This is a genomic window from Aeromicrobium ginsengisoli (genome assembly GCF_004134905.2).
GTDB classification, from domain to species: domain Bacteria; phylum Actinomycetota; class Actinomycetes; order Propionibacteriales; family Nocardioidaceae; genus Aeromicrobium; species Aeromicrobium ginsengisoli.
Map to the genome: position 1 here is coordinate 1,236,927 of NZ_SDPQ02000001.1, position 55,116 is coordinate 1,292,042.

The following is a 55,116-nucleotide window of genomic DNA, read 5'->3' on the forward strand; positions in this document are numbered from 1 at the left end:
GAACAGCGCGAACCGTGGCAACCACACCGCCCGCAGAGCAACGCCGCCGGCGAGCGTGCCCAGCACGAGCACGCCGAGCCAACCTTCGAAGACGTCGACGAGCAGCCGCAGGCCCGTGAACCCGTACGCCTCCTGGTAGACGTGCATCCGGTAGAGCGCCGAGGCCACGACGACCAGCGTCAACCCGCACAGCACGCCGAGCGATCCGCGGATCCACGCCCGGTCCGACGGCGTCGCCTGCGGCGCCTTGCGCGATGCCGCCCAGACGACCAGCAGCGTGAGCGCGGTGGCGACCGTGAGCTGTCCGAAGCCCTGGTGCACGTACTCCGCATACGTCAGCCCGGTCGTACGCCTGAGGTAGTCGTGACCACCGAAGATCACCGCGGCCTGCGCGACCAGGAACACCGCGAACACCGCGTCGACGACCAGCACCGGCGCGAGCCACTCGAAGCGATGGGCAACCGGGCGCGGGGTCCGCTCGGCGCGATTGACCTCGGGCGGGTTGAGCCCGAGGTACGCCCCGGCGAGCACGACCCCGCCGACGAAGAACGCGACGAACACGCGCAGCGCGAAATCGGCCGAGCCGACGTTCGGGACCACCGCACCGACCCACTCGGCGAACACGGCATCGGCCGAGGCGAAGAGCAGGGCGAACACCGTGACGCCGACGATCGAGAGCACCGCCGTACGTACGAGCGCCGCGCCGCCACCCATGCCGGTGATGCGCCGGACCGTACGACCCAGCCACGGCATGCCCCGCAGCCCGGCGAGCGGCCACGCGATCCCGGCGAGCACGAACGACAGGACGTTGCGGCCGCGCACCAGGCCGATGATGCAGAGCCCGGCACCGGTGAGCACGCACAGCGCGACGAGCCACTCCGCGTCCCGGAGCACCACGACGATCGACAGCAGCAGGCAGAGACCGGCGCACGTCATCGTGAACGGGTCGCGACGGTTGCGGCTCGTGCCCAGCAGCAGCGCCCCGGCGGCCAGCAGCACGAGGAGGACGCCGAGCCCGTGATCGCGGAACGGGATGATCGCTCCCGCGAGCACGCCGACGCCGAGCGCCCCGAGCAGCACCCGCACGTTGCCGGGCACCCCGTCGTCGGGCCAGAAGGAGCCGAACGTGCTGTCCGTCAGTGATGGCAGTGGCTCGTAGGGCGGCAACGGCGCCGCCGCGGGTGGCAGGGTCGACTCGGCCATCGGGCTCTCCTTGGTACGCGTGAGGGTGGGGTTGAGCGGCAGGTCGGCCAGCACGCGGGCGCCGGACTCACCGGGCTCCGGGTTGGCGAAGCCGATCGATCCGCCGTGGAGGTCCGTGACCCATCGGGCGATCGCCAGGCCCAGCCCCGTCCCGCCACCCCCGTCGACCTCGGAGAGCGTGCCGAACCTCTCGAACGCACGATCGCGGTGTGCCGGCGCGACACCGGGGCCCTGGTCGACGACCACGACGTGCCAGTGATCGCCGAAGGCATCAGCGCGTACGCTCACGGTCCCGCCGGGCGGGCTGTGCCGCGAGGCGTTGTCGAGCAGGTTGGCGACGAGCTGGCGCAGCCGGGCCGGATCGCCCTGCACCACGAGCTCGGGCGGGCTGACCTCCACGGCGTACGCCACGTCGCGACCGCTGATGCGCTGCTCGGCGACGGCGGCCTCCAGGAGCGGCGCCACGTCGACGTCCTGCAGGTCCAGCGGCGCCTTGCCGGCATCGACGCGTGACAGGTCGAGGAGGTCCGTGACCAGCGTGGTCATCCGCTCCCCTTGGTCGAGGGCAGCTCGAAGCGTCTCCGGCTCTGGCTCGGCGACGCCGTCGGCGAGATTCTCCAGCAGCGCGCAGAGCGCGGTCAGCGGCGTACGCAGCTCGTGGCTGACGTTGGCGACCAGCTCACGACGCTGCCGGTCGACACCCGCAAGCTCTTCGGCCATCCGGTTGAAGGCGCGGGCCAGCTCGCCGACCTCGTCCCGCGACGTCGCAGCGACTCGTACGGAGTGGTCCCCCGTCGCCATGCTCCTGGCGGCGACGGTCATCTCGCGCAACGGCGAGGTCATCCCGACGGCGAGGAGCTGCGTGACGGCCAGCGCGAGGGCGATCGTGACGGGGATGCTCAGCCAGATCGGCACCCCTCCCGCCGAGCCGATCGTCCCCACGATCGACGCGACCGCGACGCTCGCCGCGACCAACAGGCCCAGCTTGACCTTGACCGACCTGACCTGGTCGAGCGGACGTGCCGTCATCGGTCGGTCCCGGGCTCGAGCGCGTACCCGACGCCGTGGACCGTGCGGACGCGCTCGGCGCCGATCTTGGCGCGCAGTGCCTTGACGTGGCTGTCGACCGTACGTGTGCCCGAGGCGTCGGACCAGCCCCAGACCTCGGCGAGCAGGTGTTCTCGGGTCAGCACGACGCCGGGGCTCGCCGCGAGGCACAGCAACAGGTCGAACTCGGTGGGTGTCAGGTGCACCTCGTCGTCGCCCGTCCAGACGCGTCGAGCGCCCGGGTCGATCCGCAGGTCGCCGAGATCGGCGAGCCCCTGGCCCGCCAGCTCGACGGCGCGATCGACCCGGCGCAGCAGGGCAGCGACCCGTGCCACGAGCTCGCGCATCCGGAACGGCTTGGTGACGTAGTCGTCGGCGCCGACGGCCAGCCCGACGAGGATGTCGGCCTCGTCGTCGCGGGCGGTCAGCATCAGGACCGGCACGGGTCGCACGGCCTGGATGCGCCGGCAGACCTCGTGCCCGTCGAACCCCGGCAGCATGACGTCGAGCACCACGAGGTCCGGCTCGTGCGTGCCGAACGCCTCGACAGCCCCGGGCCCGTCCCAGGCGCGAACGACGTCGTAGCCTTCGGCGACCAGTCGGTCGGTGACCGCTCCGTTGATGATGGGCTCGTCCTCGACGACGAGGATGCGGCGGGGTGCGGTCATGCCATCAGCGTAGGAGCGCCGCTGGCCGGAATTCGGGGTCGACTCGTGAAGATCCTGTGCAGGTTGTCGAGGGCGTACGGGCTGGTCAGCGCACAGGCAGGTCGTACTCCCGGCGCACGCTCGCACCGTCAGCGCCCAGGTCGGCGCCGTAGACGTGCAGCGAGATCGCCGTGACGTCGCCGGTGTTGTGCACGCGGTGGATGTCGCCTGGAGGCGCGAAGCCACTGGCTTCGCCCGGACCGTTCGCCGCCCGGCCGATCTCCGTGAGGTGGTCGCCGTGGTCGCGGTAGAGCGTCTCGTACTCGACGCCCTGCAGCACGACGAACGCGCACCACGCGAGGTGGTCATGGATCGCCGTGAGTTGTCCCGGCTGCCACACGACGGCCTTGACCGAAAACGCCGACTCGGTGTGCAGCACGTTGCTGACCAGCTCGTGCGGGTCGCCGAGGCGCTCCTCGGCGGTGAGCAGGTCGACGCCGGGCGTCTGCTCTCGCAGAACGTCGGCCACGGCCAGCGCCGTGGGCCGGGGATCCAGGCCCCGGCTGGTCTGTTCCCGGATGCCGTCCAGGAGCTCGGGCAGGCCCACCCGGGCCGGCTGTGTCGGGTATGTCGTGGAGTTCATGACTTCAGGATGCGTCCACTGATTCATCACGTCCAATGCCAGTTTTGGCTCAAAAACATCGATAGAGTTGATGAATGCTCGACCTCAACCGCCTCCGCATCCTGGCCGCGGTCGCCCGCCACGGGTCCGTCACTGCCGCCGCCGCCGAGCTGCACTACTCCCAACCGTCGGTCAGTCATCACCTCGCCCGGCTCGAGGCCGAGACCGGGGCCCAGCTGTTCCAGCGGGCCGGCCGCGGCATCCGGTTGACCGAAGCAGGGCTCGTCCTCGCTGAGCGGGCGACCGAGATCCTCGGCCGGGTCGAGTCCGCGTCGGCCGAGCTCGACGCCCACGTCGGCCTGAGCGCCGGGCGGGTCCGGGTCGCGGTGTTCGGCTCGGCCCTCGTCGCACTCATGCCCGAGGTGTCCGCCGAGCTGGCGTCACGCCATCCGGGCCTGCGGCTCGACCTCGTCGACACCCACCCGCCCGAGGCGATCGCGATGTTGCGCGCCGGCGAGGTCGACGTGGCCGTCGTCTTTCGCTACGACGAGACCGAACCCGATCCGCCCGGCATCCGGTTGACGCACCTGCTGGACGATCCGACCTATCTCCTGACGACCGACGACCGCGACACGATCGGCCAGCACCGCGACGACCGCTGGGTCGCCGGCTGCGTGCGCTGTCGCGCCCACCTGGTCGAGCTCTGCGATCGCGAGGGCTTCGAGCCAGAGGTCGCCTTCACCACCGATGACATGGTCGGCATCCAGGCCCTCGTCGCGTCCGGGATGGGCGTCGCCACGATCCCGGGGCTGGCGCTGCGCGGGCACCGCAACCCCGACGTCAACGCGCACGAGGTGCCGGGCGCGCCCAGACACGTCTACGCGGCGACGTACGGCGAGCCACCTGACCCGCCGCCGACAGCCGCACTCCTCGACGTGCTGACGTCGCTCGCCTGACACCTCGTACGCACCGGAGCACGCTTGGCTCGCGGAGCATCGGGTACGCCTCGGGCGTCATCGACTCCAGGAGGACCCATGACCGTCCCACCCGAAGACCCAGGCATCCCCGACGAGCCGGGCGACCCCGCCGACCTTGTGCCCGACGGCGACCGGGCGGCCCAGGCCGAGAGCGCGTGGCCCGACGAGGACGCACAGGGCATCGTCCCCGACGGGGAGCGCGTCGTCCCCGACCTCGACGACGACGCGTGAGCGCCTGCTAGCTTCGCCCGATGGGCTACACCCGCGAGGAGCTGCTCTCGTACGCCGGACGCACGATCCCGGACCTGGTCGGCGACGACCTCCGGCTGCTGTTCGTCGGCATCAATCCCGGCCTGGTGAGCGCCGCCACGGGGCTGCACTTCGCCCGGGCGGGCAACCGGTTCTATCCGGCTCTGCGGCTCGCCGGCATCCTTCCTGCCGACGTCATGACGCCCGATGCGGCCAGACCCGTGCTGCTGGACCGCGGCGTCGGCATCACCAACATCGTTGCCCGCGCCTCCGCGCGCGCCGATGAGCTCGATGCCGCGGAGCTCGTCGCGGGTCGCTCGCGCCTCGAGGCATTCGTGGCCGAGCACCGCCCGCGCGTCGTCGCGATCGCCGGCATCACGTCGTACCGCATCGCCTTCGGCCGCAAGGCGGCCCGGGCCGGCCGCCAGGACGAGGCGATCGGCGATGCGCAGCTGTGGGTCGTGCCGAACCCGAGCGGGCTCAACGCCCACGAGACGGTGGATTCGCTCGCCGCGGCCTACCGCGAAGCGGCGTCCGCGGCCGGCGTCCTCTGACCCGATACGTCATCGCTTGTCGCGTTGGCCCTCGACCATCGACTTCGAGACCTTCTCGCCACCACCGAGCCTCTGCAGCGTCGCGGAGATCGTCGGGAACGATGCACCGAACGTGGCGCCCGCCCTCAGCTCGACCGGCGCCACGACGACCTCGGCGCTGTTGTGCTGGATCGCCTTGACGACCTTGCGCGCCACGGCCTCCGGCGTGACGGTTCGCAATCCCTTGGGGAGCGTGCCGCCGGACTCGACGAACATCCCGGCATCGCGTACGAATCCCGGCTCGACGAGCGACAGCCCGACGCCGTGCCGGGCGAGGTCCTGGCGGAATCCGAGCGAGAAGCCGCGCAGCCCGAACTTGGTCGCGTTGTACATCGCCGCCTCGGCGGAGGCGATCTTGCCGGATACCGACCCGATCATCACGATGTGCCCCCGCCCTCGGGCGATCATGGCCGCGGCCGAGTCACGGGCCATGAGGATCGGCGCCTCGAGGTTGACCGTGATGCTGCGGAGGATCTGCTCGTGCGAGTACTCAAGGACGTCACCCGAGGCCGGCAGCGCCGCGTTGGCGACCAGGATGTCGATGTCGCCGGCTTCGCTGAGCAGTCGCGTGACCTCGTCGAGGTCCGAGAGGTCAGCCGCGATCGCGGTGGCACCGAGCTCGGTCGCGAGTGGCTCGAGCACGTCGAGCCGGCGTCCCGTGAGCACCAGCTCGGCGCCTTCGGCGGCCAACGCGCGGGCGATCGCCTGCCCGATGCCGCCGGTCGCACCCGTGACGAGGGCTCGCGCTCCCCGGATCTCGAACCTGGGCATGGTGGGTCCTCTCGACGTCGTGCACCGAGAGTAGTGCGGTCAGGCCGACTGCGCCTTGGACTCCATGACCTCGGGCATCACGGCGTAGAGCGCGAGGATCAGCTGCTTGACGGCCGCCGCGACCGTCTCGCCGTTCGGCGTCAGGCGGTAGTCGACATTCGGTGGCAGCGTCGACTGCACGTGCCGCTCGACCAGGCCGTCCGCCTCCAGCGCCTTGAGGGTCTGCGAGAGCATCTTGTCGCTGACGCCGTCGACGCAACGCCGCAGCTCGCCGAAGCGCGCGGGCTCAGGACTCAGCGCCGCGAGCGTCAGGGATCCCCACCGGCTCGTGACGTGCTCCAGCACCTCGCGTGACGGGCATGCGCCACTGAACACGTCGAACGGGCGTCGCGGATCTTCAGCCATGGATGGTCCTCCTGTCCCACCATGCTAGCAGTTCGTAAGTGCTAACCCAGAGTTGGTGCTTTCGTTTGGTTAGTGTACGTTCGACAGCACCGCCTACCGAGAAGGAATCACCATGACCATTGCCGTCACCGCCGCCACCGGGCAGCTGGGCACCCTCGTCGTCGACGCACTGCTCGAGCGCACGAGCCCCGACCAGGTCGTCGCCATCGTCCGCGACGCCGCCAAGGCTGAGCCGTTGGCCGCCAAGGGCGTCGCCGTACGCGTCGCGAGCTACGACGACCCGACCGCCCTCAAGGACGCGCTCGCCGGTGTCGATCAGGTGCTCCTGATCTCCGGCAACGAGTTCGGCCAGCGCGCGGTCCAGCACCGCAACGTGATCGATGCGGCGATCGCCAACAACGTGTCGCGCCTCGTCTACACCAGCGCGCCCAAGGCCGAGACGTCCACGCTGCCGGTCACACCGGAGCACCTTGCCACCGAGCAGTACCTCGCCACAGCCGGCATCGACCACGTCCTGCTGCGCAACAACTGGTACCACGAGAACTACGGCCAGACGCTCGACACCGCGCGTCAGACCGGATCGGTCCTGGCCAGCGCTGGTGAGGGCCTCGTCGCCAGCGCCGCTCGCGCCGACTACGCCGAGGCCGCTGCCGTCGTGCTGACGACCGACGGCCCGGTCAAGCCCGTCCACGAGCTGGCCGGCGACGTCGCGTGGACCCAGGACGAGCTCGCCGCAGCGCTGACCGAGGTGCTCGGGACCCCGATCACGGTCAGCCAGGTCACGGCCGAGCAGCAGACCGCGATCCTGGTCGAAGCCGGCCTCGACGAGGGCACCGCCGGCTTCGTCGCCGGGATCGACGCGGCGACCGCCAAGGGCGACCTCGCCCTCACGAATGGTGACCTGCGCGCGCTCCTCGGACGGCCGACGACACCGCTCGTCGAGACGCTCCGCGCCCTGGCCTGACCGATACCGAGACGAATTGCCGTCGTGCCGACATCATGAGGCATGCGGCCCGTGTCCCGGTTCCTCGTCCTGGCGCTGCTCGGCGTCCTGCTGTCGGCCACGTCGCCGGCCGTCGCCTCGTGCGCGGCCGGCGCCGGGCCGGCCGGCTCCGCCACGCTCTTCCTCGGCGTCGCGGGCACGACGTCGGGCGGCTACACGACGATGCAGGTCGAGGAGGTCTGGGCCGGGCGCGATCTGCCGTCGTCGGTGCGGGTGCTCTCCGGACAGACCCAGGCGAACGTCTCGAGCTCGAACGACGCTGAGCTCGAACGCGGCCGACGCTACGTGATCGGCGCCGACGCCAAGCTGCGCACGAACGCGTGCCGGGTCGAGCTGGCCGAGGATGCGATGTCCCTGCGACCCGAGCACGTACGTTCGCCGCTTGCCGGCACCGACGACGTCGGCGAGCCCGCATCGAGCAAGCCCGTGGTCATCGCCGTGCTGGCACTCCTGGCGACCATCGGCGCCGTCGCTGGCGTGGTCCGTGTCAGGGCTCGGCGCTAACGTCGAAGGCATGGAGCAACGACTCAGCCTGATCACCCTCGGCGTGTCCGATCTCGCGCGCGCCCGCCACTTCTATGAGGACGGCCTCGACTGGACCAAGGGCAACCCCGAGGACGAGGTCGCGTTCTACCAGCTCAACGGCATGGTTCTCGCGCTGTGGACCCGGACCGACCTGGCCGATGACGCCCGCGTGGCCGACACCGGCGCCACGTTCAGCGGCATGAGCATCGCCTTCAACACCCGTTCACACGGCGAGGTCGACGAGATCCTCGCCCAGATCGAGGCTGCGGGCGGCACGATCCTCAAGCCCGGCGAGGAGCAGCCGTGGGGTGGCTACTCCGGCTACTTCGCCGATCCCGACGGACATCCGTGGGAGGTCGCGTGGAATCCGGACTGGTCGATCGACGAGGCCGGGCACACCTCGCTCGGCTCCGCCTGAGCCTCGTCGACAGACGCCACCACTGACGGGGTCCGGGGCGTCAGGCTCAGCTCGAATCCCGTGGGCATCAGCGTGAGCCGCTCGGCGATCTGCAGCTCGTACGCCGGATCGCCGGCGATGTCGTAGCGGTGCAACATGCGGGCCAGCACCAGGATCGCCTCGTGCAGCGCGAACTGCCGTCCGATGCACGACCGCTCCCCCGTGCCGAACGGCTTGTAGGAGTGCGGCTTCCGGCCACGGGAGTTCTCCGGCAGGAAGCGGTCCGGGTCGAACGCGTCCGCATCATCACCCCATACCGCCGGATCGCGGTGCATCAGCGGCAGGATCACGATCGCCCAGTCCTCCGGTCGCATTGTGTGGCCCGTGCTCAGCACCGTGGTCTCGCGCGGGCTGCGGGTGAACGCCGGCGCCGTGGGCCACAGCCGCAGGCCCTCGTCGAGCACGCGGCGCAGGTAGCGGAACTTGGCGACCTGCTCGAACGTCGGCTCGGCGTCGCGGTCCGGCCCCAGGACCTGGTCGACCTCGGCCTGCGCCTTGGCGAGCACGGCTGGGTCGCGGGAGAGGTAGTAGAGCGCGAACGACAACGCTCCCGACGTCGTCTCGTGCCCAGCGACCAGGAAAGTCAGGATCTGGTGCCGGATGTTGAGGTCGTCGAGCCGCTCACCCGTCTCGGGGTGCGGCGTGTGCAGCATGATGCCGAGCAGGTCACTGTCGTCAGGCTCGCTCGCGTTGCGACGTTCCGCGATGATGCCGTCGAGCAAGGAGTCGACGTACGCCTGATGGTGCGCGTTCTTCTTGTCGATCCGCTTGGCCATCAGCCCGGCGCCCGGCATCGCGTTGAGCGAGCCCTTGCGCTGCCCGGCCTTGAGCGCCGCGATCATCGCCGGGATGAACGGATGCGGCTCCGCGCGGCTGAACGAGCCGAAGTCGGTGCTGAACGCCGTACGGCTGATGGTCTCCATCGTCAGCTTCGTCATGTCGGCCGAGACGTCGACCGAGCCCTCGCGACCGTCCCAGGTGTCGAACAGCTCCTGCGCCGCCGCGAGCATGACCGGGTGATAACGCTGCATCGCCGCCTTCGTGAAGGCCGGGCGCAGCAGGTCGTGCGCGAGAGCCCAGTTGGTCTCGTCGTTGTAGGCCGTGAACAGCCCCTGCCCGGCGAACTCCCGCAGCGCGACGAGGGCGGGTGACAGGCCCTTGGCGAAGCGCGACTCGTCGGCCAGCTCGGCCGCGAGCTCCGCGCCGGTGACGAACACGAACTTCTGGTCGAACACCTGCAGCTCGAAGATCGGCCCGAGCCCTTCGGCGCGACGCATCGTGCTCTGCAGGGGCGCCCGCACCTCGGCGCCGAGCGCGTCACCCACGATGGGCCTGCGCCCCGATGGGTGGGGGAACGTCTGACCGGACCAGTCGTTGCGCACCAGGACTCCTTATTGGACGGTGATTCAATAATGCGAGCCTAGCCCTTGCTGAACCGATGTCAAGTAGTGTGACCGGCATGGCCACCCGCACCCGCCTGAGCCGAGAGGCCCGACAGGACCAGCTGCTCGAGCTCGGCGCCGAGCTGTTCGCCGACCGGTCCTATGAGGACGTCCACATCGAGGAGCTGTCCGAGGTCGCCGGCGTCTCGCGCGGCCTGCTCTACCACTACTTCCCGACCAAACGGGCGTTCTTCGCCGCGATGGTGCGCCGGGAGTCCACCCGGATGATGGAGCTCACGGCACCGGACGAGTCACTGCCGATCCTCGACCGGCTGCGCCAAGGCATCGAGGCCTACCTCGACTACTGCCAGGACCACAAGATGGGGGTCAAGGCGATCTTCCACGGCGCGGCGTCAGCCGATCCGGAGATCCAGGCGATCGTCGAGGAGGACATCCAGCGCCAACAGGAGCGCATCACGGCGGGCGTCGAGCCGAACGGCCGGCCGTCCGAGCTCATGCAGATCGCCGTCCGCAGCTGGCTGCACTTCATGCGCAACGCCTGCCACCAATGGCTCGACTCGACCGAGACAAGTCGCGACGAGGTGCGCGACCTCTGCGCCCAGGCACTGGTCGGCACACTGCTCGCCCTCCCCGAGGGTTCCCGCCCGTCTGCACTCACGGACCTCACGCCCTAGCACTTCTGCCATTTCGGCGACGGGCGCCGATCACCGCCGTTGACCTCGGCTCCCGAATGATCGTCGCGGCTGACGGCGAGATCGCCCGCCTCCCCCGGTCCGCCGTCACGGGGTTCACCCTCGACGAGGGCGGCCTGCAGTCCCCGTTCTCGCTCCAGCTCTCGGACGGCACGTCGTGGGAGTTCGGCCTGCCCAAGCTCTACCTCAGGAAGGCCAAGGAGCTGCTCGACCGGCTGGGCGTCCGGCCGGCGTGAGGCCCTAGAGTCCTGCGCGCTTGCTGAACGCCGACACGCCGCGCTGGTAGCCGGCGCCGGTCAAGCGTACGAACTTGTCGAGCACCCAGGCATCGGCGCCGATCAGGACCCGCGCCTTGTTCTTCTCGACACCCTTGAGGATGACGTCGGCGGCCTTGGCCGGCGAGGTGCGGGCGAGCTTGTCGAACGAGCCCGCGAGCTTGTCGTGGTCGAGCCCCTCGACCTGCTCGGCGTTGCGGGCGATGTTGGTCTTGATGCCGCCGGGGTGGACGCACGTGACCTTGACCGGCCGCTCGTTGATCACCATCTCCTGGCGCAGCGACTCGGTGAACCCGCGAACCGCGAACTTTGCGGCGTTGTAGGCACTCTGGGTCGGCACCGAGAACAGCCCGAAGATGCTGGAGATGTTGACGACATGACCGTCGCCGGACTCGATGAGGTGCGGCAGGAACGCCTTGGTGCCGTTGACGACGCCCCAGAAGTCGACGTCCATGACCCGGTCGATGTCCTTGAACGACATGGCCTCGACCTCGCCGGTGAAGGCGATGCCGGCGTTGTTGAACACCAGGTTGACCTGGCCGAAGTGCGCGACCACGTCGTCGGCGTACGCCAGGACAAGCTCACGCTGTGAGACGTCGAGGTGGTCGACCTTGACCTCGGCACCGGCTCGCTTGACCAGCGCCTCGGTGTCGGCGAGGCCGTGCGTGTCGACGTCGCAGATCGCGAGCTTGGCTCCGCGTCGGGCGAGCTCGACTGCCAGCGCCCGGCCGATGCCGGAACCGGCGCCCGTGACAACGGCGACCTTGTCGGTGAAGTGGGTCATGGCGTCCTCTCGCATTCAGATACTGAGGGTATCTGGATCGAGGCTATCAGATAACGCGATTAGCCGGGAAGGGGTTGCTCGACCGTGCCGGCGTCGAACTGGGTGCGGTGCAGCTCTTCGTAGCGGCCGCCCAGCGCCAGCAGCTCGTGGTGCGTGCCCTGCTCGACGATGCGGCCGTCCTCGACGACGAGAATGCGATCCGCCGCTCGTACAGTCGACAGCCGGTGCGCGATGACCACGGACGTACGCCCGGCGAGTGCGACCGCCAGCGCCTCCTGCACCGCCGACTCCGACGTCGAGTCGAGGTGAGCCGTCGCCTCGTCGAGGATCACGACGCGAGGATGCGCGAGCAGCAGGCGGGCGATCGTCAGCCGCTGGCGCTCACCGCCGGAGAGGCGATAGCCGCGCTCCCCCACGATCGTGTCGAGTCCGTCCGACAAAGACGCGACGAGGTCGTCGAGTCGGGCGTCGCGCAGGGCGGACCACAGCTCGTCGTCGGTCGCCTCGGGCCGGGCCAGCCGGAGGTTGTCGCGCACGGACTCGTGGAACAGGTGACCGTCCTGCGTCGCCATGCCCAGGGTCTCGCGCAGCGACGCCATCGAGAGGTCGCGGACGTCGACACCACCGAGCGAGACCGAGCCGCCGTCGACGTCGTAGAGGCGCGGGATCAGGCTGGCGATCGTCGACTTGCCGGCACCGGACGTGCCGACCAGGGCGACCAGCTGCCCGGGCTCGACGCGGAACGACACGTCGTGCAGGACATCGACACCCCCACGGTTGTCGAGCATCGCGACCTCCTCGAGCGAGGCCAGCGAGACCTTGTCGGCCGAGGGGTAGGCGAAGGTCACGTGCGAGAACTCGACCGACACCGGCCCGTCGGGCACCGCGACCGCGTCGGGCTTCTCGCGGATCAAGGGCTGCAGATCGAGCACCTCGAAGACGCGCTCGAAGCTGACGACCGCGCTCATGATCTCGACGCGGGCGCTCGCGAGCGCGGTGAGCGGCGCGTACAAGCGAGTCAGCAGGAGCGCGAGCGCCACGACGTCGCCCGGGTCGAGCGAGCCCTTGAGCGCATAGAAGCCACCGAGGCCGTAGACGACCGCGAGCGCCAGGGCCGACACCGTGGTCAGCGCGGTGACGAAGACCGACTGCAGCATCGCCGACTTCACGCCGATGTCGCGCACCCGGCTGGCTCGCGCGGCGAACTCGACGGACTCCTCGTCGGGGCGGCCGTAAAGCTTGACGAGCGTGGCCCCCGGCGCCGAGAAGCGTTCGGTCATCCGGGTGCTCATGACCGCGTTGTGGTTGGCCGCCTCGCGGGACAGCGCGGCGAGCCGGCTGCCCATGCGGCGGGCCGGGATGACGAAGACCGGGAGGAGCACGAGGGCCACCACAGTGATCTGCCACGAGATGCTGAGCATCACCACGAGCGTCAGCGTCAGCGTCACGATGTTGCTGACGACGCCCGACAGGGTGCCGCTGAACGCTCGCTGGGCGCCGAGGACGTCGCTGTTGAGCCGGCTGACCAGGGCGCCGGTGCGGGTGCGGGTGAAGAACGCGATCGGCATGCGCTGCACGTGGTCGAAGACTGTCGTGCGCAGGTCGAGGATCAGTCCCTCGCCGATCGTCGCCGACAGCCAGCGGGTCCAGATCGCGAGCGCCGCGTCGGCGACGGCGATCAGGGCGATGAGCCCGGCGAGGCCGAAGACCGTGCTGCGCGAGTCACCGTTGACGATCGCGTTGACGACGTGCCCGGCCAGCACTGGCGTGGCCACGGCGAGGCACGCCGACACGACGCTCAGCACGAGGAAGTGCATCAGCCGGCGCTTGTGTGGCGCAGCGAAGCCTGCGATGCGCTTGAGCGTGACCTTGGTCAGCCGCTGAGGACCGTTCTGCGTGTTCATCACACGGTGCAGCGAGTTCCATGCTGCGGCATCCATGCTCATGTCGTCCTCCTGGATCGGCGTACGCCCTGCCCAGTGTCCACCCCGGGCAGGACAAACGTAGAACCTCAATCAGGCTTGAGGTCAATCCGAGGGTTCAGGCGACGGTGCGGCGGCGCGGCTTGAGGCGCAGGTCCGGCATCGGCGGCGCAGGGATGCGCTGCCCCTTGTGGCCGGCGACCTCACCGAAGCGCTCCGACGCGCTCTCCCAGTCGTCCCTCGCCTGCACGATGTCCTCGTGCGATCGGCCGATGAAGTTCCACCACATGACGAGCTCTTCGTCGAACGGCGTTCCGCCGATCAGCAGCAGTGTCGTCTCCGTGGGGACGAACAGCTCGACGTCCTCACGACCCGGCGCGAGGTAGCGCATCTGCCGGTGCACGATCTCGGTGCCGCCGACGAGCGCCTCGCCCGTGACGGCGAGCACGGCGTGCTCGAACTCCGGCCGCAACGGCACGACCGCGCCGCCAGGACGTACGGTCAGCTCGGCGCCGACCATCGGTGAGTACGTCGTGGCGGGTGACGCCGCTGCGTCGAGCTCCCCCATCAGGACCGTGGCGGTCCAGTTCTTGCCGTCGGCGACCGGCAGGTCGGGATGGTGCTCGAAGCCGGCAGCCCCCGTGCGTCGAAGGTTGGGCAGGGCCACCCACAGCTGAAGGCCGTGCATCGGGCCGCTCGTGTCACCGACGGAGAACTCCGAGTGCGCGACACCGTCACCCGACGTCATGAGGTTGAGCTCGCCCGGCTTGAGCACGACGTCGCTGCCGAGGTTGTCGCGGTGCCGGATGTCTCCGGCGAGCGGCCAGGTCACGGTCTGCAGCCCCGTGTGCGGGTGCGGCAGGACGTTCATGTGGTCGGCGGTCGGTCCGAAGTGGTCGACGAAGCACCAGGGGCCGACCGTCGGCAGGCCGCGATGGGGAAGGGTGCGGTGCACCGAGATGCCGCGGACCCCGCCGAGCGGAACCTCCCGCGCATCCAGTGAGAGGTCGAGCGAGGTCATGTGAGAAGCGTACGTCTCAGCTGCTCGACCAGGTCCTCGCTGCCGCCGATGTCCAGGAACCAGCCCACGACACCGTCATCGTGCGAGTCCCAGAGGTCGAGCACGCCTTCGATCGCCTCGACCGGAACCGCAAGGAACTCCGGCGGCAACGCGGCCCGGTGATGACGACCGGGCAGCTTGCGAAGCCGCGAGGATATGGCCTGCTCGGCGTGCTGGGTCTCGAGGAAGTCCGCGACGACGTGCTCACGCTCGACACCGACGAGTCGCAGCAGCATCGCGATCGAGACGCCCGTGCGGTCCTTGCCGGCCGCGCAGTGGATCAACGTCGCGCCCCGGGCCGTGCCGACCTCGCGCACGAGCTCCACGAGGTACATCGAGGCGTGATCGAGCATCAGCAGATAGAGGCCGGCCAGGCTCTCGGGCGGTGCCGTGCCGGGACGCAGGGAGCTGAGCAGCGGGAGGTTGACGATGCGCGCACCGGACCGCGCGAGCGGATGGATGCCCTCGGTCTCGTTGGGCGATCGCAGGTCGATCACGAGCGACGGCGGCCAGACGATGTCGTCGGGCGCGTGGTCCCTGTGCGACGGCATCGCACTCCGCAGGACGCGGCCCCGCTGGACCAGCCTGCCGTTCGCCGCCTCGACCCCGCCCACATCTCGGAGGTTGGGGACGAATTCGCGCACACGGCCACCCTAGGCGTACGCAAGGCCACACGGCTGACCAGCCCTTTTCGCGTGTTTGCGTCGTCGGGTCGACGTAAAATGACACCGTGCCCCGCCCCCGTCGTATCGCTGCCGCGACCCTGATCGGCGGCAGCGCCACACTTTCGGGGTTCTACGGATTCCTGATCGGTGAGGCGATTCTCGCTCGCCGGGCGATCGGCACCACCGATGACCGTCCGCCCTCCCCCGACGGCCTCTACGGCGACGACCTTCCCGGACGTACGATCCGGGTGCTCGTGCTGGGCGACTCCGCCGCCGTGGGCTACGGCGTGACCCGCGCCGACGCCACGCCGTCCGCGATGATCGGCGTCGGCCTCGCCCACGTCATGGACGCTCCGGTCGAGGTGCAGTGCCGCGCCATCGTCGGCGCGCAGACCTCCGACCTCATGGGCCAGATCGACCTCGATCCCGACTGGCATCCCGATGTCGCCGTGATCGTGGTCGGCACCAACGACGTCACGCACCGGGTGACCCCCCAGGCGTCCGCGCGGATGCTGGGCCAGGTCGTCCGTCGCCTCATCGCCGAGGACTGCGACGTCGTGGTCGGCACCTGCCCCGACCTGGGCACGGTGCAGCCGATCCACCAGCCGCTGCGCGCGGTGGCCCGTCGTCTGAGTCGCGCGCTGGCCCGCCGGCAGACGATCGCAGTCGTGGAGGCCGGCGGCCGGTCGGTGTCGCTCGGCGACCTGCTCGGCCTGCTGTTCACCGAGCGGCGCGACGTCATGTTCGGCGCCGACCACTTCCACCCGTCGGAGACCGGCTACGCCAACATGGTGTCGGTCCTGATCCCGGCGATCACGGCGTCCCTGCGGCAGAAGCAGCGCGAGCTCGCCTACACCGGTCGCCCGCAGGACCTCGTCTCGGTCGCCGATGCCGCTGCGGTCTCGGTCGAGCACCCCGGCACGCAGGTCGCACCGGATGCCGGACCCGGTGGCCGCTTCGCCTCGGTCCTGCGCCGCCGCCGCGCTTCCTGACACCACCGAGCGGTGGATCCTCCACCGAATAGGTCCGGCGGTGGATTCTCCACCTTGTGGCGGGTTATAGCGTGGAACATCCACCGCTCAGGGGCATTCGGTGGCAAATCCACCGCTCAGGGTCCTGTTCAACACGACGAACGGCCGACCCCCAGAGGGATCGGCCGTTCGTGTCTAGCGGTGAAGCTCAGTCGCCACGCAGGATCGCGAGGATGCGCAGGATCTCGATGTAGAGCCACACCAGTGTGACCGTGAGACCGAACGCCGCACGCCAGGACTCGCGCTCCGGAAGACCGGCTGCGACGCCCTGCTCGATGTAGTCGAAGTCGAGGATCAGCATGAACACCGCGAGCACCACCGCCGCGGCTGAGACCAGCAGCCCGAGGGTGTTGAAGTCACGGATGCCGCCGCCGTCGACCACGCCAGTCGCGGTCAGCAGCAGGTTGATCAGCGTCGCTCCGACGAACGCAAAGACCGAGATCGTGACGATCTTGCGGAACTTGTCGGTGACCTGGATGTTGAAGAACTTGTAGGCCGCCAACGTGCCACCGAAGGCCACCATGGTGCCGACCACAGCCTGGAACACGATGCTGACGTCGCCGACCCAGGACGCGATGATCTTGGAGAACGCGCCGACGAACACGCCCTCGAAAACGGCGTAGCCGATGACGAGCGCCGGGCTCACGATCTTCTTGAAGGAGTTGACCAGCGACAGGACGAACCCGATGAGCGCACCGCCCATTGCCAAGCCGTAGGCCTTGCTGGCGGCCGAACCATCGGCGCCGAGGTCACCGGAGGCGATCCAGGTGACAGCTGCGGCCACGATGAGCACCCCCAGCGTGATCGCGGTCTTCTCGACGGTCGTGTCGATCGTCATGCGACCGGCGCCGCGCTCGGTGTGCGTGGGCGATCCGCTCAGGTCGACCTGCCACTGGGACGGGTCGCTGGCGACTGCACCGCCGCGGCCGTTGAACTCGGCGCTGCGGGCGAAGACGGGGTTGCTGCTCTTCATGATTCCCTCCGTGGGATGGCTCCGAAGATGGAGTCGTTGTCGTTCACTCTATCCAACGTTGCAGACACGCCGTTTGATCCCGAGTCAGTCGTTGGAGTTGGCAACCTTCTTGGGGGTGAACACACCCGGAACCTTGAGGAACGGCGCCTTGGGGACGACCGAGAACGCGCCCTGCTTGGGAACCGTCCGCTGCGCCTCGTCATCCCACTCCGCGGCCACGGTCCCCAGCGGGAAGACGTTGAACACCGACTGCCCGGTCTCGAGCTGTCCGGGCTGCCAGACCGTCGAGCAGTCGTCAGCTGCGCAGGTGTTGTCGTCCGACCGCGACCCGTGGGCTTCCAGCGGCTTGCCCTCCTGGGTGAACAGCTGGACGTTGCGCAGCGCCTTGCCCGCAGCGTCGTACGCGAAGATGTTGGTCACCGGCTGGCCACGCAGCAGCAAGCCGTCCTGCGGCGGGTCGTTGACGGTGGCGTCGACGCCGGACGCAAAGCCGCGGTCGAAGTCACCCCCGTCGCTCCCGTCGTCGGCGGCTGCCATGACCGGGAGGAACGCGAGGACCGCCACGACGTTGCCGATCGCGATCAGCGCCGGCACACCCTTGCCCTGCCAACGACCGCGTCCCCACTGGACGCTGATGACGGCGAAGACCACCGCGACGAGCCACCAGCTGCCGGCCAGGCCGTAGCCGCGCTCGTTGCCGAAGAACGCCGCCACCAGCCACGCAGCCAGCCAGGCGCGGACGATCCACCAGGCGGGCCGCAGCTCACCGAGGAACTCCACGACACTCGCGAGCGCCGGGTTGCGCCGGATCGCCACGCCGACGTCCGTGCGCGTGTCGGTCCAGCTCTGCGCCAGGCCCGACAGCACACCGGACTTGGCCTTGGTCCGCATCGGCAGCCCGGCAGCCGCGCGCAGCTCGGTCGCGTACGCCCCGGGATCGGGCAGCTCACGCTGGAGGTCTTCGGCGTACGCCTCGGCGAGGTCGGCCTCGAGCCCGTCCGTCAGGTCGTCGACCTCCTCGGCGGGCAGGTCGGCCAGTGCGGCGCGGACGCCTTGGGCGAACGCGACGATCTCGGGCGTGACGGTGGACGTGGTCATGCTGCCTCCCCTGGCTGGGTCGAACTGGTGAGCAGGTTGTTCATGGTGGTGGAGAACTCGGTCCAGACCTTGCGTTGGAGCTCGAGCATCGCCCTCCCCTGGGCGTTGATGCCGTAGTACTTGCGGTGCGGCCCCTCCTCGGACGGCACGACGTACGACGTGAGAGCGCCCGCGGTGTAGAGCCGGCGCAGCGTCCCGTAGACGGAGGCGTCTCCGACTTCTTCGAGGCCCGCCGCGCGCAGCCTGCGCACGACGTCATAGCCATATCCGTCCTCGTCCTCGACGACGGCGAGCACCGCGACGTCGAGCACGCCCTTGAGCAGCTGGGTTGCATCCATGGATGGGACAGTACCACGCAATACGCACTAGCGTGCGTGACGTACAACAGCCCGGCGTGTCATCCCGCCGTTGAGCTTGTCGGAACGTCCTTTCGACAAGCTCACGGACCGGAGGGGCTCAGCAGATGCGGTGCGGCCCGGCGTACGCGTTGAAGCCGCCGTCGCGGCTGAAGCCGAGCAGCGTCATGCCGGCCGACTCGGCGTGCTCCACCGCGAGCGAGGACGGAGCCGACACTGCGGCAAGCACGGGGATGCCGGCCATGTGGGCCTTCTGCACGAGCTCGAACGAGGCCCGGCCCGACACCTGCAGCACCGTGCCGGTCAACGGCAGCCGGCCCTCGCGCAGCGCCCAGCCGACGACCTTGTCGACCGCGTTGTGCCGGCCGACATCCTCGCGCAGGCACAGCAGCGCGCCGGACGCGTCGAACAAGCCGGCAGCGTGCACTCCCCCGGTGCGGTCGAACACCTTCTGGCCCTCGCGCAGCCGGTCGGGCAGCGACCCGAGCAGCTCGCCGGTCCACGACGACGCGTCGTCGAGATGGCCGAAGTGCGCCGCCTTGTGCACGGCGTCGATCGACGCGGTGCCGCAGATGCCGCACGAGCTCGAGGTGTAGACGTGGCGTTCGAGCGAGACGTCCAGCGGTGGGGTGTCGGCGCTGAGCTCGGCGTCGATGACGTTGAACGTCTGCAGCCCGTTGTCGTCGGTGCCGGCGCAGAACCGCATCGAGACGAGCTGGTCGGCCGACCAGATGACCCCCTCGGACACCAGGAATCCCGCAACGAGGTCGAAGTCGTCGCCCGGCGAGCGCATCGTGACCGACAGCGACGTGCCGCCCACGCGGATCTCGAGCGGCTCCTCGACGGCGAGGGCGTCCTCACGGACCGTCGACGTGCCGTCCGGCGCGAACCGGGTGACCTTGGTACGTCGTGTCAGCCGGCCGGCCATCTAGGCGTCGGCCTCCTCGACCCGCTCGCAGAGCGCCGTGGCGGTCTCGATCGCGTCCTTGAGGTCAGACTCCGATCCTCCGGCCATGCCGGCGGCGAGGCCGGCGAGGAAGGTCGTGAGGGGTGCGGCCGGGCGTACGACGGCATGTGCCGCGACGGCAGCCAGATCGAGCACCGACTCGGTGTCGAGGTCGAGCTCCTTGATGCCGAGCTCGGCCGCCACCGTGACGACCCAGTCGTCGAGAGTCATGTCAGCCATCGCGGTTCCCTTCTGCCAGCGCCTGCTTCTGATCGTGCCACGTGTCGATGTCGAGCGCCGCACGTACGGGGATCGGAATCTCCATGAGCTCCAGCGGCACCAGTAGCGTACGGACGGAGAGGTCCACCAACGTCGACTGGGCGGCGATCGAGGCGCGCAGCGCGGCGGCGTCGAGGACGCTCATGAGGTACTGCCGGCGGCCGTCACCGTCGATCGCGATGACGCCGTCGCCGGACGCCGAGTCGAGCAGCAGGTCGACGGCATCGGCCAGGAACGGGTGGTCGCAACCGGACAGGAAGACGTACGGGGCGCGCACCTCGGCCATCGCTGCCCCGATCGCGGCGGCAGGCCCGGCGAAGCGTGGCTCCTCCTGCACGACGACCGTGCCCTCGGGCACCGGGCGCGGGTCGCCGGCGACGATGATGCGGCCCGCACCCGCAACGGCGCGGAGCGTACGGGCGAGCAGTGTCTCGCCGCCGACCTCGAGCGCGGCCTTGTCGACTCCGCCGAGCCGCGACCCGCGTCCGCCCGCCAGCACGATCGCGTCCCAGTCGGCGGTCGGCGGCATCGTCAGCCTCGTACGTCGTGGAGGTGGTGGGCGATGTCGTGGAGGTAGTACTGCGCCAGCGTCGCGACCGTGAACTCCGAGCCGTCGCTGCGGAACCCGGTGCGGTGCCAGGCGTCGTCGGGGATGGCGCCGAGGAGCTCGACCATGCCCTCGCCGGCCTCGACGAGCTGCGCCGCGACGGTCGCGGCGTCCTGCGACGCGTAGTCGTCGGCGATCGCGGTCTCGTCCTGATCCCAGTTGGCGAAGCGCGGTGCGTCCTGGTCGAGCATGAGGCGCATCCGCTCGGCGAACAGGTCGTGCACGTCGCGGACGTGGCAGGCGTACTCGGTCGGCGACCAGGTGCCGGGCGCAGGGCGCTCGCGCGCATCGGGACGCTCGAGGACGGCGGACCAGCGCGGGAGGTCGGCCTGCACCCGGTGCGCGACCTCGGTCGGGGGTACGTCGCCGGCCGCCAGTCCGCACTCGGGGCACGCCTCGTGGAGGACCCAGGTCCAGTCCTTGGTGTCGGGTTCGATGTCCACGCGTCTACGCTAGCGCGAGTGGAGCCCACGCCGTACCGGACCGAGCCGGTCTCGTTCACCCGACGCGGCGGCCGGTTGACCGAGCGCCAGCAGGCTGCTTGGGACGCGCTGGCCCAGACGTACGTGTTGGAGGTCCCGAGACACGGTCCGAGCACGTCGGTCGACCCGTCCTACGTGCTGGACACCGCACAGGTGTTCGGCCGCAGCGCCCCGCTCGTCGTCGAGATCGGCAGCGGTCGCGGCGAGGCCGTGGTGCAGGCGGCCGTCGATCATCCGGAGCTCGACTTCCTGGGGCTCGAGGTCTACGTGCCGGGCGTGGCCCAGACCCTGGTGACGATGCGCCACGTCGGCGTCACGAACGTACGACTGATGGTCGTCAACGCCGCCGAGGCGCTGACCACGATGCTGGCGCCCGGATCGGTGCACGAGCTGCGCATCTTCTTCCCCGACCCTTGGCACAAGAAGCGCCACCACAAGCGCCGGCTCGTGACGCCGGAGTTTGCCCGCCTCGCGGCTCGCGTGCTCGAGCCCGGCGGGCTGTGGCGACTCGCGACCGACTGGGAGGACTACGCCGAGCAGATCCGCGACGTCGTCACCGAGTCCCCCGACTTCGACGGTGGCGAGTGGGGGCCACGGTTCGAGGGCCGGCCGCAGACCCGCTTCGAGGGCAAGGGTCTAGGCGTCGGACGTACGATCCGGGACGTCACCGGCGTCCGGCGGCCCACATAGGATGAACGCATGACGGAGACGACGAACGCCGAGAAGCTCAGGATCGGCGACGGGTTCGTCGTGTGGATCATCGGCGCGAGCGTCGAGGAGACCTCGCTGCTCGACCCGTTGCCCGAGGGCGCCGAGACGATCGAGGTGCGCGACGAGGACGAGCCGGAGAACGTCGACGCGGCGATCCTGGTCACCGACAACCGCACGGCGCTGGCCGACGACTTCGACGAGGTGCTCCCGCAGCTGGGGTCGATCCCGATCGTGTGGATCACCTATCCCCTCAACGGCCACTCCGACCTCGACGAGGCGACCCTGCAGGACCTGATCGGCGACTACGGCTGGTCGGCGGTCGAGAGCATCGCGCTCGACGAGACCTGGGCCGCGATGCGCATCCTCCAGAGCTGAGGGCCATCTCTCGAGGTCTCGATACGCCCTGCTCGCAGAGCTCGCTGGGCTACTCGACTGGCGACTTCCTGCGCAGCCGCGTGATCCAGATGCCGGGCGGGACCTGCTCGTCGCCGTCGACCTGGAAGCCGTGCTTGGCGTAGAGCGACACCGCCGGCGTGTTGGCCCGGCCCGTGGCCACGACGATCTCCCGTCCGGAGGCACGCCCGAGCACCTCGCCGAGCAGCGCGCTCGCGATGCCGCGCCGCATGGCCGTCGGGCTGACCATGACCTTCTCGATGTCGATCCGGTCCTCGGCCTCCCACCACGCGATCGCGCCAACCAGGTCGATGCCGTCCCACGCGGTGAGCCAGCGTCCGCGCCAGGCGGTGAGCCCGACCTCGTCCTCCTGCAGCGGCGGGATGCGGTCGTCGCCGATCAGCTCGGCCTCCAGGGCGTACGAGGTCTTCTGCAGGTGCAGCAGCGCGACCGCGAAGTACCGATCGCTGGCCGGGTCCGGGGATGAGAAGATCATGCCGCGCCGCCGAGTGCGTCGAGTCCGGCCTCGGCCAGCTGCCCCCAGGCTTGCGCTTCCGCCGCCGGCACGGCCACCCAGTCCTTGAACGGCCGGCCCTTGCCGGACGGGTCGAACAGCGACGCGCCGTCCATGGCGAGCGCGTCCGCGTGCGCCGCCGTGCCGTCGCCGAGCTTGACCGCGAGCTGACCGCCCTTGAGGCAGGCGAACGCCGTGCCCTCGACGGTCAGGGACCGGGCGCCGAACAATGCTCCGGGCAGGACGCCACGAGGCGCCAGATCATCGACGATCTCGTCGAACCGAGCCTCCGCGTCCATCCTCACCTCGCTGCGCGCCAGCCTAGTCCGCGGAGCGGTGGCACTGAACGACTATTCGTCGATCGCCCACGGCTCGAGCGTCAGCCGCTTGCCGGTACGCCCATCTCCGGATGAGCGACCTCGCAGGCGTCGGCCGATCCACGGGCCGGCAAATCCGGCCCACCAGCGCACCTCGCCGACGATCCGGCGGACGGCCGGTGGCTTCGGACCGGGGACCAACGGCTCGTCCCACGCGGAGTCCGTCGGCAGCCCGAGAGTGTGCAGCATCGCCAGCGCGAACCGGCTGTGACCCAAAGACGAGAGATGGAGCCGGTCGCTGCTCCACGCCTGCGGCTGTCCGAACACCTCTCGTGGCGGCAGTGGCGCCAGGATCGCTCCACGCCGCGCCGCCACGTCGGCGAGCGTGTCGTTGAGGGCGTCCACGCGACCCTTGAGCCTGGCGCCGATCGGCAGCAGCCCGGTCATGTCGGGGAGCGGGACGAGAACCGTGACGATGCCCTGGTCGGTCAGACTCCGAGCCATGTGATCGAGGTCGTCTCCCACGGCATCGATGTCGACCGTGGGCCGCATCAGGTCGTTCATGCCGGCCGTGACGGTGACCAGATCCGGATCCGCAGCGAGCGCGGCGGGCAGTTGCGAAGCCCGCACCTGTGCCGCCTTCTGCCCACGGACCGCGAGGTTCGCGTAGTGGACGGGCTGGCCGGCCTGGTCCGTGAGGTGCTGGGCCAGGCGGTCTGCCCAACCACGTGGCACGTCGTCCGGCCACGGATCGTCGCCAAGGCCTTCGGTGAGGCTGTCGCCGATCGCGACGTAGCGGCTGAACATACGAACGACTCCTGGATCGGGTGGTCGGCGGTCGGACATCACCAGCGCGGGTGGATCGCCTCGCGCAGGTAACGGTCGTAGATGTCGTGCACCGTACGGTCGAAGTCGTCCGGCAGCACGACATCGGCTGCGGCCGCGTTGGAGCGCGACTGGTTGACGTTGCGGGCGCCGGGGATCGCGGCAGTGACGCCGTCCTGCGCGAGGATCCAGGCGATGGCCGCTTGGGCGGGGTGCACGCCTTCGGGGACCGCTGCGGCAAACTCCTGCGCAGCGCGCACGCCGGTCTCGAAGTCGACACCGGAGAACGTCTCGCCCACGTCGAACGCCTCGCCACCGCGGTTGTAGGTCCGGTGGTCGTCGGGCGCGAACGTCGTGCTGGTCGTGTAGCGACCCGACAACAGACCCGAGGCGAGCGGGACGCGGGCGATGATGCCGACCCCGGCCTCCTTGGCCGCCGGCAGCACCTCGTCGAGGGGCTTGAGCCGGAACGCGTTGAAGATGACCTGCACGCTCGCCACATTGGGACGCGCGATCGCGGTGAGCGCCTCGTCGACCGTCTCGACACTCACGCCGTACGCCGCCAGCACGCCCTCCTGCACCAGCAGGTCGAGGCCGTCGTAGACCTCGTCGCTCGAGAACACCGGCGTCGGCGGGCAGTGCAGCTGGACCAGGTCGAGGGTCTCGACGCCGAGGTTGGTGCGGGAGCGGTCAGTCCAGGCGCGGAAGTTGTCGAGCGTGAAGTTCGCGGGGTCCTGCTCGGCCCGGCGGCCCATCTTGGTGGCGACGAAGACGTCGAGCTCAGGCCGGGCCTTGAGGTACTCGCCGATCAGCTGCTCGCTGCGGCCGTCGCCGTACACGTCGGCGGTGTCGAAGAACGTCACGCCGGCCGCCGTCGCGCTGTCGAGCACGGCGATCGCCTCGTCGTGCGTGACGTCACCCCAATCGGCGCCGAGCTGCCACGTGCCGAGTCCCACGACCGAGACCTTGCGTCCCGTGCGACCCAGTGTGCGTACGTCCATCGTGGTGCTCCTTGTGCGTGGGGGAACTCCAGCCTACGGCGCTGTCCGCGAAGGGGCGCGGGCGACCGATGGGTGCTCCCGGTGGGGGTCGAACCCACACTGTGACGGGTTTAAGCCATCTGCCTCTGCCGGTTGGGCTACGGGAGCCTCGGCCAGCCTATCGGCGGGCGTCGAAGCGCCAGGCGGGACCGAAGGTGGGTCCAGGCCCACCGGTAAGAGGCAGGGTGAGCCCATCGTTCCGCCGGTCCGGGATCACTAGCGTCGAAGACATCGATCCAGGCCATCCGGCCACCGAACCCAGGAGCACCTCATGAACGACATCAACCCCATGACCAAGGCCCTCGGCCACCTGTTCTGGCCCAACCAGATGACCCCGCGACCGGCCGGAGCCCCGACCGACTGGCTGCGCTTCGCCCGCTGGGCCGCCGCCGCGTTCACCGCGTTTACCACGGGCGTCCAGCTGATCGTCTGGGGAATGATCGCCGTCGTCCGGCAGTCGATCGACTCGCCGTGGCGGCTGTGGTCGGCCGTGCCCGGCGTGCTCGTCACGGCATTCCTCACCTGGATGCTCAACACCCGCGACCAGCTCGGCATCGAGCCGAACGACCCGCGACCGTCGGACGACCGCCGGCCCGCACCCAGCCCGCTGGCGTGATCAGCCCCGCGGGGCCAGGCGCTGGAGCTGGGTCACGTGGCCCGGCTCCAGCTCTGCCACGGAGGTGACGCCGAGGAGTCGCATCGTGCGCTCGATGTCCTTCGTCAGAATCTCGATCGTCCGGTCGACGCCTCGGCGACCGCCTGCCATCAGCCCGTAGAGGTACGCCCGGCCGATCAGCGTGAAGTCCGCACCCAGGGCCAGAGCGGCGACGATGTCCTGGCCCGACATGATCCCGGTGTCGAGGTGGATCTCGACCGAGTCGCCGACGGCCTTGCGTACGTCCGGCAGCAGGTGGAACGGCACCGGGGCCCGGTCGAGCTGGCGGCCGCCGTGATTGGACAGCAGCACCGCGTCGACACCGAGGTCGGCGAGCTTGACCGCGTCATCGACGTTCTGGACGCCCTTGACGACGACCTTGCCGTGCCACTGGTCTTTGATCCAGGCCAGGTCGTCGAACGTGACCGTCGGGTCGAACATCGTGTCCAACAGCTCGGCGACCGTGCCCGACCACTTGTCGAGCGACGCGAACGCCAACGGCTCGGTCGTGAGGAAGTTGAGCCACCACGCCGGTCGCGGGATCGCGTTGAGCACAGTGCGGGGCGACAGGGTCGGCGGGATCGTCATGCCGTTGCGGGTGTCGCGCAGCCGCGCGCCGGCGACCGGCACGTCGACCGTGACCAGCAGCGTGTCGAACCCGGCCTTGGCGGCCCGGTCGACCAGTGCCATCGACCGCTCGCGGTCCTTCCACATGTAGAGCTGGAACCAGTTGCGACCGCCCGGCGCCGCCGCAGCAACGTCCTCGATCGCGGTGGTGCCCATCGTCGACAGCGAGTACGGGATGCCGGCCGCCTCGGCAGCGGTGGCGCCGGCGATCTCGCCCTCGGACTGCATCATCCGCGTGAATCCAGTCGGCGCGATGCCGAAGGGCAGCGCCGAACGTACGCCAAGCACCTCGACCGACGTGTCGACGACCGACACGTCGCGCAGGATCGCGGGGTGGAACGTGATGTCCTCGAACGCCTGGCGCGCCCGCGCCAGCGACAGCTCGGCATCAGCGGCACCATCGGTGTAGTCGAACGCCGCCTTCGGCGTACGCCGCTTGGCGATCGACCGCAGGTCCCAGACCGTCAGCGCCCGCTCGAGACGCCGGCGCGTGGGGTTGAGCACAGGCTTCTTGAACTTCAGCAGGGGCAGGAAGTCACGCGGCCGGGGGAATCGGCGCTGCTGCTTGACCAAGGGCGAGGCCATGGTGGTCCTTTCAGGGCTGTTCAGGGCGAGATGACGATGGAGTCGGGGCCGCGGCCCTCGAGCAGATGGGTGATCTGGCGGCGGACGACGGCATCGATGCGGGGTTGCATCGCGGTCGACATGCCGCCGACATGCGGCGAGATCAGCACACCCGGGACCTGCCAGAGCGGGTGGTCGGCAGGCAGCGGCTCGGGATCGGTGACGTCGGTGGCATAGCGAATGCGGCCGGCCTGACGCACGATCGCGTCGGTGTCGGCGACCTTGCCGCGCGAGACGTTGACGACCACGGCCCCGTCGGGCAATGCGTCGAGGAAGCCGTCGCCGACGAGTCCGATCGTCGCGTCGGACAGCGGCACCGCGACGACAACGGCGTCGACGGTCGGCAGCAGATCTGCGAGCTCCGCGTTGCCGTGCACGACTCCGCGCTCGTCCTCGCGACGGTGACCCGCGACCCGTACGAGCTCGGCATCGAATCCCTCGAGCCGCTTCTCGACCTCGACGCCGATGCCGCCGTAGCCGAGCAGCATGATGCGTCGGTCGAGCAGGCTGGCGGTGAAGCGCCGGTTCCACTGTCCCCGCTCGCGGGCAAACCCGTCGATCTCACGCTGCGATGCCAGAAGCAGGGCCACGGCGAGCTCGGCCGTCGAGCCCTCGTGCACGCCCACGGCGTTGCACACGGTGATCCCGGCCGGCAGCACCTCAAGCACGCCGTCGAAGCCAAGGGTCTGCAGCTGCAGGACCTCGAGTCCAGACGGATCGAGGCGATCGAGACCGTCGGTGGTCGGGGTGTACGGGCGCACGGCGAGGTCGATCCGGCCCTCTGGTTGCGGTGTCGAGAAGTCCCAGACGCTGAGGTCGACGCGATCGTCGAGGTCTGACAGCCGCTCGAGCCAGCCCTCGTCGGGCACCGTCACACGAAGAGTCATACGCCGATCATGCTCTCGGCTCGTAGCGCGCGAGATCGTGGGTGCGGGCGATGATCGCCCGCAGGTCCTCCAGCGATCCCGAGACCGCGCCGAGCGTACGACCTTGGATCAGCACGTTGCCGAGCGCCGTCGCCTCGACCGGACCCGCGAGCACCGGGCGGCCGCTGCGGTCGGCGATCGCCTGGCACAACAGCCGGTTGAGCGAGCCACCGCCGACGACGTGAACGATCCGGATGGGCCGGCCGGCGAGGCGTTCGGCGGTGTCGAGCGCGGAGCCGAAGGCGTACGCGAGGCTCTCGACGATGCTGCGCATCAGCTCGGCCTTGGTCGCGGGCGCCCGCAGGCCCTGCTCATCACACAGCTCGGCGATGCGGTCGGGCATCGCACCGGGCGGGAGGAAGCGCGGGTCCTGCACGTCGAACACCGCGACGTCGGTCGTGACGCCGGCCGCGGCGGCGAGGATGTCCGGCAGCGAGACGTTGAAGCCGGCGCGCTCCCACTCGCGCAAGGTCTCGCTGATCAGCCAGGTGCCCATGACGTTGGTGAGGAATCGCGTACGCCCGTCGACGCCGCCCTCGTTGGTGAAGTTGGCGTCGCGCGCCTCGTCGGTCAGCACCGGCGCGTCGAGCTCGAGGCCCACAAGTCCCCACGTGCCGCACGAGATGTAGGCCGCGTCATCGCTCTGCATCGGCACCCCGACGACCGCCGATGCGGTGTCGTGCGAACCGACCGCGGTGACGGTGAGACCGGGTACGCCGATCTGCTCGGCGACCTCGGCGGTGACCGCGCCGATCGTGGCACCGGGATCGATGAGGTCGGTGAACAGCGACCGGCGCAGGCCGACCCGCTCCATGAGCTCGGCGTCCCACTCCCCCGTGCGCACGTCCAACAGCCCGGTCGTGGAGGCGTTGGTGCGCTCGGTGACCAACTGGCCGGTGAGCCAGTAGCCGATCAGGTCGGGGATCAGCAGCATCCGCTCGGCCTCGTCGGCGAGACCGTCCGCAGCGAGCTGGTAGATCGTGTTGAACGGCAGGAACTGCAAGCCGTTGCGGGCATACAGCTCAGCGAACGGCACGCGGGCGTGGATGCGCTCCACGCCCGCGGCCGTGCGCTCGTCCCGGTAGTGGAACGGCACGCCCATCATGCGGTCCGCCCGCATGAGGGCGTAGTCAACCGCCCACGAGTCCACCGCCACGCTCTCGAGCCCGTCAGGGGACGAGCTCGCGGCTGTCCACAGACCGCTGAGAGCGTGGCGGTAGAGCTCGAGGGGGTCCCAGTGCAGCCCGTCCGACGCGCGTACGGGCTCATTGGCGAAACGCGCGACGGCGCGCAGCTCGAGGTGATCGGCGCCAACCTCGCCAACCATGACGCGGCCGCTGGAGGCCCCGAGGTCGATCGCGGCGACGCTGTGCCGCTTCGAGGGCAGAGTCATGGCGTCAGCGCAGGAACGCTGCCGCGACACCGGCGTCCACGGGGATGTGGAGGCCCGTCGTCTGGGTCAGGTCGGGCCCGACCAGCGCGTAGACCGCGTTGGCGACGTGGTCCGGCAGGACCTCGCGCTTGAGCAGCGTGCGCTGGGCGTAGAACGCGCCGAGGTCCTTCTCCTCGACCCCGTAGACCGCGGCGCGGTTGGCGCCCCAGCCGCTCGAGAAGATGCCCGAGCCCTGCACGACGCCATCGGGGTTGATGCCGTTGACACGTACGCCGTGCTCGCCGAGCTCGGCGGCGAGCAGGCGCACCTGGTGAGCCTGGTCGGCCTTGGTCGCGGAGTAGGCGATGTTGTTGGGCCCGGCGAAGACCGAGTTCTTGGACGAGATGTAGACGATGTCGCCGCCGAGACCCTGCTCGATGAGGGCCTTCGCCGCCGTGCGCGAGACCAGGAACGAGCCCTTGGCCATGACGTTGTGCTGCAGGTCCCAGTCGGCGACCGTGGTGTCGAGCAGCGACTTGGACAGGGACAGCCCGGCGTTGTTGACGACGAGGTCGAGGCCACCGAATGCCAGCAGCGTCGCATCGACGGCCGCCTTGACGGCGTCCTCGTCCGACACGTCGGCCTGCACGCCGACAGCGACATCGGTGCCACCGATCTCCGCAGCAGCGGCCTGCGCCTTGGCGAGGTCGAGGTCGGCGATCGCGACGACAGCACCCTGCGCAGCGAGCTTGTGGGCGATCGCCTTGCCGATGCCCGAGGCCGCCCCCGTGACGAGGGCGATGCGCGTGGCCAGCGGCTTGGGTGCCGGCATGCGCTGGAGCTTGGCCTCCTCGAGCGCCCAGTACTCGATGCGGAACTTCTCCGCCTCGTCGATCGGCGCGTACGTCGACAGTCCCTCGGCGCCACGCATGACGTTGATCGCGTTGACGTAGAACTCGCCGGCGACGCGGGCGGTCTGCTTGTCCTTGCCGAAGCTGAACATGCCGACGCCGGGCACCAGCACGATCAGCGGATCGGCGCCTCGGATCGCGGGCGACTCCGGCGACGCATGCCGGTCGTAGTACGCCTGATAGTCCTCGCGGTACGCCGCGTGGAGCTCACGCAGCCGGGCGATCGACTCCTCGACGGTCGCCGAGGCGGGCAGGTCGAGCACGAGCGGCTTGACCTTCGTACGCAGGAAGTGGTCCGGGCAGCTGGTGCCGAGTGCGGCGAGGCGCGGGTGCTCGCTCGAGGCGAGGAAGTCCAGCACGACGTCACTGTCGGTGAAGTGACCCACCACGGGTCTGTCGGCCGACGCGATCGAGCGGATCGTCGGGACGAGGGCCGCCGCCTTGGCACGGCGCTCGGCCTCGGGCAGTGCGGCATAGCCGTCGAGCGCCGGGCCGAACGGCTCGGGCCGCGACTGCTCGTCGATGTACGCCGCGGCGGTCTCGATGATCCACAGCGAGTTGTGCTCCGCTTCGTCGCTGGTGTCACCCCACGCCGTGATGCCGTGGCCGCCGAGGATGCAGCCGATCGCCTCGGGGTTCTTGGCCTTGATCTCGGCGATGTCGAGGCCGAGCTGGAATCCGGGCCGGCGCCACGGCACCCATACGACCTTGCCGCCGAAGACGGTCTCGGTCAGCGCTTCGCCGTCGGCCGAGGTCGCGATCGCGATGCCGGAGTCGGGGTGCAGGTGGTCGACGTGCGCGGCGTCGACGAGGCCGTGCATCGCGGTGTCGATCGACGGCGCGGCACCGCCCTTGCCGTGCAGGCAGTAGTCGAACGCCGCGACCATCTCGTCCTCGCGGTCGAGACCGGGATAGACGTCGACGAGCGCGCGCATGCGGTCGAGGCGCAGGACCGCGAGGCCGCTCTCGGTCAGCGTGCCGAGGTCACCGCCGGAGCCCTTGACCCAGAGCAGCTCGACGTCCTCACCCGTGACCGGATCGGTCTCGGTGCCCTTGGCGGACGTGTTGCCGCCGGCGTAGTTGGTGTTCCTGGGGTCAGCTCCCAGGCGGTTCGAGCGGTCGATCAGCTCTTGTGCGGTGGTCATCAGTTCCATCCTGCTTGGGTGCCGCCGACGCGGTCGGTCTCGATCTGGTCCTGGTAGCCGCTGGCGAGGAACGCCTTCAGCGGGTTGGCCGGGAGTCCTCGCTCTTCACGCCAGGCCGCGAGGTCCGCGCGGACGTCGGTGTAGAACGCATCCATGAAGATCTCGTTGGCGAGCAGCACGTCGCCGTCGGCCTGCGCCTTCTCCAGAGCGCCGGCGTCGACGAGCAGCGCCCGAGCGGTCATCTCCTGGACGTTGAGCACCGAGCGGATCTGCCCGGGGATCTTCTTCTCGATGTTGTGGCACTGGTCGAGCATGAACGCGACGCCGCTGTCCGGGCCGTAGCCGCCACCGCGGATGACCTCGTAGAGGATGCGGAACAGCTGGAACGGATCGGCTGCGCCCACGATCAGGTCGTCGTCAGCGTAGAAGCGGCTGTTGAAGTCGAACGAGCCGAGCTTCCCGAGCCTCAGCAGCTGCGCCACGATGAACTCGATGTTGGTGCCCGGCGCGTGGTGGCCGGTGTCGAGGCACACGTACGCCTTGTCGCCCAGCGCGGCCACTTGCACGTACGACGTGCCCCAGTCCGGGACGTCGGTGTGATAGAACGCCGGCTCGAAGAACTTGTACTCCAGCACGAGGCGCTGGTCGTCGCCGATGCGGTCGTAGATCGTGGCGAGCGACTCGGCGAGGCGGTCCTGCCGGCCGCGCATGTCGCCCTGGCCGGGGTAGTTGGTGCCCTCGGCGAGCCAGATCTTGAGGTCGCGCGACCCGGTCTGGTCCATGACGTCGATGCACGCGAAGTGGTGGTCGATCGCCTTCTGGCGGATCCGCGGATCGGTGTGCGTCAGGGCGCCGAGCTTGTAGTCGTCGTCCTGGAACGTGTTGGAGTTGATCGTGCCCAGACCGATGCCGTGGTCCTCGGCGTAGCGGCGCAGCGCGGCGAAGTCGTCGACCTGGTCCCACGGGATGTGCAGCGACACGAGCGGCGCCAGGCCGGTGAACTCGTTGACCTTGGCGGCGTCGGCGATCTTCTCCTCGACCGTGCGAGGGGTCCCGGGGCTGCCGAACACCTTGAACCGGGTGCCGGAGTTGCCGTACGCCCAGGACGGGACCTCGATCGCCTGTCCCTCGAGCTGCGCGCTGATCGCGCTGAAAGTCGTCATCTCACGTCTTCTTCTTCATGGGTTGAGTGGAGCTCTGTGTCGTGCGTCTGCGTCGTGCTCGGTTCGTGCCTGGCGAGCTGGTCCTCCAGGTGGAAGACCTCCTCCAGCACGAGAAATCCTTGATCTGGCTGCTGATCGCCGAGGTCGACGAAGAACTCGGCCATCTCGGCCTGCCAGCGGCCGTTGATCTCCGTGCGTGCCATGCCTGCCTGGGCGTCCTCGATCGAGGGCGTCTCGACGTACCCGATCAACAGGCCGTCGTCGCGCAGGAACAGCGAGTAGTTGTGCCACCCCGTGGCGGCCAGGGCCTGCAACATGTCCGGCCAGACCGCCGCGTGCCGCTCGCGATACTCCGCGATCCGGTCGGGCTTGACCTGGAGCTGGAAGCACACGCGCTGCATCTCATCGGCCTCTCGGGATGGGGGTGGTGCCCGGCCGGCGGGGAGGATGCCGCCGGCCAGGCACCGTGAACATCAGAAGTTGAACTTCGCGATGTTGCTCTTGTTGAACTGGAACGGGTCGCCGAGGAGGACCGTCGCGTCCTTGCCGACCGTGAAGTCACCGAGCTTGCCGGCGCTGAACGTGTCGCCTTCCTTGCCGGTGATCTTGCCGTCGACCAGCGCCTTGGCTGCGAACGCCGCCAGGTAGCCCAGGTCTTCGGGGTTCCAGAGAGCGAACGCCTGGACGGTGCCGTCCTCGACGTACTTGCGCATCTGGTTCGGCGTGCCGAGGCCGGTGACCTGGACCTTGCCCTTGAACTCCGAGTCGGACACGTAACGCGCGGCCGCGGCGATGCCGACGGTCGTGGGCGACACGATGCCCTTGAGGTTCGGGTACTTCTGGAGCAGGGCCGAGGTCTTGTCGAACGACGTCTGGTCGTCGTCGTTGCCGTAGACCGTGTCGACGAGCTTGATGTTGGGGTGGTTGGCCGACAGGTCCTGCTTCATCAGGTCGATCCAGGCGTTCTGGTTGGTCGCGTTGGCGGCCGCCGACAAGATGGCGATGTCGCCCTTGTCACCGATCTGCTTGGCGATCATGTCGACCTGCACCTTGGCGATGCCCTCGGCCGTGGCCTGGTTGATGAACAGGTCGCGGTACTTCGGGTCGGTGTCGGAGTCGAACGTCACGACCTTCGTGCCCGCGTCGCGCGCCTCGTTGAGCGCGTCGCCGATGGCCTTGGGGTCGTTGGCCGAGACGACGAGGGCGTTGATGCCCTGCTGGGCGGCGGTGTTGATGAACGGGACCTGCGCGTCGGGGCTGGCCTTCTCGGGCCCGACCTCGGCGAACTTGCCGCCGAACTCGCTGACCGCGGTCTTGCCACCCTTGTCGCTGGTGTCGAAGTATGGGTTGCCGAGGTTCTTGGGCAGGAACGTCACCGAGACGCTCTTGCCGGATCCTCCGCTGCCGCCCTTGTCGCCGCCGTCGGAGCTCCCGCCACAGGCGGAGAGTACGAGCGCGGCGCTGACGGCGAGGGCACCGAGTGCGCTGGCCTTCCTTCTGTTGAACTTCATCAGTTCTTCCCTTCGTGGTGAGCTGACGCCAGCTGCTGGCGTGCATCGGAGCTCTTGGAGCTGCGTTTCTTCATTCCTGCCGACGCCCGAGTTGCCAAGGACAGGAAGCTGGTGGACATCACCGAGAGCACGAGCAGCAGCCCGATGATGATGTTGATGACGTTGACCGTGACGTCCTCGAGGCGCAGGGCGCTCGAGATGACGCCGATCAACAGGACTCCGGCGATGACGCCGTGCAAGGCACCCCGTCCGCCGAAGATCGACACACCGCCGAGGAGCACCGCGGCGATGACCTGGAGCTCGAGGCCCGTCGCATTGTCGCCGCGGGCGCTGCCGTAGCGGAGCGTGATGTAGATGCCCGCGAACGCCGACACGGCGCCGGAGAGCACGAACAGGATGAACTTCGTCCGTGCGACGTTGACGCCCGTGAAGTGCGCCGCCTCGGAGTTGAGGCCGATGTCGTAGACCCCGCGGCCGAACGACGTGAAGTGCAGGAGCAGCGCGAACAGGATCGCCAGCACGATGAACGGGATCACGATGACCGGATAGCTGCTGTCGCCGATGTGCTGCTTGGCCAGGTCGGTCCACTTCTCCGGGAAGTCCGTGACCGCCTTGGTGCCGAGCGTGCCGACGGCGATGCCGCGGTAGAGCGCGAGCGTGCCGATCGTGACGGCCAAGGAGGGCAGTCCGACGTACGCCACGAGGAAGCCGTTGAACGCGCCGCACACGACTCCCGCGAGGATCGCGACGAGTCCCGCCATCGGGATCGACATGCCGTGCTGGTGCAGGTCGCCGACGAGCACGCTGCTGAGCGCCACGGTGCTCGCGACCGACAGGTCGATCTCACCCGTGATGATGATCATCGTCATCGGCAACGCGATCAGGAGGATCGCGGCGGCGTCGAGAAGCAGGTAGTAGATCGTCAGCGGTCCGTCGAATGCCGGCACCTCGCTGCGCGAGTACATGTAGACCACGACGAGCAGCGCGATGATCGCGAACTCGCGCGCCAGGAGCGCGCGCTGCCACAGGGGCTTGGCGTGTGCGGCGTACGTGCGGGCGGTCATGCGATGTCCCTCGCTTCGACGAGCTTGCGTGATCTGCGTGTGGCCAGGACCCGGTCGAGCACGATGGCGCCGAGGATCAGGGCGCCGACGACGGCCTGTTGCCAGAAGTCCTGCACGCCGAGGATCGGCAGCGCGCGGTTGATCGTGATGAGCAGCCAGGCGCCGATCGCGGCACCCCACACCGAGCCGCTGCCGCCGAAGATCGCGACACCGCCGATGACGGCTGCGCCGACGGCCTGGAGCTCGATGTCCTGACCGGCACCGGAGCTGATCGTGCCGTAGCGCGCGGCGTAGACGACGCCGGCGAGGCCAGCGAGTGCGCCGCACAGGACGAACGCGCCGATGACGCGGCGGCGGACCTTGAGGCCGTAGAGGTTGGCGGCGTCGGGGTCGGACCCGATGGCATACAGCTCACGGCCGCCGCGGGCGGTGCGCAGGTAGTAGCCCACGATGCCGAGCACGACGAGCGCGAGGATCGTCAGGACCGGGATCGTCAGGATCGACTTGGTGCCGAGCGACAGGAACCCGTCCGGCATGTCGGAGGCGTTGATGCGGTTGGAGCCGGCCCACGAGAGCACGACGCCGCGGTAGATGTAGAGCGTGCCCAGCGTGATGACCAGCGCGGGCACCCGGCCCAGCGCGACCAGCAGGCCGTTGATCAGCCCGAGTCCCGCACCGGCGAGCATGCCGATCAGGACGACCAGAATGATCGGGATGCCGGGGTTGTCCACGAAGAGGCGGCCCGTCAGGTAGGCCGTGAGGGCCAGCGTCGAGCCGACCGACAGGTCGACGTTGCGCGTGATGATCACGACGGCCTGGCCGGTGGCCAGCAACAGGAGGATCGCGGGCGTCAGCAGCAGGTCGCGCCAGCCGTCCTCGCTGAACAGGAAGCTGTTGGTGTTGAGCGTGGCTGCGGCGACGACGAGGATCAGCACGAACGCGATGGCGGACTCGCGCGACGTCAGGATCGTCGACACCACGCGCTGCGCGGTGCTGCGGCGGCTGGGCGCCACCAGAGTGTCTGTCATGCGGGGACTTCCATCGTGTTGGTGGCGGCGGTCATGACGCTCTCGGGCGTCGCGTCCGCGCGGTCGAGGTTGGCAGTGATGTGGCCCTCGTGCACGACGAGCACCCGGTCGGCCATGCCGAGCACCTCGGGCAGCTCCGACGAGATCATGAGGATCGCCATGCCCTGGCCGGCAAGCTCGGAGATCAGGCGGTGCACCTCGGCCTTGGTGCCGATGTCGATGCCGCGAGTGGGCTCGTCGATGATCAGCAGCGACGGCTGGGTCGCAAGCCACTTGGCGATGACGACCTTCTGCTGGTTGCCGCCGCTCATCGTGGTCGCATGCATGTCGAGCGCGTTGGTCTTGACCTCGAGGCGTCCCGCCCACGGGCCCGCCGTGCGGGTCTCGCTGCCGTTGGTCAGGAGCCCCCAGCGGGCGATGCGCGAACGGATCACCGCGGCGACGTTGTGGGCCACGGAGGCCTCGGTGACCAAGCCCTGCTGGCGGCGGTCCTCGGGGACGAATCCCATGCCGGAGCGGATCGCGGCGCGTGGGCTGCGGGGGCGTACGACCTTGCCGTTGAGCTCGACCGTGCCGGAGTCATAGCCGTCGACGCCGAAGATAGCGCGGGCGATCTCGCTGCGGCCGGCGCCGACGAGCCCGGCAAGGGCGACGATCTCGCCGGCGCGTACGTCGAAGCTGATGTCGTGGAAGACCCCGGCGGACTCGAGCTGCTTGACCGTGAGCACGGGCTCGCCGATCTCGGCCGGCGTCTTGGGGAACAGGTCGCCGACCTCGCGGCCGACCATCTTGGCGACGATCTGGCTGCTGGTCGTCTCGGCGATCGGGTCGGTCGAGATGTAGTCGCCGTCGCGCATCACGGTGACCGTGTCGCACAGGGCGAACACCTCGTCGAAGCGATGGGAGATGAACACGAGGGCACGACCCTCGTCACGCAGGCTGCGAGCCACGGCGAACAGCCGCTCGACCTCGACTCCGCTGAGGGCGGCGGTCGGCTCGTCCATGATCAGGACGCTGGCGTCGAGCGAGATGGCCTTGGCGATCTCGATGATCTGCTGGTCGGCGATCGACAGACCCTCGGCAAGGCGGCGCGGGTCGAGGTTGACGCCCAGGCGGGAGAACAGGCCGAGCGCCTCCTCGTGCATCGCCTTGCGGTCGATGCGGCGGCCGGCGCCGAGAGGCTGGCGGCCCATGAAGATGTTCTCGGTGACCGACAGGTCGGGGAACAGCGTGGGCTCCTGGTAGATCACGGCGATGCCGGCGTCCTTGGACGCCGCGGTCGACGAGAAGTCGACGCTCTCTCCGTGCAGCAGGAACTCGCCGCCGTCGCGTTGGTAGACGCCGGCGACGATCTTGACGAGGGTCGACTTGCCGGCGCCGTTCTCGCCCACGAGGGCGTGGATCGAGCCGGAGTGGACCGTGAGGCTCCCCGACCGTAGGGCGACGACGGGACCGAACGACTTGCGCACCTGCTCGAGCTGCAGGGCGACAGGACCGCTCGCGTTCATGTGGACTCCGTGACTTCGGGGGCTGGTTCGGCGGCGCGATTGAATCGTTCCAATTTGCCTTCCGGCACTGTATGACGCCCATCACAGTTCCGTCAACCCACAATGTTGAATCGTGTTAACCTCCTCGTCATGGCCGTGGCTCAGGTACGCGATGTTGCCGCTCTCGCCGGGGTCTCCCCCGCGACCGTGTCGAACGCCCTCAACCATCCGGCGAAGGTCTCCCCCGCGACGCTTGCGCGCATCCAGGCCGCGATCGACGAGCTGGGCTACATCCGCAACGACGCGGCCCGCCAGCTGCGCGCCGGCACCAACCACGCGATCGGCATGATCGTGCTCGACATCGCCAACCCGTTCTTCACCGACGTCGCCCGTGGGGTCGAGGACGTCCTGATCGCCGAGAGCCGTCCGCTGATCCTCGGCAACAGCGCCCAGGAGCCCAGCCGCGAGACGTCCTACCTCGACCTGTTCGAGCAGCAGCGCATGAGCGGCGTCCTCATCACGCCCGTCGGCGACGTCATGGACCGCCTCCGCCGGCTGCGCGACCGCGGCACGAGCGTCGTGCTGGTCGACCGCATGAGCCGCGCCAAGGAGTTCTCGTCGGTGTCGATCGACGACAAGATGGGCGGCCGGATCGCCACCGAGCACCTGCTCGAGATCGGCCGCCGCCGGATCGGCTTCATCGGCGGTCCCGCTGGGCTGGCGCAGGTCAAGACCCGCCTCGCGGCAGCGCGCACCGCCGCAGAGAAGCACGGGTCCGGCGAGATCGTGTTCGTCGAGACCGAGACCATGAACGCGCAGGCCGGCCGGTGGGGCGCCGAGCAGCTGCTCGAGCTGCCCCGCAAGCAGCGCCCCGACGCGGTGTTCGCCGCCAACGACCTGGTCGCGCTCGGCGTGCTCCAGGCGCTGACGCTCGCGGGCGTACGCGTGCCCGACGACATCGCGATCATCGGCTACGACGACATCGAGTTCGCCGCCTCGGCCGCGATCCCGCTGTCGTCCGTACGCCAGCCCGCCCAGCAGCTCGGCTCCGCCGCGGCGACCCTGCTGCTCGACGTGATCGCCGATCCGGCCGGCTCCACGGTCAAGCACACGACGCTCAAGCCCGAGCTCGTCGTGCGCCGCTCCACCGCCGGCGCCTGACGAACACGCTGGGCCTGACGTTTCTGTCGTGCTGACACGGCGTGTCGCGACAGAAACGTCAGGCCCAGCGAGAGATCACCGGACTCGGATGTGCCTCGTCGTCGAGGTCGAGCCGTACACCGTGGAGGTGCCGACGTAGACGACCTTGACCGAGCGGAGCCCCTTGGTGCGCATCGTCAGCGAGTACGACGCCTTGCCCGTCGAGGACAGCGTCACGCTGGCGACGCGCTTGCCGTTCTCATAGATCCGCACGGCACCCCGTGGCGTCACGGTGCTCGACGAGACCACGATCGACAGCCGGACCTTCTGGTTCTTGCTGACCGATGTGTCGTTGTAGGCGACCGTGACCTTCGACTTCGCCTTGGTCACCTTCGCGGTCTGGGCCGATGTCGAGGTCGCCGGCGCCTTGCCGGTCTTCGACGCGGTGACCCGCACTGACAGGCGATGTCCCAGATCCGCCGATGCCAGCTTGTACGTCGCCGCCGTCCGGCCCGTCACGACCTTGCCGTCACGCAGCCACTGGTAGGCGTACGAGAGGCCCTTGGTGTTCCACGAGCCCGTCGTCGCGGTCAACGTCGACCCGTACGTCGCACTGCCCGTGACCTGCGGCGGCACGATCGCCTGGACGACGTCGACGTCCGCGAGATCGACACTCGTGGTGCGCAGCGGCTCGGGGTTGCCTGCGACGTCGGTCGAGAAGTAGTCGACCGTGTGCACGCCATAGCCCTCCACGACCGGCTCCTCGTCACCCAGCACCTTCCAAGCGCCGCCGTCGACCCGGTACGTCGTCGCCGCGACCCCACTCAGCGCGTCCTGCGCCGTGAGCGTGAGCGTCGCCTTGTCGGAGTTGTCCACACCCGAGCCTCGGGACACCGCGACCTGCGTCGCCGGCGCCGTGCCGTCGATCCAGACCGGCACCTTCTGCTCGCCTGTCGAGTTCCCCGCAGCATCCTTCGCGCGGTACGACAGCACGTGCTTGCCGTCACCGCTGACCGGGACCGGTGCGACGTACGACTCCCAGCCCGCGCTCTCGCCGGTCTCGACGACCGGAGTGCCGCCGCGGTTGTCGACCGCCGTGACCGCGACCGTCGCGTCACCGCGATACCAGCCGTTGTCGCCCGGCGCCGCTGCGCTGGTGACCGTCGCCGACGCCAAGGGCGCGAGCGTGTCCGCGGGCACCGGCAGCACCCAGCTGTCGGCGATCGACGGGTCGTAGTAACCCGACGCATCGAGCGGGAACTCGTACTTGATCCGCACCGTGCCGTCACTCGTCGCGGCGATCGACGCCGGATCGTCGATGACGGTCTGATACGTCTTGGCGGACTGTCCCGCTGCCGTCTGCTTCAGCATGTACGTCTTCGAGAGGGTGCCGTCGACGTAGATGTTGTACTTCTTCGTCTTCGCCCCGTCGAACGTCTCGATGTTGCGCAGCAGGAACGGCTGGCCCGGCGTCACGGCGTACTCAGCGGAGTACCACGAGCCGGGGAAGCTCGAGTGCGCGTAGCGACGGTCCAGGCCGGCCTCCACGTTGGTCCCGCTGTTGGGCGCCGCCATCAGGTTGTGCGCCGTCTCGGACGCCGACTTGCCGAAGTCGACGTGGTCCGTCGCCTCCTGCGTCGGCGGCGTCGGCAGGTTGACCGTCACCTTGTCGTCCTTGGACGCCAGCGTCACGCCCTGGTCGACGAAGTCCACCGTCACGGGCTGGTCACCGCCGACGGCCTCGAGACCGACGAACAGCGGCAGCACGACGTCCTTGGTCTCACCGGGCGCAATCGTCACGCGCTCGGAGTCCGGAGCCGTCGTCCAGCCGTCAGGCAGCTGCGCAGCGATCTGTCCGGACACCGCGGCGTTGCCGTTGTTCTTGACCGTCGCAGTGAGCGTCGCGCTCTCCTCGGAGCCCGCCACCGGGTTCGTCGAGGTCACACCGGTGATCTCGACGCCGGAGTCGACCGACACCCACGGTGTCCCGTCCTTCAACGTGAACGTCCCGTACGTGCTGGTGAACGTCAGCGCGACCGCGGCGTCGTACGTCCCGGGCTTCTGGTGCTTGGGCACCTCGACCGTGAACGGCAGCTGGACGTGATCGCCCGCGGCGATCGAGTCCTTCTCGATGCTGGCCGGATCGACCTTCCAGTCCTTGACCGTGACCGCGGCCTCGATGTCGCTGAGCGCGACGTCGCCGTCGTTCGCGACCTCGATCGTGCCGGCCACCGTCGTGCCGGGCTGTGCCGCGTCGGCCACCGGCGGGATGACCACCGAGACACCGAGGCTGCTGGCGATCCCCGAGCCGAACATCGTCTCGAGCTTCTCCAGCCGGGTCGTCAGGTCGCCCTTGACGGGTCCGTCGATCGTCGATTCCGCGACCCAGGTCTTGAGCTCCCGGACCACAGCGAGCGCGTCGCTGAGGTGCTGCGACACGCCGCCCTTGTCGCCGGCGAGGTCTGCGGCCAGCGCATCCTCGACGTCACCCTTGGCGGTGGCCAGCGACTCGCCGACGTGCGTCCGCGCCTCGTCCGACAGGTCTCCCGCCGTGGCGAGGTCGCCGGCGTGATCGTCGGTCTTCTGGATCTCGTCGAGGATGGTGCCGAACAGCCCACGCTGGGCATCGACGTGGAACGCGTACGACCCGGAGCCGACGGTGAACGTCGCGACTCCGTCGGCGTACGTGACGTCACTGACGCCGGCGGCGTCCGCGAGCGACGTGCTGCCCTCGGTGACGGCCGTCAGGTTGGCGGCCGGGATGCTGACGGTCGAGGTCGTGTTGACCGGGACCTCGACGTCGAGCGACAGGTCGTCGCCCTCGGTCTTCCAGTCCGACGAGATCGTGCCGTACACCGAGTCGTACGTGCCATGGCCGCTCGTCAGGCCTCCGCCGATGACCGGAGCGATCCGCGACTTCTTGTAGCCGGCCGTGACCGCCGAGATGCCGCCGATGTTCTGGTACATCCACGCGCCGACCGCGCCGTACGCGTAGTGGTTGAACGAGTTCATGCCCTCGTCGCCGAAGCTGCCGTCAGGCCCGATCGAGTTCCAGCGCTCCCACATCGTGGTGGCGCCGTGCTCGATCTCGTAGCCCCACGACGGGTAGTCCTTCTTGAGGATCATCGTGTACGCCAGGTCGGACCGGTGGATGCTCGTGAGCGCCGGCAGCAGCCACGGCGTGCCGAGGAACCCTGTCGTCAGGTGGTAGTCGCTGGTCTTGAGCTTGGCGACGAACTTGGCGCCGACCTTCTCGCGCAGCGCGGGGTCGGTCACCAGGTCCATGCCGAGCGCCATCGCGTACGCCGTCTGGCTGCCGCTGCCGACCGTGCCGTCGGCCGCGATGAGCTTGTCGGTGAACGCCTGGCGGACCGACGTGGACAGTGCCGCGTACTGTGCCGCGTCGGCGTCCTCGCCGATCGCCTTGGCCATCTCCGACAGCATCCGGGCGTCCTCGGCGTAGTACGCCGTGCCGAGCACGTCGGTCGCGGTGTTGTCGTCGAGGTTGAGCCAGTCGTTCCAGTTGCCGCGGGCCGTGTCGATCAGGTCGGCGCCGGCGCCCTGCTGGACGAAGCCGAAGAACTTCTTCATCGCGGGGTAGTTCTGGCGCACGATCGCGTTGTCGCCCTGGGCGTGCCACGCGGCGTACGGCACCGTGATGCCCGAGTCGGACCAGCCGAGCCCGCTGCCGAGGTCGATCGTCGGCACGGACGGCGCGATGCCCGGCAGGTTGCCGTTGTCGTACGCCGAGTCGCGCAGGTCCGCCGTCCACTTGGTGAGGAACGCGCGGGTGTCCCGCAGGTAGCTCGCGGTGGGCGCGAACACGTTGATGTCGCCGGTCCAGCCGAGACGCTCGTCGCGGGCCGGGGTGTCCGTCGGGATCGACAGGAAGTTGCCGCGCTGGCCCCACGAGATGTTGCTCTGGAGCTGGTTGAGCATCGGGTTCGACGTCACCAGGTCGCCGGTCGCCTTGAGGTCCGAGCCCCACACGACACCCGTGACGTCACCGATCTCGGGCGGCGTGCTGGCACCGGAGATCTCGACGTACCGGAAGCCGTGCTGCGTGAACTTCGGCGTGTAGACGACCGTGCCAGTCGTCTTGAACGTGTAGTAGTCGGTCACCTTGGCGGCCCGCAGGTTTCCGACGTAGAACTCGCCGTTCTGGCGCAGCTCCTCGGCGTAGCGGATCTTGACCGTCTGCCCGGCGACACCCTGGATGCGCATGCGGGCAACGCCGACCATGTTCTGGCCGAGGTCGTAGATGTAGCCGTTCGTGACGCCGGGCGAGGTCGTGCGCGTCAGCGCGGGGCGCTCCCCGGTCACGCGGACCGGCTCGTCCGGCTGGGGCACGAGCTTCGCGGTGTCGGAGGTGCCGACCGTGACGGGGTTCCAGCCCGAGTCGTCGTAGTTCGGGTAGTCCCAGCCGGGCTGCTCGGCATTGGCGTCGTACGTCTCACCGTCGATGTTGTCGGCGGCGGCGTACGGTCCGAAGTGGCTCTTCCAGGTGTCGTCGGTCTTGATGACCTGGTGCGTGCCGTCGGTGTAGTCGATGCGCAGCTGGGCGATCAGCCCGACGCTGTTGCCGAACATCCCCGGGCCCCACATGCCGACCTTGCCGGCCCACCAGCCGTCGCCGAGCTCGGCGCCGATCGCGTTGGCACCGTTGTTGACCTGGTCGGTCACGTCGTAGGTCTGGTACTGGATGCGCTTCCGGTAGTCGGTCGACCCCGGCGCGAGGAACTGGTCGCCGACCTTCTCGCCGTTGAGCTGCAGCTCGTACACGCCGTGCGCCGACGCGTAGACCCGGGCCGACTTGATCTCCTTGCCGGGCTCGGTCGCGAACTCCTTGCGCAGCAGCGGCTTGTTGGCGTCGTTGGTCCGCAGCAGGACGTCCTTGCGGTCGCCGACGCGCAGGCCGTCGGGCGTGACGGTGCCGCCGTTGAACGGGTTCCCTGCGGAGAAGTCGGTGTCGAGCAGGGTCGCGCCGGTCTTGGCCGTGACCTTGACCGCCTTGATGTCGGCGGTCTCATCGCCCTGGCCGTCGGCGAAGTCCTGGCGGAAGCCGACGAACCCCTTGGCGAACGTCGTGTCGGTGCGCTGATCGATCTGCGTGCCGTCGAGCTTGGTCGTGATGGTGCTGCCGTCGACCGTGACCGAGAGCCGGTGCGTGCCCTCGAGCAGCTGGGCCGACGTGATGCTGGTGATCGGCTTGTTGTCGAGCAGCGTGTATGTGTTGTTGACGCGCTTGTGCGGGCGGAACTTCGGCACGCCGGTGCCGTCGGCCGTCGAGATCTGCCACATGTACGCGTTGCTGGTGTCCTTGGCCCGGATGAAGACGCCCAGCGCGAGGTCCTTGATGTCGAAGTCGATGTCGGCGGTGTAGTCCGTCCAGCTGTCGACCACTCCGCTGGCGGACTTGCCGATCCAGTCGCCGCTCCACTCCCCGGCGCTGAGGATCCCGGTCTCGAACCACGTGGGATCACTCCAGTCGCTGGCCTGGTCGTCGCCGTCCCAGACCTTGACCTGCCAGTAGTAGCGGGTCTGCGACGCCAGATCAGGCCCGCCGTACGTCACGTCGACCTGGTTGGCGGAGTCGACCTTGCCGGACGACCAGACGTCGTCCGCGCCCTCGCTCGTGCCGACCCGCACCTCGTACGCACTCTGCACGACGCCGCGGGCGCTCGAGGTCGACTTCCAGCTGAAGGTCGGGTCATCGCCGGCAATCCCGAGCGGCTTCGTACGCGCGTTGGTCTGCAGGCTGCCGACCGCGATCCCCTCGGCCGCGTTGGCGCTGCCGGCACCGGCGAGCAGGGTGGCGGCGACGAGCACCAGCGAGACGATGACGCCGACAACCCGGCGAGCGGAGGGCCGTGGAGCGACGGAGGAGGACTGAACCATGACGCGAGCACCCATTCATTAAAACGATTCAACGGACGTGACCGGGCTCACGCTACCCACGGGTTGCTGGACGTGACAAGGTGCCCTCCATGTCAGCACCACGGGTTCGGGTGGTGCAGACTGCCTGATTCCCCCGTGATGACAGCGCCGACCGGCAAGGACGACGTGACCGGTCCCGGCCACCGGTTGAACTCATTGAAACGTTTTAGTAACGTGCGCAACGTTGTGTGACGCGCCTCACTGGAGAGGGCTCGTCGGACGCCCGAAGGGGGAATCGATGTCTCGGACCACAGACGTGTCCGACGATGACCTCACGGTGCTGAGGCTGCTCGGCCGGGGCCTCACGACCGACGCCATCGCCCGCGAGCTCGGCGTCTCCGAACGTACGCTGCGCCGTCGCGTGCGGCTCATCTGCGACCGTTTGGGCGTCAAGACGCCGATCGAGGCCGTCGTGTGGGCCGCCCGGAGCCGCCTGATCTGAAGCCGCGGGTCGTCAGCTGACGATGTCCCAGGCGATGCCGTCGAGGATGTCGTGCTCACTGACGACCATGGTGTCGGTGGACAACGGGAGGAGCTCGATGAGCCGGTCGAGGATCAGCGCGCCCGCCCCGATCACGTCGGCACGCCCGGGGTGCATGAACGGCAGCGCCCGGCGGTCGGCGACCGACATGCGTACGAGCGACAGGCACGCCTCACGCACGTCGTCGAGCGCGAGCTTGGCCCCGTGGATCGTGGCGGAGTCGTACGACGGCAGGGCCAGTGAGTGCGCCGCCACCGTCGTGATCGTGCCGGCCACGCCGACGAACGAGCGGACCGGGTCGAGGCCGGCGACCACGGGTGCCAGGACCGCGTCGAGGTGGCTCATGCAGGCCGTGACCTCGGCGACCGACGCCGGATCGCTGGACAGGAACCGCTCGGTCAGGCGTACGGACCCGATGTCGAGCGACACCGACCACTCGATGTCCTGGCCGGTGCCGACCACGAGCTCTGTCGAACCTCCCCCGATGTCGACGACGAGCGTGCGAGCCTGCTCGAGATCGCGCGTCGCGCCCAGGAACGATGCGCGTGCCTCGTCGAGGCCTGCGAGGACGATCGGGCGTACGCCGAGGATGCCCTCGATCGCGTCCTCGAAGACGGTCGCGTTGTCGGCGTCGCGGACCGCGGACGTGGCGCAGAACCTGATCTCGTTGGCGCCGAACATCGCGATCAGCTCGGCATACTCGCGGGTGGCCTGCAGCGTACGGTCGATGGCTTCCTCGGCGAGGTGGCCCGTGCGATCGACGTCCTGGCCGAGGCGAACGATGCGCATCTCGCGCACCAGGTCGGCCTTGCTGTCAGCGCCGACATCGCTGACCAGCAGGCGGATCGAGTTGGTCCCGCAGTCGATCGCGGCCACGCGTGTGCGCTGATCAGGCATGCAGTGAGCGTATCGGCACCCCGCACAGCGCAGGCGGGGCTCCCGGAATCACCCGGGAGCCCCGCCTGCGTGCTGCGTCGGTCAGACCTTGGCCGGTATGCGCGACGCGGCGTCGGCGCCACCTGCTTCGACCGCGACAGGTCCGTCCGTCGCCTCGACCTCGTCGTCGGTGTCGATCATCGTCGACTCGTCGAACGGGCTCTCGCCCGACAGCGTCCGGTTGAGCTGGTCACGGTCCAGCGTGTGCGTCCACGTGGCGACCAGGACCGTCGCGACGGCGTTGCCGGAGAAGTTGGTGACCGCGCGGGCCTCCGACATGAACCGGTCGATGCCGACGATCAGGCCGACGCCGTCCAGCAGCTCCGGACGGTGCGAGCTGAGGCCGCCGGCGAGGGTGGCCATGCCAGCACCGGTGACACCTGCAGCGCCCTTCGACGCGACCATCATGAACAGCAGCAGCGAGATCTGCTCGCCGATCGACAACGGGTTGCCCATCGCCTCGGCGATGAACAGCGACGCCATCGTCAGGTAGATCATCGTGCCGTCGAGGTTGAACGAGTAGCCGGTCGGCACGACGACGCCCACAGTCTGCTGCGACACGCCGGCGTGCTCCATCTTGGCGATGAGGCGAGGCAGGGCCGACTCCGACGACGACGTCGAGAAGATCAGCAGGAACTCACGGCCGAGGTACTTGAGCAGCGAGAAGATGTTGATGCCCGCGACGACGCGCAGGATCGTGCCGAGGATGACGAACACGAACACGGCGCAGGTGACATAGAAGCCGATCATGATGACCGCAAGCGCCTTGAGGGCGTCCACGCCCGTCTCGCCGACGACGCCGGCCATGGCGCCGAACGCGCCGATCGGTGCGGCCCACATGATCATCGCGAGGATGCGGAAGACGACCTTCTGGAGGTGACCGATGCCGGTGAGGACCGGCTTGCCGGCTGAGCCCATGGCCTGCAGGGCGAAGCCGAACAGCAACGCCACGAGCAGGGTCTGCAGGATCTTGCCCGAGGTCAGCGACGACGCCAGCGTGTCGGGGACGATGTGCAGGAGGAAGTCCGTCGTCGACTCGGCGTCGCTCGACACCTGCGCGCTTCCGGCGGAGGCGACGTCAGGCGTGATCTTGAGGCCGTCGCCGGGGTGCAGGATGTTGCCGACCACCAGGCCGATGCTCAACGCGACGAACGACATCGTCACGAAGTAGCCGAGGGCGAGTCCGCCGACTCGGCCGACCTGCGACGCCTTGGCCACGGAGCCGACGCCGAGCACGAGGGTGCAGAAGATGACCGGGGCGATCATCATCTTGATGAGGTTGACGAACCCGGTGCCAAGAGGCTTGAGCTCGACTGCGAAGTCCGGCGCCACCAGGCCAACGGTGATGCCGGCGATCACGGCGCCGATGACGGCGAGGTAGAGGTAGTGCGTGCGGTCCTTGCGGGCCGGGCGCAGCGCATTCGTTGACATGAGTCCTCCTGGACGGTGAGGGGTTGCGTCTTCAGAATGGGTCCGCATGTGACCCCGCTCACCGTTGTGTTCGTAAAGTTCGTGACCGCCGTCACAACACCGCCTCGGTACGCGTGCCGGGATCGTGGAGAATGCGAGGATGGCCCGGGCTCGCGGACGTACCGTCGCACGGCAGATGCTCGTGTGGCAGCTGCTCGTGGTGCTGGTCGTCGTCGTGGGCGGCACCGGCCTGGCGTGGTTCGACGCCCGCCAGGACAGCCGGGCCGACGCCCGCGCGCAGACCCTCGACGTGTCGCTCGCCGTCGCCGCCTCCCCCACCGTGCTGGACGCGCTGGACGACCCTGACCCCAGCGTCGTCCTGCAGCCGTACGCCGAACGGGTCCGCAAGGCGACCGGCACCGACTTCGTGGTCGTCATGAGCCCCAAGGGCATCCGCTACTCGCACCCGAACCCCGACAACATCGGCAAGAAGTTCATCGGCCACATCGACGAGGCGCTGAAGGGCAAGAACTTCACCGAGGACTTCAAGGGCACGCTGGGCCAGTCAGTACGCGCGGTCGTGCCGATCATGGAGGACGGCAAGGTCCGCGGGCTCGTCTCGGTCGGCATCACGACCAAGAAGGTCGATGAGGAGGTGCTGTCAGTCCTCCCCCGGATCATCGCGGCCGCGGTGGCGATCGGGGTGCTGGGCGCCATCGGGGCTGGGCTGGCCAACCGACGGCTGCGCCGCCAGACCCACGGTCTCGGCGAGCAGGAGATCACCCGGATGTACGAGTACTACGACGCGGTGCTGCGGGCCGTCCGTGAGGGGCTGCTGCTGCTCGATCCGGCCGGCCGGCTGACGCTGATGAACGACGAGGCGGCCCGGCTGCTGGACCTCGACCCGTCGTTCGTCGGCTCGACCATGGACCGTCTCGGCCTCGAGCCGGCCCTCGTCGCCGAGCTCACCTCGGGCCGCTCGTTGCAGGACGCCGTGCACGTCGTGGGTGATCGTGTGCTGGTGGTCAACCAGGCGCCGGCGCACTGGGACGGCCGCGACGTCGGGTCGGTCGTGACCCTGCGCGACCGCACCGAGCTGCAGAGCGTGACGGCCGAGCTGGACACAGTTCGCGGCCTCGCCGAGGCACTGCGCGCACAGAACCACGAGGCGTCCAACCGCATGCACACGATGGTGTCGCTGATCGAGATCGGTCAGTCGCAGGAGGCGATCGACTTCGCCACTCGCGAGCTCGATGTCGCCCGGCGGCTCACCGACCGCATGGTCGAGTCGATCGACGAGCCTGTCATCGCCGCCCTGCTGCTGGGCAAGAGCGCGCAGGCCGCCGAGCGCGGCGTGACCCTGACGATCGAGCCGGCGACCAGCGTCACGGGGCTGACCACGACCGCGCACGAGGCCGTGACGATCCTCGGCAACCTGATCGACAACGCGATCGACGCCGCCCAGTCGTCGGCCGACCGACAGGTGGCGGTCACGGTCACCTCCTCGACGGAGCTGCTGCACGTACGCGTGGAGGACAGCGGCCCGGGCGTCGGGCCCCAGGACCGCGAGACCGTGTTCGTCCGCGGCTGGTCGACCAAGCCCGACGAGGGCACCGGCCGCGGCATCGGCCTGGCACTCGTCGGCCAGCTCGTACGCCGGCACGGTGGCGAGGCGACCATCGGCGAGAGCCCGCTCGGCGGCGCCGCGTTCGACGTCAGGATCGGCTCATGACGATCCGGGTGCTGATCGTCGAGGACGAGGCGATCGCGGCCCAGGCCCACAAGACGTACGTGGGGCGGATGCCGGAGTTCGAGGTCGTCGCGGTCGCCGAGTCGTTCCAGGAGGCCGCGCGGGTCCTCGGCAGCCAGCCCGTCGACCTCGTGCTGCTCGACATGCACCTGCCCGACGGGCACGGCCTCGACCTGTTGCGCCAGCTCCGCGCGACCGGTCGCCCGTACGACGTCATCGCGGTCACCTCGGCGCGCGATGTCGACGTCGTGCGCCAGTCGGTGTCGCAGGGCGTCGTCGCCTATCTGCTCAAGCCGTTCACGTTCGCGATGTTCGAGGCCAAGCTGCGGCAGTACGCCGCGTTCCGGCGCACGCTCGAGGCCGGCGAGTCGATCGACCAGCGCGGCGTCGACGCGGTGTTCGGCGCGATGCGGCCGGCGCCGGACGACGAGCGGCTGCCCAAGGGGCTCAGCGCCGAGACGCTGGAGGCCGTACGCACGACGCTCGACGAGGCAGACGACGGGCTCACTGCCGGCGAGGTCGCCGAGCTGATCGGGTCCTCACGCGTGACGGCGCGGCGCTATCTCGAGCACCTGGCCGACCTCGGGCAGTCGGCGCGGGCCACCCGGTACGGCGGCACAGGTCGCCCGCACGTGGAGTATCGAGCCGTCAGGTCGTGACGGGGCCGCAGGCGTTGCCGGTCCACCAGTCGCCGAGCAGCTGCAGCGCCTCGTCACCCAGCGGGTTGACGCCGGGCCCCTTGGCCAGTGCGTGGCCGACGAGCACGTGCAGGCACTTGACCCGGGTCGGCATGCCGCCTGCGGTGATCCCGTCGATCTCGGGCACGTGGGCGATCGCCTCGCGCTCGGCCAGATACGCCTCGTGGGCGCGGGCGTAGGCAGCCGCCAGCTCCTCGTCCTCCGCGAGCCGGTCGCTCATCTCCTTCATGAGGCCTGAGGCCTCGAGCGTGCCGATCTCACCGGCGAGCCGGTCGCACGTCAGGTAGAACATCGTGGGGAACGGGGTGCCGTCGTCGAGCCGCGGCTCGGTCTTGACGACGTTGGGGTGGCCCGAGGGGCACCGGGACACGACCTCGAGGATGCCCCTGGGCGTACGGCCGAGCTGCTCGGCAACGGCGTCCAGGTCGGCTTGGGCAACGGTCACTTGTTCTTCAGCACCTTGTCGGGATCGGGCTCGGGCTCGGCCGCCTTGGGTGTCTTGCCGGACTCCTTGACGCTGCCCCACAGCTTGTCGTACCACTCGGTCTGGGTCGTGGCGGTCGGCGGCGCCTCGAGGGTCGGCACATTGCCCTTGACCGTGCCGTCACTGCCGATGACGCGATAGCCGACCTCGCCCGGGATGACCCAGCCGAAGCGTTCCTTGGCCTGCTGCTTGACGTAGGCCGGGTCGTTCCAGCGCGCCTTCTGGTCCTCCAGGCCCGCGATCTGCTGCTTGCGCATGACGATCTCGGCCTTGGTGCTCTGGATGTCGGCCCGCTGCTCCCACCACGCGTGCAGCGTCGAGGTGTAGGACGCGATCAGCAGCAGGACGACCGACAGCAGCACGATGGCCCGCGTCGTGAGCTGCGGACCGGTGCCGGCGCTGACCGTCGCGACCTTGGGCTTACGGTTGCGCGCCGCCCCGCGAGCCCCACGCTCGGCCGGACGCCGCCCGCGAGCGGGCGGCCTCCTGCCGGGACCACGTGGGGGACGCGAGGCCATCGGTCCTAGAGCGCCAGCCGCGGGAAGGCGGAGGCGCCGGCGTAGGTCGCGGACGACCCGAGGGCCTCCTCGATGCGCAGCAGCTGGTTGTACTTGGCGACACGGTCGGAACGAGCCGGCGCACCGGTCTTGATCTGGCCGCAGTTGGTCGCGACCGCGAGGTCGGCGATCGTGGTGTCCTCGGTCTCGCCCGAGCGGTGGCTCATCATGCAGGCGAAGCCGTGGCGGTGCGCGAGGTCGACGGAGTCGAGCGTCTCGGTGAGCGAGCCGATCTGGTTGACCTTGACGAGCAGCGCGTTGGCCGCACCCTCGGCGATGCCGCGGGTCAGTCGCTCGACGTTGGTGACGAACAGGTCGTCCCCGACGATCTGGACGTCGTCGCCGAGCTGCTCGGTCAGCGTCGTCCAGCCGGCCCAGTCGTCCTCGTCCAGCGGGTCCTCGATCGAGACGATCGGGAACGCCGCGACGAGCTCGGCGTAGTAGGCCGACATCTCCTCGGCGGTCTTCTGCTGCCCCTCGAACGCGTAGGTGCCGTCGGCGAAGAACTCCGAGGCGGCGACGTCGAGCGCGAACGCGATGTCGGTGCCGACCGTGAGACCGGCGCCCTCGACAGCGGTCGAGATGAGCTCGAGCGCGGCGCGGTTGGAGTCGAGGTTGGGCGCGAAGCCGCCCTCGTCACCCAGCCCCGTCGACAGTCCCTGCTTGTTGAGGACCGACTTGAGCGAGTGGTAGACCTCGGCGCCCATGCGCAGGGCCTCGGAGAACGTCGGCGCACCGATCGGCGCGATCATGAACTCCTGGACGTCGACGTTGCTGTCGGCGTGCGAGCCACCGTTGAGGATGTTGAGCATCGGGACTGGCAGGACGTGGGCGTTGGGGCCACCGACGTAGCGGAACAGCGGCAGCCGCGCGGAGTCGGCGGCGGCCTTGGCGGCGGCGAGCGAGACGCCGAGGATCGCGTTGGCGCCGAGCTTGGCCTTGTTGTCGGTGCCGTCCAGGTCGATCATCGCCTGGTCGAGCGCGCGCTGGTCGTCGGCGTCGAAGCCGACCAGCGCGGGACCGATCTTGCTGTTGACGCCGGCGACGGCGTTGAGCACGCCCTTGCCGACGTAACGGTCGCCGCCGTCGCGGAGCTCAACGGCCTCGAACGCGCCCGTGGAGGCGCCTGAGGGCACCGCCGCGCGGCCGATCGTGCCGTCGTCGAGGGCGACCTCGACCTCGACGGTCGGGTTGCCCCGTGAATCCAGAATTTCCCGTGCGCCGACGGCGTCGATGCGTGCCAAGACTGCTCCTCGTTAGCGGATGAACGTGCGGCCACAAGCCTAGTCCTGTCGGCCTGACGTCCAGCACCGCCTCGCCAGCGTGGGATGGAGCGGTGGCTCAGTCGCCTGACCCTTGCGGGGCGGTGAGTTGGTCGCCCATCGGCCGCCCTGATGGCCGACCCAGCCACCGCCACAGAGCCGTTTCGCCGAACCAGTCCCCCAGTCCCACGAGACGTGACAGCATGCCGCCATGACTGAGACGGCGCCGCCGCCCACATCCCGCCGCCGGCGCATCGTGCAAGCAGCGGTCGCGTTGCTCGTCGTCGCCGGCGTCACCGTCGCGTACTGGCAGGTCAGCGCCCGCCAAGCGATGGCCGACGTCAGAGTCGTTCCGGCATCACTGGTCTGCAACGACAAGCCGACCCCGTACGGCCTCCAGGCCGACAGCGGCGAGGCTCCCCGCCCGGCCTTCAGGTTCTCGATCGCGCCGGACGACAAGTGCCTGCTGACGGTGGCCGTGGTCAACCACGGCTCGCGGACCATCCACGTCGACTCGATGACGTTCCCCATGCTCAAGCCGGGCGGCGACAGCGGCGTCGTCATCGACGTCACCACGCGGGCCGCGGACGGCATCCGTGCGCGAACCGGGGGCTCGGACAGCATGGACGCCGTGTTCGACCTCGGCGAGTCCATCGAGCCGGACGAGTCGTTCGACTGGACCTTCGTGGTGCGCTATCGCGTGCCGTCGTCGACCTGCGACGCCGGCACGTCCATCTTCTCCGACCTCCCCCACACCCGGGTGTCGCGGACGGGAGTCTCGGCTGACGTGGATGGCGACGTCAACCTGCTGATCAAGACCACCCCGCCGCCCGCCGGCGTGCCGAACGACTGCGGCTAACCCAGCAGGCGCACGGCCTGGCGGAGCACCTCTTCGGCGTCCCGCCCCTGCGCGCGAGCCTCGGCCACGAGCGCCAGCAGCCGGGCGCCGAGGTCGTCGCCGCTGGTGTCGACGCCGTCGAGCCTGCTGAGGACCTTGTCGGCGTACGCCAGTGCGGGCAGCGTGGCGGGGATGCCCTCGAGCACGGAGGCGCGACGCTTCTCGGTGGCCTTGAGCCGCTGCCAGTTGGCGTCGACCTCCTCGGCGCTCGTGACCGTGGCGTCGCCGAACACGTGCGGGTTGCGGTAGATGAGCTTCTCGGCGATCCCGGCGGCGACGTCGTCGATGTCCCAGCCCTCGCCCTCGGCGGCGATGCGCGCGTGGAACACGATCTGCATCAGCAGGTCGCCGAGCTCCTCGCGCAAGTGCTCGCTGTCACCGTTGTCGAGCGCCTCGAGCGTCTCGTGCGCCTCCTCCAGCAGGTAGTGGCTCAGCGTGGCGTGCGACTGCTGCGCGGTCCACGGGCACTCGCGGCGGAGCCGATCCATGATCTCGACGACGTCGAGCAGGCCCGAGCCCGGCAGGTCGTACGAGCCGAACACCACCTCGATGTCGGACACTGCTCCTCCACCGTCCATCAGGTCGTCCGCGATGGCGCGCGCCCACGCGGTGTCGCCGGTCGGGGCGATCCATACGGTGTCCGGTGCGTACGACGGAGGATCTGCCGTCACCTCGACCTCGATGCCGGACGAGACGATCGCGCGTACGTGCGGGTCGTCGACCGCGGCGCGTACGACCGAGGCGTCCCGCAGCGCGTCCCACGCGGCCAGCGTGAGGATCCCCGGGGCGACCCGAGGACTGAGGACGACGATGCGCATCAGTCGCAGCGTTGCGCTTTGGGCAGCTCGTCGGGCTTGTCCTCGCCGAGGTCCGTCGGTGCGACCGACAGCGATCCCGTGCTGGCGATCGTCTTGGCGGTCTTGTTGCTCAGGCCGAATCTCGGGGCGAACTCGACGTCGTTGTCCTTGAACGCCTTGGTGATCTCGGCCTGTCCGGCCGCTGCCAGCTGCGAGATGTTCTCCTGCGTCCGGGCCTGACCTGTGCTCTTCTCAGCGAGCGCAACGGCGATGGAGGACAGCTCCTGACCCTGCTCGAACAGCTTCTTGATCTCGTCGAGGTTCTTCGCCTTGGAGAACGACTTGGCGACCTGGTCCTCTTGGTCGGCCGTGAGCTCGTACTCGGCGGGTTTCGGCGTGACGCCCTCCTCCTTGGCAAGCTTGCGGGCCACCACGAGCGACACCAGAGTCGTCACGGTCTGGCGGCGGACCTCGGCGTTGCTCGGCAGCGTCGCACCTTGGCTCGTGGCGCTCGCGAGGGCCAGCGCACAGTAGGCCTCGGCCGTCGTGTCGAGGGTCTTCATCGAGATGGTCTGGTCGTCGACGACCGCAGCGGCACCGGGATGGACGTTGCCGCAGGCAGCGAGGGTCAGACCCGCGAGGACGAGGACAGCAGCGCGCGCACGTGTGGGCATGCTCACACGTTATCCGAGGCCCTTCAGACGTTGGCGGAGTCCCTCGCGTTCGCACCGGAGCGGGCCAGCTTGGAGTGCCGACGGCCGTACACCGCGTAGACCACCAGGCCGAGCGCGAGCCACACGAGGAACCGCAGCCAGGTCTCGATCGCGAGGTTGGTCATCAGCGCGACGCACGACAACGCCGACACGATCGGCAGCAGCGGGACCTGGGGCGCCCGGAACGGCCGCTTCATCTTCGGCCTGGTGCGGCGCAGCACGATGACCGCGATCGCCACGACCAGGAACGCGAAGAGCGTCCCGATGCTGACCATCTCGGCGAGCGTGTTGAGCGGGATGAACGCGGCCAGCAGTCCCACCGCGACCGAGGTGACGACGGTGATGCGAGCCGGAGTGCGGAACTTCGGGTGGATCGCGCCGACCTGGGCCGGCAGCAGGCCGTCGCGGCACAGCGCGAACCCGATGCGACCCATCGCCACGATGTCGACCAGGATCACCGAGGTCAGTCCCGCGATCGCGGCGATGTCGATCAGCACGCCGGCCCAGTCCAGGCCGACCTGCGAGAACGCGTCGGAGATCGGCGCTCCGGTGCTGAGGTCGGTGTACTTGACCATGCCGGTCAGCACGAAGCACACCAGGACGTACAGGGTCGTGCAGATCACGAGGGTGCCGAGCAGCCCGCGCGCCATGTCCTTGGCCGGGTCCTT

General features: G+C 69.3%; 56 protein-coding genes, 1 tRNA gene and 1 pseudogene (2 of these 58 running past the window's edge). 17 read left to right on the forward strand and 41 right to left on the reverse strand.

The window, feature by feature from the left end; all coding sequences use genetic code 11:
• The 3 genes from ESP70_RS06175 to ESP70_RS06185 form a co-directional block, all read right to left on the reverse strand.
• Window positions 1–2,232, reverse strand: partial view of a DUF4153 domain-containing protein gene (locus tag ESP70_RS06175; RefSeq protein WP_149688402.1) — the 5' portion only. Its footprint begins 312 nt before the window's first position; 2,232 of the gene's 2,544 nt are visible here — the first part of the coding sequence; the start codon lies at window positions 2,230–2,232; the stop codon falls past the left edge of the window.
• On the reverse strand, window positions 2,229–2,918 hold the full coding sequence (locus ESP70_RS06180) for a response regulator transcription factor (protein WP_149688403.1): 690 nt from the start codon (window positions 2,916–2,918) through the stop codon (window positions 2,229–2,231). Before ESP70_RS06180 ends, ESP70_RS06175 begins: the two co-directional genes overlap by 4 nt.
• Window positions 2,919–3,003: 85 nt before the next feature.
• Window positions 3,004–3,540 carry a cysteine dioxygenase family protein gene (locus ESP70_RS06185; protein WP_149688404.1) on the reverse strand — a complete coding sequence of 179 codons (537 nt, stop codon included), beginning with the start codon at window positions 3,538–3,540 and terminating at the stop codon, window positions 3,004–3,006.
• Window positions 3,541–3,614: 74 nt separating this feature from the next.
• On the opposite strand from ESP70_RS06185, the gene ESP70_RS06190 reads away from it, so the two are divergent.
• The 3 genes from ESP70_RS06190 to ESP70_RS06195 all read left to right on the forward strand — a co-directional run bounded on the left by ESP70_RS06190 (window position 3,615) and on the right by ESP70_RS06195 (window position 5,299).
• Window positions 3,615–4,475, forward strand: a complete 861-nt coding sequence (locus tag ESP70_RS06190) for a LysR family transcriptional regulator (RefSeq protein WP_149688405.1) — start codon at window positions 3,615–3,617, stop codon at window positions 4,473–4,475.
• A gap of 78 nt (window positions 4,476–4,553) precedes the next feature.
• Window positions 4,554–4,727 (forward strand): hypothetical protein, encoded by a 174-nt coding sequence (locus ESP70_RS20050; protein WP_188110516.1) that lies wholly within the window; start codon window positions 4,554–4,556, stop codon window positions 4,725–4,727.
• Between the two features lie 20 nt (window positions 4,728–4,747).
• The gene (locus ESP70_RS06195) at window positions 4,748–5,299 is read left to right on the forward strand and encodes a mismatch-specific DNA-glycosylase (protein ID WP_149688406.1); all 552 of its coding nucleotides are present in this window, start codon (window positions 4,748–4,750) and stop codon (window positions 5,297–5,299) included.
• Between the two features lie 9 nt (window positions 5,300–5,308).
• On the opposite strand, the gene ESP70_RS06200 is transcribed toward ESP70_RS06195, so the two are convergent.
• Together ESP70_RS06200 and ESP70_RS06205 are read right to left on the reverse strand one after the other, a co-directional pair.
• Complete coding sequence (locus ESP70_RS06200) at window positions 5,309–6,109, reverse strand: SDR family NAD(P)-dependent oxidoreductase (RefSeq protein WP_149688407.1); 801 nt, start codon at window positions 6,107–6,109, stop codon at window positions 5,309–5,311.
• 39 nt (window positions 6,110–6,148) lie between these two features.
• The gene (locus ESP70_RS06205) at window positions 6,149–6,514 is read right to left on the reverse strand and encodes a winged helix-turn-helix transcriptional regulator (RefSeq protein WP_149688408.1); all 366 of its coding nucleotides are present in this window, start codon (window positions 6,512–6,514) and stop codon (window positions 6,149–6,151) included.
• A gap of 112 nt (window positions 6,515–6,626) precedes the next feature.
• On the opposite strand from ESP70_RS06205, the gene ESP70_RS06210 reads away from it, so the two are divergent.
• From ESP70_RS06210 to ESP70_RS06220, 3 genes are read left to right on the forward strand one after another with little or no spacing between them, the layout of a single operon-like run.
• On the forward strand, window positions 6,627–7,478 hold the full coding sequence (locus tag ESP70_RS06210; RefSeq protein WP_149688409.1) for an SDR family oxidoreductase: 852 nt from the start codon (window positions 6,627–6,629) through the stop codon (window positions 7,476–7,478).
• Between the two features lie 51 nt (window positions 7,479–7,529).
• Complete coding sequence (locus tag ESP70_RS06215; protein ID WP_149688410.1) at window positions 7,530–8,021, forward strand: hypothetical protein; 492 nt, start codon at window positions 7,530–7,532, stop codon at window positions 8,019–8,021.
• Between the two features lie 10 nt (window positions 8,022–8,031).
• On the forward strand, window positions 8,032–8,460 hold the full coding sequence (locus ESP70_RS06220) for a VOC family protein (protein WP_149688411.1): 429 nt from the start codon (window positions 8,032–8,034) through the stop codon (window positions 8,458–8,460).
• On the opposite strand, the gene ESP70_RS06225 is transcribed toward ESP70_RS06220, so the two are convergent.
• Entirely contained in the window at window positions 8,364–9,881 is a 1,518-nt protein-coding gene (locus ESP70_RS06225) for a cytochrome P450 (protein ID WP_149688412.1), read from the reverse strand. The two genes, ESP70_RS06220 and ESP70_RS06225, sit on opposite strands and share 97 nt — an antisense overlap.
• A 77-nt stretch (window positions 9,882–9,958) precedes the next feature.
• On the opposite strand from ESP70_RS06225, the gene ESP70_RS06230 reads away from it, so the two are divergent.
• Together ESP70_RS06230 and ESP70_RS06235 are read left to right on the forward strand one after the other, a co-directional pair.
• Entirely contained in the window at window positions 9,959–10,576 is a 618-nt protein-coding gene (locus ESP70_RS06230) for a TetR/AcrR family transcriptional regulator (protein ID WP_223148614.1), read from the forward strand.
• Between the two features lie 56 nt (window positions 10,577–10,632).
• Window positions 10,633–10,830 (forward strand): hypothetical protein, encoded by a 198-nt coding sequence (locus ESP70_RS06235; RefSeq protein ID WP_149688414.1) that lies wholly within the window; start codon window positions 10,633–10,635, stop codon window positions 10,828–10,830.
• 4 nt (window positions 10,831–10,834) lie between these two features.
• On the opposite strand, the gene ESP70_RS06240 is transcribed toward ESP70_RS06235, so the two are convergent.
• From ESP70_RS06240 to ESP70_RS06255, 4 genes are all read right to left on the reverse strand, one after another.
• The gene (locus ESP70_RS06240) at window positions 10,835–11,653 is read right to left on the reverse strand and encodes an SDR family NAD(P)-dependent oxidoreductase (protein ID WP_149688415.1); all 819 of its coding nucleotides are present in this window, start codon (window positions 11,651–11,653) and stop codon (window positions 10,835–10,837) included.
• 59 nt (window positions 11,654–11,712) lie between these two features.
• Window positions 11,713–13,599, reverse strand: coding sequence for an ABC transporter ATP-binding protein (locus tag ESP70_RS06245; protein ID WP_149688416.1), 1,887 nt, complete (start codon window positions 13,597–13,599; stop codon window positions 11,713–11,715).
• 94 nt (window positions 13,600–13,693) lie between these two features.
• Window positions 13,694–14,596, reverse strand: a complete 903-nt coding sequence (locus ESP70_RS06250) for a pirin family protein (protein WP_149688417.1) — start codon at window positions 14,594–14,596, stop codon at window positions 13,694–13,696.
• On the reverse strand, window positions 14,593–15,279 hold the full coding sequence (locus ESP70_RS06255) for a tyrosine-protein phosphatase (protein ID WP_149688418.1): 687 nt from the start codon (window positions 15,277–15,279) through the stop codon (window positions 14,593–14,595). Before ESP70_RS06255 ends, ESP70_RS06250 begins: the two co-directional genes overlap by 4 nt.
• 86 nt (window positions 15,280–15,365) lie before the next feature.
• On the opposite strand from ESP70_RS06255, the gene ESP70_RS06260 reads away from it, so the two are divergent.
• A complete protein-coding gene (locus ESP70_RS06260; RefSeq protein ID WP_149688419.1) occupies window positions 15,366–16,292 on the forward strand; it encodes an SGNH/GDSL hydrolase family protein in 927 nt (308 codons plus the stop codon).
• 187 nt (window positions 16,293–16,479) lie between these two features.
• Here the strand turns inward: ESP70_RS06260 and ESP70_RS06265 are convergent, their stop codons facing one another.
• The 7 genes from ESP70_RS06265 to ESP70_RS06295 all read right to left on the reverse strand — a co-directional run bounded on the left by ESP70_RS06265 (window position 16,480) and on the right by ESP70_RS06295 (window position 21,033).
• Complete coding sequence (locus ESP70_RS06265; RefSeq protein ID WP_149688420.1) at window positions 16,480–17,304, reverse strand: Bax inhibitor-1/YccA family protein; 825 nt, start codon at window positions 17,302–17,304, stop codon at window positions 16,480–16,482.
• An 84-nt stretch (window positions 17,305–17,388) separates the two neighbouring features.
• Window positions 17,389–18,402 (reverse strand): hypothetical protein, encoded by a 1,014-nt coding sequence (locus ESP70_RS06270; protein WP_149688421.1) that lies wholly within the window; start codon window positions 18,400–18,402, stop codon window positions 17,389–17,391.
• On the reverse strand, window positions 18,399–18,740 hold the full coding sequence (locus tag ESP70_RS06275) for a PadR family transcriptional regulator (RefSeq protein WP_149688422.1): 342 nt from the start codon (window positions 18,738–18,740) through the stop codon (window positions 18,399–18,401). Before ESP70_RS06275 ends, ESP70_RS06270 begins: the two co-directional genes overlap by 4 nt.
• A 118-nt stretch (window positions 18,741–18,858) precedes the next feature.
• Complete coding sequence (gene fdhD / locus ESP70_RS06280; protein WP_149688423.1) at window positions 18,859–19,686, reverse strand: formate dehydrogenase accessory sulfurtransferase FdhD; 828 nt, start codon at window positions 19,684–19,686, stop codon at window positions 18,859–18,861.
• Complete coding sequence (locus tag ESP70_RS06285; RefSeq protein WP_149688424.1) at window positions 19,687–19,944, reverse strand: DUF6457 domain-containing protein; 258 nt, start codon at window positions 19,942–19,944, stop codon at window positions 19,687–19,689.
• Entirely contained in the window at window positions 19,937–20,512 is a 576-nt protein-coding gene (gene mobA / locus ESP70_RS06290) for a molybdenum cofactor guanylyltransferase (RefSeq protein ID WP_149688425.1), read from the reverse strand. The genes ESP70_RS06285 and mobA overlap by 8 nt, the downstream gene beginning before the upstream one ends.
• A 2-nt stretch (window positions 20,513–20,514) precedes the next feature.
• Entirely contained in the window at window positions 20,515–21,033 is a 519-nt protein-coding gene (locus tag ESP70_RS06295) for a DinB family protein (protein ID WP_149688426.1), read from the reverse strand.
• 18 nt (window positions 21,034–21,051) lie between these two features.
• Between ESP70_RS06295 and trmB the strand changes: the two genes are divergently transcribed.
• A complete protein-coding gene (gene trmB / locus ESP70_RS06300) occupies window positions 21,052–21,762 on the forward strand; it encodes a tRNA (guanosine(46)-N7)-methyltransferase TrmB (protein ID WP_149688427.1) in 711 nt (236 codons plus the stop codon).
• Window positions 21,763–21,771: 9 nt separating this feature from the next.
• Window positions 21,772–22,158, forward strand: a complete 387-nt coding sequence (locus ESP70_RS06305) for a DUF3052 family protein (protein ID WP_149688428.1) — start codon at window positions 21,772–21,774, stop codon at window positions 22,156–22,158.
• 49 nt (window positions 22,159–22,207) lie between these two features.
• Here the strand turns inward: ESP70_RS06305 and ESP70_RS06310 are convergent, their stop codons facing one another.
• The 5 genes from ESP70_RS06310 to ESP70_RS06330 all read right to left on the reverse strand — a co-directional run bounded on the left by ESP70_RS06310 (window position 22,208) and on the right by ESP70_RS06330 (window position 24,980).
• Entirely contained in the window at window positions 22,208–22,672 is a 465-nt protein-coding gene (locus ESP70_RS06310; RefSeq protein WP_149688429.1) for a GNAT family N-acetyltransferase, read from the reverse strand.
• Complete coding sequence (locus ESP70_RS06315; RefSeq protein WP_149688430.1) at window positions 22,669–22,989, reverse strand: TfoX/Sxy family protein; 321 nt, start codon at window positions 22,987–22,989, stop codon at window positions 22,669–22,671. Before ESP70_RS06315 ends, ESP70_RS06310 begins: the two co-directional genes overlap by 4 nt.
• A gap of 51 nt (window positions 22,990–23,040) precedes the next feature.
• Entirely contained in the window at window positions 23,041–23,814 is a 774-nt protein-coding gene (locus ESP70_RS06320; protein ID WP_149688431.1) for an SGNH/GDSL hydrolase family protein, read from the reverse strand.
• A 38-nt stretch (window positions 23,815–23,852) separates the two neighbouring features.
• Window positions 23,853–24,833 carry an aldo/keto reductase gene (locus ESP70_RS06325; protein WP_149688432.1) on the reverse strand — a complete coding sequence of 327 codons (981 nt, stop codon included), beginning with the start codon at window positions 24,831–24,833 and terminating at the stop codon, window positions 23,853–23,855.
• 73 nt (window positions 24,834–24,906) lie between these two features.
• Window positions 24,907–24,980, reverse strand: a tRNA-Leu gene (locus ESP70_RS06330).
• 163 nt (window positions 24,981–25,143) lie between these two features.
• On the opposite strand from ESP70_RS06330, the gene ESP70_RS06335 reads away from it, so the two are divergent.
• A complete protein-coding gene (locus ESP70_RS06335; protein WP_149688433.1) occupies window positions 25,144–25,488 on the forward strand; it encodes a hypothetical protein in 345 nt (114 codons plus the stop codon).
• Here ESP70_RS06335 and ESP70_RS06340 read toward each other — a convergent pair whose 3' ends face one another.
• From ESP70_RS06340 to ESP70_RS06385, 10 genes are all read right to left on the reverse strand, one after another.
• On the reverse strand, window positions 25,489–26,739 hold the full coding sequence (locus tag ESP70_RS06340; RefSeq protein WP_149688434.1) for an alpha-hydroxy acid oxidase: 1,251 nt from the start codon (window positions 26,737–26,739) through the stop codon (window positions 25,489–25,491).
• 20 nt (window positions 26,740–26,759) lie between these two features.
• Window positions 26,760–27,665 (reverse strand): NAD(P)-dependent oxidoreductase, encoded by a 906-nt coding sequence (locus ESP70_RS06345; RefSeq protein ID WP_149688435.1) that lies wholly within the window; start codon window positions 27,663–27,665, stop codon window positions 26,760–26,762.
• Between the two features lie 7 nt (window positions 27,666–27,672).
• A complete protein-coding gene (locus ESP70_RS06350; protein WP_149688436.1) occupies window positions 27,673–29,097 on the reverse strand; it encodes a rhamnulokinase in 1,425 nt (474 codons plus the stop codon).
• 4 nt (window positions 29,098–29,101) lie between these two features.
• Entirely contained in the window at window positions 29,102–31,132 is a 2,031-nt protein-coding gene (locus ESP70_RS06355; protein WP_188110517.1) for a bifunctional aldolase/short-chain dehydrogenase, read from the reverse strand.
• Window positions 31,132–32,295 (reverse strand): L-rhamnose isomerase, encoded by a 1,164-nt coding sequence (gene rhaI, locus ESP70_RS06360; RefSeq protein WP_149688438.1) that lies wholly within the window; start codon window positions 32,293–32,295, stop codon window positions 31,132–31,134. Before rhaI ends, ESP70_RS06355 begins: the two co-directional genes overlap by 1 nt.
• Window positions 32,292–32,696, reverse strand: coding sequence for an L-rhamnose mutarotase (locus tag ESP70_RS06365; protein WP_149688439.1), 405 nt, complete (start codon window positions 32,694–32,696; stop codon window positions 32,292–32,294). The genes rhaI and ESP70_RS06365 overlap by 4 nt, the downstream gene beginning before the upstream one ends.
• Window positions 32,697–32,768: 72 nt before the next feature.
• A complete protein-coding gene (rhaS, locus tag ESP70_RS06370) occupies window positions 32,769–33,806 on the reverse strand; it encodes a rhamnose ABC transporter substrate-binding protein (RefSeq protein ID WP_149688440.1) in 1,038 nt (345 codons plus the stop codon).
• Window positions 33,806–34,870 (reverse strand): ABC transporter permease, encoded by a 1,065-nt coding sequence (locus ESP70_RS06375; RefSeq protein ID WP_149688441.1) that lies wholly within the window; start codon window positions 34,868–34,870, stop codon window positions 33,806–33,808. The genes rhaS and ESP70_RS06375 overlap by 1 nt, the downstream gene beginning before the upstream one ends.
• Entirely contained in the window at window positions 34,867–35,898 is a 1,032-nt protein-coding gene (locus ESP70_RS06380; RefSeq protein WP_149688442.1) for an ABC transporter permease, read from the reverse strand. The genes ESP70_RS06375 and ESP70_RS06380 overlap by 4 nt, the downstream gene beginning before the upstream one ends.
• The gene (locus tag ESP70_RS06385) at window positions 35,895–37,406 is read right to left on the reverse strand and encodes a sugar ABC transporter ATP-binding protein (protein WP_149688443.1); all 1,512 of its coding nucleotides are present in this window, start codon (window positions 37,404–37,406) and stop codon (window positions 35,895–35,897) included. Before ESP70_RS06385 ends, ESP70_RS06380 begins: the two co-directional genes overlap by 4 nt.
• A 129-nt stretch (window positions 37,407–37,535) precedes the next feature.
• On the opposite strand from ESP70_RS06385, the gene ESP70_RS06390 reads away from it, so the two are divergent.
• A complete protein-coding gene (locus ESP70_RS06390; protein WP_149688444.1) occupies window positions 37,536–38,546 on the forward strand; it encodes a LacI family DNA-binding transcriptional regulator in 1,011 nt (336 codons plus the stop codon).
• 75 nt (window positions 38,547–38,621) lie between these two features.
• Here ESP70_RS06390 and ESP70_RS06395 read toward each other — a convergent pair whose 3' ends face one another.
• Complete coding sequence (locus ESP70_RS06395) at window positions 38,622–44,423, reverse strand: family 78 glycoside hydrolase catalytic domain (RefSeq protein WP_149688445.1); 5,802 nt, start codon at window positions 44,421–44,423, stop codon at window positions 38,622–38,624.
• 277 nt (window positions 44,424–44,700) lie between these two features.
• Between ESP70_RS06395 and ESP70_RS06400 the strand changes: the two genes are divergently transcribed.
• Window positions 44,701–44,904: a response regulator transcription factor gene (locus tag ESP70_RS06400; RefSeq protein WP_149688446.1), complete on the forward strand. Its 204-nt coding sequence runs from the start codon at window positions 44,701–44,703 to the stop codon at window positions 44,902–44,904.
• Between the two features lie 12 nt (window positions 44,905–44,916).
• On the opposite strand, the gene ESP70_RS06405 is transcribed toward ESP70_RS06400, so the two are convergent.
• Both ESP70_RS06405 and ESP70_RS06410 read right to left on the reverse strand, forming a co-directional pair.
• Window positions 44,917–45,840 carry a Ppx/GppA phosphatase family protein gene (locus ESP70_RS06405; RefSeq protein WP_149688447.1) on the reverse strand — a complete coding sequence of 308 codons (924 nt, stop codon included), beginning with the start codon at window positions 45,838–45,840 and terminating at the stop codon, window positions 44,917–44,919.
• An 81-nt stretch (window positions 45,841–45,921) separates the two neighbouring features.
• Window positions 45,922–47,310, reverse strand: a complete 1,389-nt coding sequence (locus tag ESP70_RS06410) for a cation:dicarboxylate symporter family transporter (RefSeq protein ID WP_149688448.1) — start codon at window positions 47,308–47,310, stop codon at window positions 45,922–45,924.
• 139 nt (window positions 47,311–47,449) lie between these two features.
• Here ESP70_RS06410 and ESP70_RS06415 point away from each other — a divergent pair, with 139 nt between their 5' ends.
• Window positions 47,450–49,021, forward strand: coding sequence for a sensor histidine kinase (locus ESP70_RS06415; RefSeq protein WP_149688449.1), 1,572 nt, complete (start codon window positions 47,450–47,452; stop codon window positions 49,019–49,021).
• Window positions 49,018–49,698, forward strand: coding sequence for a response regulator (locus tag ESP70_RS06420; RefSeq protein ID WP_149688450.1), 681 nt, complete (start codon window positions 49,018–49,020; stop codon window positions 49,696–49,698). Before ESP70_RS06415 ends, ESP70_RS06420 begins: the two co-directional genes overlap by 4 nt.
• Here ESP70_RS06420 and ESP70_RS06425 read toward each other — a convergent pair.
• The 3 genes from ESP70_RS06425 to eno are packed head-to-tail and all read right to left on the reverse strand — an operon-like array spanning window position 49,688 to window position 52,022.
• Window positions 49,688–50,182 carry a DUF501 domain-containing protein gene (locus tag ESP70_RS06425; RefSeq protein ID WP_149688451.1) on the reverse strand — a complete coding sequence of 165 codons (495 nt, stop codon included), beginning with the start codon at window positions 50,180–50,182 and terminating at the stop codon, window positions 49,688–49,690. The two genes, ESP70_RS06420 and ESP70_RS06425, sit on opposite strands and share 11 nt — an antisense overlap.
• Window positions 50,179–50,739 (reverse strand): FtsB family cell division protein, encoded by a 561-nt coding sequence (locus tag ESP70_RS06430; RefSeq protein WP_149688452.1) that lies wholly within the window; start codon window positions 50,737–50,739, stop codon window positions 50,179–50,181. The genes ESP70_RS06425 and ESP70_RS06430 overlap by 4 nt, the downstream gene beginning before the upstream one ends.
• A 5-nt stretch (window positions 50,740–50,744) precedes the next feature.
• Window positions 50,745–52,022, reverse strand: a complete 1,278-nt coding sequence (gene eno / locus ESP70_RS06435) for a phosphopyruvate hydratase (RefSeq protein ID WP_149688453.1) — start codon at window positions 52,020–52,022, stop codon at window positions 50,745–50,747.
• A 229-nt stretch (window positions 52,023–52,251) separates the two neighbouring features.
• On the opposite strand from eno, the gene ESP70_RS06440 reads away from it, so the two are divergent.
• Window positions 52,252–52,899, forward strand: coding sequence for a hypothetical protein (locus ESP70_RS06440; RefSeq protein ID WP_149688454.1), 648 nt, complete (start codon window positions 52,252–52,254; stop codon window positions 52,897–52,899).
• Here the strand turns inward: ESP70_RS06440 and ESP70_RS06445 are convergent.
• From ESP70_RS06445 to ESP70_RS06455, 3 genes and pseudogenes are all read right to left on the reverse strand, one after another.
• Window positions 52,896–53,756, reverse strand: coding sequence for a nucleoside triphosphate pyrophosphohydrolase (locus ESP70_RS06445; protein WP_149688455.1), 861 nt, complete (start codon window positions 53,754–53,756; stop codon window positions 52,896–52,898). The genes ESP70_RS06440 and ESP70_RS06445 overlap by 4 nt on opposite strands.
• Complete coding sequence (locus ESP70_RS06450) at window positions 53,756–54,409, reverse strand: hypothetical protein (RefSeq protein WP_149688456.1); 654 nt, start codon at window positions 54,407–54,409, stop codon at window positions 53,756–53,758. The genes ESP70_RS06445 and ESP70_RS06450 overlap by 1 nt, the downstream gene beginning before the upstream one ends.
• 23 nt (window positions 54,410–54,432) lie before the next feature.
• Window positions 54,433–55,116 (reverse strand): annotated as a pseudogene (locus ESP70_RS06455) (APC family permease) (it continues 702 nt past the right edge of the window).

Bases quoted from the DNA above. Each gene is read 5' to 3' on its own strand.
- ESP70_RS06205 (WP_149688408.1), bottom strand. From the start codon at position 6,514: ATGGCTGAAGATCCGCGACGCCCGTTCGACGTGTTCAGTGGCGCATGC.
- ESP70_RS06325 (WP_149688432.1), bottom strand. From the start codon at position 24,833: ATGGACGTACGCACACTGGGTCGCACGGGACGCAAGGTCTCGGTCGTG.
- ESP70_RS06345 (WP_149688435.1), bottom strand. From the start codon at position 27,665: ATGACTCTTCGTGTGACGGTGCCCGACGAGGGCTGGCTCGAGCGGCTG.
- ESP70_RS06375 (WP_149688441.1), bottom strand. From the start codon at position 34,870: ATGACCGCCCGCACGTACGCCGCACACGCCAAGCCCCTGTGGCAGCGC.
- ESP70_RS06340 (WP_149688434.1), bottom strand. From the start codon at position 26,739: ATGGCCTCGCCCTTGGTCAAGCAGCAGCGCCGATTCCCCCGGCCGCGT.
- ESP70_RS06415 (WP_149688449.1), top strand. From the start codon at position 47,450: ATGGCCCGGGCTCGCGGACGTACCGTCGCACGGCAGATGCTCGTGTGG.
- ESP70_RS06310 (WP_149688429.1), bottom strand. From the start codon at position 22,672: ATGATCTTCTCATCCCCGGACCCGGCCAGCGATCGGTACTTCGCGGTC.
- ESP70_RS06305 (WP_149688428.1), top strand. From the start codon at position 21,772: ATGACGGAGACGACGAACGCCGAGAAGCTCAGGATCGGCGACGGGTTC.
- ESP70_RS06220 (WP_149688411.1), top strand. From the start codon at position 8,032: ATGGAGCAACGACTCAGCCTGATCACCCTCGGCGTGTCCGATCTCGCG.
- ESP70_RS06395 (WP_149688445.1), bottom strand. From the start codon at position 44,423: ATGGTTCAGTCCTCCTCCGTCGCTCCACGGCCCTCCGCTCGCCGGGTT.
- ESP70_RS06185 (WP_149688404.1), bottom strand. From the start codon at position 3,540: ATGAACTCCACGACATACCCGACACAGCCGGCCCGGGTGGGCCTGCCC.
- ESP70_RS06275 (WP_149688422.1), bottom strand. From the start codon at position 18,740: ATGGATGCAACCCAGCTGCTCAAGGGCGTGCTCGACGTCGCGGTGCTC.
- ESP70_RS06320 (WP_149688431.1), bottom strand. From the start codon at position 23,814: ATGTTCAGCCGCTACGTCGCGATCGGCGACAGCCTCACCGAAGGCCTT.
- ESP70_RS06365 (WP_149688439.1), bottom strand. From the start codon at position 32,696: ATGCAGCGCGTGTGCTTCCAGCTCCAGGTCAAGCCCGACCGGATCGCG.
- ESP70_RS06420 (WP_149688450.1), top strand. From the start codon at position 49,018: ATGACGATCCGGGTGCTGATCGTCGAGGACGAGGCGATCGCGGCCCAG.
- ESP70_RS06265 (WP_149688420.1), bottom strand. From the start codon at position 17,304: ATGAAGAGCAGCAACCCCGTCTTCGCCCGCAGCGCCGAGTTCAACGGC.
- ESP70_RS06410 (WP_149688448.1), bottom strand. From the start codon at position 47,310: ATGTCAACGAATGCGCTGCGCCCGGCCCGCAAGGACCGCACGCACTAC.
- ESP70_RS06270 (WP_149688421.1), bottom strand. From the start codon at position 18,402: ATGACCACGTCCACCGTCACGCCCGAGATCGTCGCGTTCGCCCAAGGC.
- ESP70_RS06390 (WP_149688444.1), top strand. From the start codon at position 37,536: ATGGCCGTGGCTCAGGTACGCGATGTTGCCGCTCTCGCCGGGGTCTCC.
- ESP70_RS06245 (WP_149688416.1), bottom strand. From the start codon at position 13,599: ATGAGCATGGATGCCGCAGCATGGAACTCGCTGCACCGTGTGATGAAC.
- ESP70_RS06405 (WP_149688447.1), bottom strand. From the start codon at position 45,840: ATGCCTGATCAGCGCACACGCGTGGCCGCGATCGACTGCGGGACCAAC.
- ESP70_RS06445 (WP_149688455.1), bottom strand. From the start codon at position 53,756: ATGCGCATCGTCGTCCTCAGTCCTCGGGTCGCCCCGGGGATCCTCACG.
- ESP70_RS06250 (WP_149688417.1), bottom strand. From the start codon at position 14,596: ATGACCTCGCTCGACCTCTCACTGGATGCGCGGGAGGTTCCGCTCGGC.
- fdhD (WP_149688423.1), bottom strand. From the start codon at position 19,686: ATGGCCGGCCGGCTGACACGACGTACCAAGGTCACCCGGTTCGCGCCG.
- ESP70_RS06285 (WP_149688424.1), bottom strand. From the start codon at position 19,944: ATGGCTGACATGACTCTCGACGACTGGGTCGTCACGGTGGCGGCCGAG.
- ESP70_RS06235 (WP_149688414.1), top strand. From the start codon at position 10,633: ATGATCGTCGCGGCTGACGGCGAGATCGCCCGCCTCCCCCGGTCCGCC.
- ESP70_RS06350 (WP_149688436.1), bottom strand. From the start codon at position 29,097: ATGACTCTGCCCTCGAAGCGGCACAGCGTCGCCGCGATCGACCTCGGG.
- mobA (WP_149688425.1), bottom strand. From the start codon at position 20,512: ATGCCGCCGACCGCCGACTGGGACGCGATCGTGCTGGCGGGCGGACGC.
- rhaI (WP_149688438.1), bottom strand. From the start codon at position 32,295: ATGACGACTTTCAGCGCGATCAGCGCGCAGCTCGAGGGACAGGCGATC.
- ESP70_RS06430 (WP_149688452.1), bottom strand. From the start codon at position 50,739: ATGGCCTCGCGTCCCCCACGTGGTCCCGGCAGGAGGCCGCCCGCTCGC.
- ESP70_RS06240 (WP_149688415.1), bottom strand. From the start codon at position 11,653: ATGACCCACTTCACCGACAAGGTCGCCGTTGTCACGGGCGCCGGTTCC.
- ESP70_RS06230 (WP_223148614.1), top strand. From the start codon at position 9,959: ATGGCCACCCGCACCCGCCTGAGCCGAGAGGCCCGACAGGACCAGCTG.
- rhaS (WP_149688440.1), bottom strand. From the start codon at position 33,806: ATGAAGTTCAACAGAAGGAAGGCCAGCGCACTCGGTGCCCTCGCCGTC.
- ESP70_RS06200 (WP_149688407.1), bottom strand. From the start codon at position 6,109: ATGCCCAGGTTCGAGATCCGGGGAGCGCGAGCCCTCGTCACGGGTGCG.
- ESP70_RS06450 (WP_149688456.1), bottom strand. From the start codon at position 54,409: ATGCCCACACGTGCGCGCGCTGCTGTCCTCGTCCTCGCGGGTCTGACC.
- ESP70_RS06180 (WP_149688403.1), bottom strand. From the start codon at position 2,918: ATGACCGCACCCCGCCGCATCCTCGTCGTCGAGGACGAGCCCATCATC.
- ESP70_RS06380 (WP_149688442.1), bottom strand. From the start codon at position 35,898: ATGACAGACACTCTGGTGGCGCCCAGCCGCCGCAGCACCGCGCAGCGC.
- ESP70_RS06190 (WP_149688405.1), top strand. From the start codon at position 3,615: ATGCTCGACCTCAACCGCCTCCGCATCCTGGCCGCGGTCGCCCGCCAC.
- ESP70_RS06400 (WP_149688446.1), top strand. From the start codon at position 44,701: ATGTCTCGGACCACAGACGTGTCCGACGATGACCTCACGGTGCTGAGG.
- ESP70_RS06385 (WP_149688443.1), bottom strand. From the start codon at position 37,406: ATGAACGCGAGCGGTCCTGTCGCCCTGCAGCTCGAGCAGGTGCGCAAG.
- ESP70_RS06335 (WP_149688433.1), top strand. From the start codon at position 25,144: ATGAACGACATCAACCCCATGACCAAGGCCCTCGGCCACCTGTTCTGG.
- ESP70_RS06210 (WP_149688409.1), top strand. From the start codon at position 6,627: ATGACCATTGCCGTCACCGCCGCCACCGGGCAGCTGGGCACCCTCGTC.
- ESP70_RS20050 (WP_188110516.1), top strand. From the start codon at position 4,554: ATGACCGTCCCACCCGAAGACCCAGGCATCCCCGACGAGCCGGGCGAC.
- ESP70_RS06440 (WP_149688454.1), top strand. From the start codon at position 52,252: ATGACTGAGACGGCGCCGCCGCCCACATCCCGCCGCCGGCGCATCGTG.
- ESP70_RS06315 (WP_149688430.1), bottom strand. From the start codon at position 22,989: ATGGACGCGGAGGCTCGGTTCGACGAGATCGTCGATGATCTGGCGCCT.
- ESP70_RS06195 (WP_149688406.1), top strand. From the start codon at position 4,748: ATGGGCTACACCCGCGAGGAGCTGCTCTCGTACGCCGGACGCACGATC.
- ESP70_RS06355 (WP_188110517.1), bottom strand. From the start codon at position 31,132: ATGACCACCGCACAAGAGCTGATCGACCGCTCGAACCGCCTGGGAGCT.